The organism is Novosphingobium sp., assembly GCF_040398825.1.
GTDB lineage: Bacteria > Pseudomonadota > Alphaproteobacteria > Sphingomonadales > Sphingomonadaceae > Novosphingobium.
This window is the reverse complement of sequence record NZ_JBBATI010000036.1, coordinates 1-40,521: the sequence shown is the minus strand read 5'-3', so window position 1 is coordinate 40,521 and position 40,521 is coordinate 1. Positions and strand designations below refer to the sequence as shown.

The 40,521-nt window shown below is 65.1% G+C and carries 36 protein-coding genes; 11 read left to right on the top strand and 25 right to left on the bottom strand.

Annotated elements, in window-relative coordinates:
• The 17 genes from ABWP89_RS15440 to ccmA form a co-directional block, all read right to left on the bottom strand.
• Positions 1–1,003, bottom strand: a 1,003-nt coding sequence (locus ABWP89_RS15440; protein WP_353230391.1) for a D-alanine--D-alanine ligase, incomplete at its 3' end; no start/stop codon positions are given.
• On the bottom strand, positions 1,000–1,896 hold the full coding sequence (murB, locus tag ABWP89_RS15435) for a UDP-N-acetylmuramate dehydrogenase (protein WP_353230389.1): 897 nt from the start codon (positions 1,894–1,896) through the stop codon (positions 1,000–1,002). The genes murB and ABWP89_RS15440, both read right to left, overlap by 4 nt.
• A complete protein-coding gene (gene murC / locus ABWP89_RS15430) occupies positions 1,893–3,317 on the bottom strand; it encodes a UDP-N-acetylmuramate--L-alanine ligase (protein WP_353230388.1) in 1,425 nt (474 codons plus the stop codon). Before murC ends, murB begins: the two co-directional genes overlap by 4 nt.
• Positions 3,314–4,519 carry an undecaprenyldiphospho-muramoylpentapeptide beta-N-acetylglucosaminyltransferase gene (gene murG, locus ABWP89_RS15425; RefSeq protein ID WP_353230387.1) on the bottom strand — a complete coding sequence of 402 codons (1,206 nt, stop codon included), beginning with the start codon at positions 4,517–4,519 and terminating at the stop codon, positions 3,314–3,316. The genes murC and murG overlap by 4 nt, the downstream gene beginning before the upstream one ends.
• The gene (locus ABWP89_RS15420) at positions 4,516–5,775 is read right to left on the bottom strand and encodes an FtsW/RodA/SpoVE family cell cycle protein (protein WP_353230386.1); all 1,260 of its coding nucleotides are present in this window, start codon (positions 5,773–5,775) and stop codon (positions 4,516–4,518) included. The genes murG and ABWP89_RS15420 overlap by 4 nt, the downstream gene beginning before the upstream one ends.
• The gene (gene murD, locus ABWP89_RS15415) at positions 5,775–7,112 is read right to left on the bottom strand and encodes a UDP-N-acetylmuramoyl-L-alanine--D-glutamate ligase (protein ID WP_353230384.1); all 1,338 of its coding nucleotides are present in this window, start codon (positions 7,110–7,112) and stop codon (positions 5,775–5,777) included. The genes ABWP89_RS15420 and murD overlap by 1 nt, the downstream gene beginning before the upstream one ends.
• Positions 7,113–7,119: 7 nt before the next feature.
• Positions 7,120–8,184: a phospho-N-acetylmuramoyl-pentapeptide-transferase gene (gene mraY / locus ABWP89_RS15410; RefSeq protein ID WP_353230382.1), complete on the bottom strand. Its 1,065-nt coding sequence runs from the start codon at positions 8,182–8,184 to the stop codon at positions 7,120–7,122.
• Positions 8,185–9,717, bottom strand: coding sequence for a UDP-N-acetylmuramoyl-tripeptide--D-alanyl-D-alanine ligase (locus ABWP89_RS15405; protein ID WP_353230381.1), 1,533 nt, complete (start codon positions 9,715–9,717; stop codon positions 8,185–8,187).
• A complete protein-coding gene (locus ABWP89_RS15400; RefSeq protein ID WP_353230380.1) occupies positions 9,714–11,171 on the bottom strand; it encodes a UDP-N-acetylmuramoyl-L-alanyl-D-glutamate--2,6-diaminopimelate ligase in 1,458 nt (485 codons plus the stop codon). The genes ABWP89_RS15405 and ABWP89_RS15400 overlap by 4 nt, the downstream gene beginning before the upstream one ends.
• Complete coding sequence (locus ABWP89_RS15395) at positions 11,168–12,904, bottom strand: peptidoglycan D,D-transpeptidase FtsI family protein (protein WP_353230395.1); 1,737 nt, start codon at positions 12,902–12,904, stop codon at positions 11,168–11,170. The genes ABWP89_RS15400 and ABWP89_RS15395 overlap by 4 nt, the downstream gene beginning before the upstream one ends.
• An 89-nt stretch (positions 12,905–12,993) precedes the next feature.
• Positions 12,994–13,863 carry a hypothetical protein gene (locus ABWP89_RS15390; RefSeq protein ID WP_353230379.1) on the bottom strand — a complete coding sequence of 290 codons (870 nt, stop codon included), beginning with the start codon at positions 13,861–13,863 and terminating at the stop codon, positions 12,994–12,996.
• The gene (rsmH, locus tag ABWP89_RS15385; protein ID WP_353230378.1) at positions 13,860–14,828 is read right to left on the bottom strand and encodes a 16S rRNA (cytosine(1402)-N(4))-methyltransferase RsmH; all 969 of its coding nucleotides are present in this window, start codon (positions 14,826–14,828) and stop codon (positions 13,860–13,862) included. Before rsmH ends, ABWP89_RS15390 begins: the two co-directional genes overlap by 4 nt.
• On the bottom strand, positions 14,825–15,349 hold the full coding sequence (locus tag ABWP89_RS15380; RefSeq protein ID WP_353230376.1) for a division/cell wall cluster transcriptional repressor MraZ: 525 nt from the start codon (positions 15,347–15,349) through the stop codon (positions 14,825–14,827). The genes rsmH and ABWP89_RS15380 overlap by 4 nt, the downstream gene beginning before the upstream one ends.
• A gap of 517 nt (positions 15,350–15,866) precedes the next feature.
• Positions 15,867–16,298 carry a hypothetical protein gene (locus ABWP89_RS15375; RefSeq protein ID WP_353230375.1) on the bottom strand — a complete coding sequence of 144 codons (432 nt, stop codon included), beginning with the start codon at positions 16,296–16,298 and terminating at the stop codon, positions 15,867–15,869.
• Between the two features lie 16 nt (positions 16,299–16,314).
• Positions 16,315–17,313, bottom strand: coding sequence for a cysteine synthase A (locus tag ABWP89_RS15370; protein WP_353230374.1), 999 nt, complete (start codon positions 17,311–17,313; stop codon positions 16,315–16,317).
• Positions 17,314–17,379: 66 nt separating this feature from the next.
• Positions 17,380–18,060 carry a heme exporter protein CcmB gene (gene ccmB / locus ABWP89_RS15365; protein ID WP_353230372.1) on the bottom strand — a complete coding sequence of 227 codons (681 nt, stop codon included), beginning with the start codon at positions 18,058–18,060 and terminating at the stop codon, positions 17,380–17,382.
• Positions 18,057–18,650: a heme ABC exporter ATP-binding protein CcmA gene (gene ccmA, locus ABWP89_RS15360; RefSeq protein ID WP_353230393.1), complete on the bottom strand. Its 594-nt coding sequence runs from the start codon at positions 18,648–18,650 to the stop codon at positions 18,057–18,059. Before ccmA ends, ccmB begins: the two co-directional genes overlap by 4 nt.
• Before the next feature lie 79 nt (positions 18,651–18,729).
• On the opposite strand from ccmA, the gene ABWP89_RS15355 reads away from it, so the two are divergent.
• Both ABWP89_RS15355 and ABWP89_RS15350 read left to right on the top strand, forming a co-directional pair.
• Positions 18,730–19,023: a 4a-hydroxytetrahydrobiopterin dehydratase gene (locus ABWP89_RS15355; RefSeq protein ID WP_353230371.1), complete on the top strand. Its 294-nt coding sequence runs from the start codon at positions 18,730–18,732 to the stop codon at positions 19,021–19,023.
• A 64-nt stretch (positions 19,024–19,087) separates the two neighbouring features.
• On the top strand, positions 19,088–20,095 hold the full coding sequence (locus ABWP89_RS15350) for a LacI family DNA-binding transcriptional regulator (protein WP_353230370.1): 1,008 nt from the start codon (positions 19,088–19,090) through the stop codon (positions 20,093–20,095).
• 106 nt (positions 20,096–20,201) lie between these two features.
• Here ABWP89_RS15350 and ABWP89_RS15345 read toward each other — a convergent pair whose 3' ends face one another.
• Positions 20,202–21,524 (bottom strand): MFS transporter, encoded by a 1,323-nt coding sequence (locus ABWP89_RS15345; protein ID WP_502915305.1) that lies wholly within the window; start codon positions 21,522–21,524, stop codon positions 20,202–20,204.
• Positions 21,525–21,671: 147 nt separating this feature from the next.
• On the opposite strand from ABWP89_RS15345, the gene ABWP89_RS15340 reads away from it, so the two are divergent.
• Positions 21,672–24,119: a TonB-dependent receptor domain-containing protein gene (locus ABWP89_RS15340; protein WP_353230369.1), complete on the top strand. Its 2,448-nt coding sequence runs from the start codon at positions 21,672–21,674 to the stop codon at positions 24,117–24,119.
• 72 nt (positions 24,120–24,191) lie between these two features.
• The gene (locus ABWP89_RS15335) at positions 24,192–25,304 is read left to right on the top strand and encodes a glycoside hydrolase family 68 protein (protein WP_353230368.1); all 1,113 of its coding nucleotides are present in this window, start codon (positions 24,192–24,194) and stop codon (positions 25,302–25,304) included.
• Between the two features lie 191 nt (positions 25,305–25,495).
• Here ABWP89_RS15335 and ABWP89_RS15330 read toward each other — a convergent pair whose 3' ends face one another.
• Positions 25,496–26,296, bottom strand: coding sequence for an SDR family oxidoreductase (locus ABWP89_RS15330; RefSeq protein ID WP_353230366.1), 801 nt, complete (start codon positions 26,294–26,296; stop codon positions 25,496–25,498).
• Positions 26,297–26,356: 60 nt separating this feature from the next.
• Positions 26,357–26,974, bottom strand: coding sequence for a DNA-3-methyladenine glycosylase family protein (locus ABWP89_RS15325; protein WP_353230365.1), 618 nt, complete (start codon positions 26,972–26,974; stop codon positions 26,357–26,359).
• Positions 26,975–27,173: 199 nt separating this feature from the next.
• On the opposite strand from ABWP89_RS15325, the gene ABWP89_RS15320 reads away from it, so the two are divergent.
• Positions 27,174–27,491, top strand: coding sequence for a 2Fe-2S iron-sulfur cluster-binding protein (locus ABWP89_RS15320; protein ID WP_353230364.1), 318 nt, complete (start codon positions 27,174–27,176; stop codon positions 27,489–27,491).
• 124 nt (positions 27,492–27,615) lie between these two features.
• Positions 27,616–28,992, top strand: a complete 1,377-nt coding sequence (locus ABWP89_RS15315; protein ID WP_353230363.1) for an alkaline phosphatase family protein — start codon at positions 27,616–27,618, stop codon at positions 28,990–28,992.
• Positions 28,993–29,051: 59 nt separating this feature from the next.
• Here the strand turns inward: ABWP89_RS15315 and ABWP89_RS15310 are convergent, their stop codons facing one another.
• Genes ABWP89_RS15310 through ABWP89_RS15295 form a run of 4 tightly spaced genes read right to left on the bottom strand, consistent with a single transcriptional unit; the run spans position 29,052 to position 32,509 of the window.
• Positions 29,052–29,714 carry a hypothetical protein gene (locus ABWP89_RS15310; RefSeq protein ID WP_353230361.1) on the bottom strand — a complete coding sequence of 221 codons (663 nt, stop codon included), beginning with the start codon at positions 29,712–29,714 and terminating at the stop codon, positions 29,052–29,054.
• Between the two features lie 46 nt (positions 29,715–29,760).
• A complete protein-coding gene (gene argC / locus ABWP89_RS15305) occupies positions 29,761–30,690 on the bottom strand; it encodes an N-acetyl-gamma-glutamyl-phosphate reductase (protein WP_353230359.1) in 930 nt (309 codons plus the stop codon).
• Positions 30,687–31,040, bottom strand: coding sequence for an SH3 domain-containing protein (locus ABWP89_RS15300; protein ID WP_353230358.1), 354 nt, complete (start codon positions 31,038–31,040; stop codon positions 30,687–30,689). Before ABWP89_RS15300 ends, argC begins: the two co-directional genes overlap by 4 nt.
• 56 nt (positions 31,041–31,096) lie before the next feature.
• Positions 31,097–32,509: a leucyl aminopeptidase family protein gene (locus ABWP89_RS15295; RefSeq protein ID WP_353230357.1), complete on the bottom strand. Its 1,413-nt coding sequence runs from the start codon at positions 32,507–32,509 to the stop codon at positions 31,097–31,099.
• Positions 32,510–32,592: 83 nt separating this feature from the next.
• Between ABWP89_RS15295 and map the strand changes: the two genes are divergently transcribed.
• From map to ABWP89_RS15275, 4 genes are all read left to right on the top strand, one after another.
• Positions 32,593–33,429: a type I methionyl aminopeptidase gene (gene map, locus ABWP89_RS15290; protein ID WP_502915304.1), complete on the top strand. Its 837-nt coding sequence runs from the start codon at positions 32,593–32,595 to the stop codon at positions 33,427–33,429.
• A gap of 311 nt (positions 33,430–33,740) precedes the next feature.
• Positions 33,741–34,079 (top strand): P-II family nitrogen regulator, encoded by a 339-nt coding sequence (locus ABWP89_RS15285; protein ID WP_353230355.1) that lies wholly within the window; start codon positions 33,741–33,743, stop codon positions 34,077–34,079.
• Positions 34,080–34,245: 166 nt separating this feature from the next.
• Positions 34,246–35,655, top strand: coding sequence for a type I glutamate--ammonia ligase (gene glnA / locus ABWP89_RS15280; RefSeq protein ID WP_353230353.1), 1,410 nt, complete (start codon positions 34,246–34,248; stop codon positions 35,653–35,655).
• Between the two features lie 185 nt (positions 35,656–35,840).
• The gene (locus tag ABWP89_RS15275; RefSeq protein WP_353230352.1) at positions 35,841–36,341 is read left to right on the top strand and encodes a CHAP domain-containing protein; all 501 of its coding nucleotides are present in this window, start codon (positions 35,841–35,843) and stop codon (positions 36,339–36,341) included.
• A 33-nt stretch (positions 36,342–36,374) separates the two neighbouring features.
• Here the strand turns inward: ABWP89_RS15275 and ABWP89_RS15270 are convergent, their stop codons facing one another.
• Positions 36,375–38,669: a putative bifunctional diguanylate cyclase/phosphodiesterase gene (locus tag ABWP89_RS15270; RefSeq protein ID WP_353230350.1), complete on the bottom strand. Its 2,295-nt coding sequence runs from the start codon at positions 38,667–38,669 to the stop codon at positions 36,375–36,377.
• 215 nt (positions 38,670–38,884) lie between these two features.
• On the opposite strand from ABWP89_RS15270, the gene ABWP89_RS15265 reads away from it, so the two are divergent.
• Complete coding sequence (locus ABWP89_RS15265) at positions 38,885–40,309, top strand: aldehyde dehydrogenase family protein (protein ID WP_353230349.1); 1,425 nt, start codon at positions 38,885–38,887, stop codon at positions 40,307–40,309.
• Positions 40,310–40,521 lie beyond the last annotated feature (212 nt).

Genomic DNA, 40,521 nt, shown 5'->3' with positions numbered 1-40,521 from the left:
CAGTTAAGGTACCCTGTGGGCGGTTGGGCCGGGGGTGCGGGGCGGTGGGTGGCACTAAGTCGCCTGCAGGCGACTTACGAAACAGACTCTCTTCGATGATCGCCTCCACCAGATCGCCATAATCCATGCCCAGCGCGCGCGCTTGTTCGGGCACCAGGCTAAGCGGCGTCATCCCCGGCTGGGTGTTGACCTCCAGCAGGAACAACCCGTCGACGCCCTGTTCGTCATCCCAGCGAAAATCGCTGCGGCTGGTGCCCTGGCAGCCCAGCAGGCGATGCGCGCGCAGCGCGATGTCCAGGCAGGCCTCTGCCACATCGGCAGGGATATCGGCCGGGCAGATGTGGTCGGTCATGCCATCGGTATATTTGGCGTCAAAATCGTAAAAGCCCGATTTGGGCCGCAGTTCGGTCACCAGCAGCGCACGGTCACCCAACACGGCGGTGGTCAGTTCGCGCCCGCGAATGAACGGTTCGGCCAGCAACTGGTCAAACTGCTGCCACGGGCCGACCGCGTCACGCGCCACCGGATTGCCGTAATTGCCGCCCTCGGTAACGATCGCCACCCCCACCGATGATCCCTCGTTGACGGGTTTCAGCACATAGGGGCGCGGCAGCGGGTCATGCGCGTGGATCTCGTCCGCCGTCACCATCCGCCCGCCAGGCATGGGGATACCATGCGGCACCAGCGCCGCCTTGGTCAGCTGTTTATCGATGGCGATGACCGATGCGGCCAGGCCGGAATGGGTATAGGTCAACCCCAGCAGGTCCATCATGCCTTGCACCGTGCCGTCTTCGCCCGGGGTACCGTGCAGCGCGTTGAACACCACATCGGGCGCGCATTCGGCCAGCACTTGCGCCACATCGCGGCCCATATCGATGCGCGTCACGCGGTGTCCGCGCGCCTCCAGCGCGTCGGCCACGCCATTGCCGCTCATCAGCGACACGCTGCGTTCGCTGGACCAGCCGCCCATCAGCACGGCGACATGCAGTTTCGGAATGCTCACGCCAAACCTTCCTGCGCGGGTGCGCCTACTCGCTTGATTTCCCATTGCAGATCGACGCCGTTCATGGCGCGCACGCGGTCACGCACCAGTTCGCCCAACGCCTCGATCTCGGCGCTGGTGGCAGTTCCGGTGTTGATCAGAAAGTTGGTATGTTTGTCGCTGACTTGCGCCCCGCCCAGCGTCAGCCCGCGGCACCCGGCCTGATCGACCAGTTCCCACGCCCGATGTCCAGGCGGGTTTTTAAAGGTCGAACCGCCGGTCTTGCTGCGCAGCGGCTGCGACGCCTCACGCGCGGCGGCGATGCGGTCCATTTCCGCCTGAATTGCCTGGGGGGTTTCACGATGCCCGCGAAAGGTTGCCGCGATCACCACCGCCTGTTCCGGCAGTTCAGAGTGGCGATAGCTGTAGTGCAGGTCTGCCAGTGACAGCGACTGGCGCTCGCCCGACCGCAACACGATCTCGCACCCGATCAGCACGTCCTTTACCTCGCGGCCATAGGCCCCGCCGTTCATGCGCACAAACCCGCCGACCGTGCCGGGAATGCTGCGCAGAAATTCCAGCCCGCCGATCCCGGCATCGCGCGCGGTGGAGGACACCAGAATGCCGCTGGCCCCGCCGCCGCACCGCAGCGTCGTACCATCCAGCACGTCAGCCCGGGCCAGCGGCTTGCCCAATCGCACCACCACGCCCGGCACGCCACCATCGCGTACGATCAGGTTGGACCCCAGCCCCAGCGCCATCACCGGCACATCGGGTTCCAGCCCGGCCAGAAACGCCACCAGATCATCGGCATCGGCCGGTTCGAACAGCCATTGCGCCGCGCCGCCGGTCTTGAACCACACCAGTGGCGCCAACGGTGCCTGCGCCGTCAGACGCCCGCGCGGGGTGATCACGGCGCCCCCATTTCGCGGCGCACCGCATCGGCCAGGCCAGCGGCCCAGCGCGTGATGTCGCCCGCACCCAGGCACACCACCATGTCATCGGCGCGCAGCATGGCCGCCAGTTCGCCCGCCAGCGCATCGGCCCCGGCGATGCCAAGCGCAGCACGGTGCCCGCGCGCCTTGATCCCTTCGACCATCACCGTGGAATCGACACCATCGATCGGTGCTTCGCCGGCGGCATAGACCGGCGCGGCATAGACCACGTCGGCATCGTTGAACGCGCCCTGAAAATCCTCCATGTGGTCGCGCAGCCGGGTAAAGCGGTGCGGCTGCACCACCGCAATCACGCGCCCGCGCGCGCCTTCACGCGCGGCGGCGAGCACAGCGCGGATTTCGACCGGGTGGTGGCCATAATCGTCGATCACCGTCACCACGCCGCCATCAAGCGCAATTTCACCGACTTTGGTAAAGCGCCGCTTGACCCCGCCGAACCGGGCAAAGCCTTCGCAAATGACCTGATCAGCCACGCCCATTTCGCGCGCGACGGCAATCGCGGCCAGGGCGTTCTGCACATTGTGCCGCCCCGGCATTGGCAGCATGACGTCTTCGATGCGGTGGAACGTGCCATCGCGCTGGCGCAGCGCCACGGTAAAGCGGTTGCCGCCCGGCACCGGAGTCACCGCTTCGCCGCGCACGTCGGCCTGCGCCGAAAAGCCATAGGTGATCACGCGCCGGTCGCGCACCATCGGGATGATCGCCTGCACCACCGGATGGTCGATGCACAGCATCGCCGCGCCATAAAATGGCACGTTTTCAATGAATTCAACAAACGCCGCCTTGACCCTGTCAAAGCTGCCGTAATGGTCCAGGTGTTCGGGATCGATATTGGTGACCACCGCGATCGTGCCATCCAGCCGCAGGAATGATCCGTCGCTTTCGTCGGCCTCCACCACCATCCAGTCGCTCGCGCCCAGCCGCGCGTTCGACCCATAGGAATTGATGATCCCGCCGTTGATGACGGTGGGATCGACCCCCCCGGCATCGAGCAGACAGGCGATCATCGATGTGGTGGTGGTCTTGCCGTGCGTGCCGGCCACCGCCACGGTGTTTTTCAGCCGCATCAGTTCGGCCAGCATTTCCGCGCGGCGCACCACCGGTACGCGCGCCTCCAGCGCGGCGATCACTTCGGGATTGTCGCGGCGCACCGCGGTTGATGTCACCACCACCGCCGCGCCGGCGACATTGGCAGCGTTGTGCCCGATCATCACCGCGATGCCGCGCGCGCGCAACCCTTCGACGACATAGCCTTCGGCAATGTCCGAACCCTGCACCACATAGCCCATGTTGTGCATGACTTCGGCAATGCCCGACATGCCGATGCCGCCAATGCCGACAAAATGGATGGTCCCGATGTCAATGCCGACGCCCCTCATTGCCGGCCATCCTCAATCATGCGACCGGCGGCAACCGGGACAGTGGCGTGCGCGCCGGCAAAGGCATGGGCGCCGGCCGTCATCCGGATCACATCCATGATCGGCGCGGCGCCAAAACTTTCGACCAGATCGGCCAGATCGGTCACCGCATCGGGCAAACCACAGTTCCACGCCGAATGCGCGGCATTGGCCAGCGCGCCAGGATCGAGCGCGATCGCCTGCACCTGCTTGGCCAGTTCCTTGGGCGTAAAGCCGCTCTGGCGGATCGCGCGCGCACCGCCTGCGCGCACCAGTTCGCGCGCATTGGCGGCCTGGTGATCATCGGTGGCGATCGGCAGCGGCACCAGGATGCCAGGCCGGCCGACCGCGGTCAGTTCGGCAATGGTCGACGCGCCGGCGCGGCCAATGAACAGATGCGTCTGCGCCAGGCGCGTCGCCATATCCTCAAAATAGGTGCCAAGCTCGGCCGGGATCTGATGCGCGGCGTAACGCGCGCGCACGGCATCAATATCCTCTGGCCGGCATTGTTGCGTCACTTGCAACCGGTGGCGCAGCGCGGGTGGCAGCATCGCCAGCCCGTCGGGCACGACCTCTGCCAGTATCGACGCACCCTGGCTGCCGCCGGTGACCAGCACGCGCAACAGGCCATCGTCGTCCAGCGCAGGAAACGGCTCCTTGCGCAGCGCGAGCACCTCTGCCCGCACCGGATTGCCCACCAGATGGACCTTGTCCGCCCATTTGGGATCAAGCCGATCGACCTGCGGATAGGATGTGGCGATGGCATCGACCCGGCGCGCGAGCAGGCGGTTGACCCGGCCCAGCACCGCATTCTGTTCGTGGATCACGGTCGGAATGCGCGCCGATTGCGCCGCCAGCAGCGCCGGCAGCGCAGGATAGCCGCCAAACCCGACCACGCACGACGGGGCAAAACTGTCGAACAGGCGGCCGGACATTGCCCGTCCCTGCCAGATCGCGCGAAGCCCGCGCACCAGCGACAGCGGATTGCGCCCCAGCCGTCCGGCGGGAATGATATGCGCCGGGCAGCAATCGGGCTTGCCCGGAATGCGCATGCCACGGTCGTCTGTCACCAGCGCGACATGGTGCCCGCGCCGGTCAAGCTCCACCGCCAGCGCAAAGGCCGGAATCAAATGCCCGCCGGTGCCCCCGGCGGCCAGCACATAGTGGCGTGACACGGCTGTCATGACGCAACAGGTTCCTTTGCGCGATCCCTGGTCCGATCCTTTGAACCGAACGTTTCTCGCGACAGATAGGGGTTGCGCCGCGTTATGGCGAGCAGGAAGCCAACCCCCAGCAGCAAGGCGATGGTGGATGACCCGCCATAGCTGATCAGCGGCAACGTCATGCCCTTTGACGGGAACAGCTGCAGGTTGACCAGAATGTTGATGAACGCTTGCCCTGCCAGTTGCGCGGTCAGCCCGGCGGCGGCCAGCACGGTGAACAGATCATCCTCGTCCAGCAGACGCAGCAGCACGCGCATCACGATCGCGCAATACAACACCACGATCACCCCGCAGGCGATCAGCCCGAATTCTTCACCGATCACCGAAAAGATATAATCGGTATGCGCCTCTGGCAGCGCCATCTTGCGCGTGCCCAGCCACAGCCCGGTGCCGCCCCATCCGCCATTCAGCAGCGTGCGCATGGCCAGATCGACCTGGTCGAATTCGCTGCCGCCAAACAGGAATGAATCGATGCGATGCGTGGCGTTGGGATAAAACACATAGGCCAGCGCCAGCACCGCCAGCCCGCCGCCCACCGTCATCCCGATCCGTTTGAGCGACAGCCCCGACAGCAGCACCAGCACGAACCACACCGCCAGAAACAGCACGGTCGATCCAAAATCGGGCTGCGCCATCAACAGCGCGCCGACCAGCCCCATCAGCACCATCGACAGCGCCATGACCGGGATTTTCGGGTCGCGCACCCGCCACGACAGGATCCACGCCAGCGCAATCGCAAACCCGGGTTTCAGGAATTCCGATGGTTGCAGGCTGATCCCCACGTTCAACCAGCGCCGCGCGCCTTTGACCTCGGTCCCTACCAGCGGCACCAGCACCAGCCCGACAATCATCGCCGCCGCCAGCAGGATCGCCAGCCGCCGCGCGGTTTCGCGCGGCAGGATCGACGCGAGAAACATCGTCAGCAGCCCGAACGCCAACCAGCGCAGATGCAGCCAGAAGAAATGGAGATCGGACAGCGTCTTCAACGGCGTCGAAAGCCGGTGCGCGCTGGCCGGCGATGATGCCGCCACTGCCACCGCGCCGATCACCACCAGCAGCATGACCAGCGCCAGCAACACGCGATCAATTTCGCGCCACCAGATGACCAGTTCGCTGCGCCGGCTGCGGCGATAACGGTTGGCGCGGCCGATCACGCGCACCCCGCCATCGCGCGTCTGCTCCGGCACCGCGCGGGTGGTGGTGGAATGTGTGGCCATCAGCACGCCCCCGCCGGTGGTACCGTACCGGCAGTAGCGCGGTCGGCGATCAGGCTGGTGACAATATCGCGAAACGCCTCACCCCGCGCTTCAAAATCGCGGAACTGGTCAAAACTGGCGCAGGCGGGCGACAGCATGATTACATCGCCAGGCTGCGAGGCATGCATCGCCTGCCGCACCGCTTCGCACAGCATCTCGCTGCGTGTGACCGGCATGTAGGGGGCAAGAATGTCGGCAAACAGTGGCCCCGCCTCACCAATGGTATAGGCGGCGACGACATGGCCGAACGCAGGCACGCATTCGTCCAGGTTGTCGGCCTTGGGCAACCCGCCACAAATCCAGTGGATGCGCGGGAACGCCGCCAGCGCGGGCGCGGTCGAGGCCGGATTGGTGGCCTTGCTGTCGTTGACGAACAGCACGCCGTGTGATTCGGCCACGCGTTCCATGCGGTGCGCGAGCCCGACAAAACTGGCCAGACCGGCGCGCCACACGCCCTCGTCTATCCCCAGCGCCTGCGCCACGGCGACCGCGATCGCGGCATTCTGCAGATTGTGCGGCCCCTGCAGCGATGGCCAACCGGCCTGCCCCGACAATGCGGCGGGATCCGGAATGCGCACGTCGGCCGTCCCGCGCGCAGCGGCAACCTGGGTGGCAATCGCCAGCGTATCGGCATCACCGCGCCCGAAAATCGCCGTCTGCCCCGCGTGCTGCATCGCCAGCAACCGCGCCTTTGCCGCCATATATCCGGCATAGCCATCATAGCGATCCAGGTGATCGGGGCTGAGGTTGATCAGCACCGCCACATCGCACGCCAGGTTGTGGGTCAGGTCGATCTGGTAACTCGACAGTTCCAGCACATAGACGCCGCCCGCGGGCAGTGCCGCCTCACCCAAGACCGGCAACCCGATATTGCCGCCCATGCGCGTCGGCAGCCCGGCCACCTGGCACAGATGGTGGACCAGCGCGGTGGTGGTCGATTTGCCATTTGTGCCGGTAATGCCGACCACGCGGTGCGGCGGCAGATCGGCACGGATCGCGGCAAACAGTTCGATGTCGCCAATCACCGGCACGCCAAACGCGGCGGCATGGGCGGCAATCGGATGGCGGTTGAGCGGCACGCCGGGCGACACCACCACCCCGGCAAACCCGGTCAGATCAAGGTTCAGCGGATCAGCCACGGTTGCCACATCGGCCAGCGCATTGCGGGCCTCTTCGCGGTTGTCCCACACGGTCACCTCCGCGCCGCCCGCAACCAGGCTGGCGACGCTGGCCAGGCCCGATCGGGCCAGACCCAGCACCGCAAAGCGTTGGCCGGCAAAGCGTGGAGAGGTGATCATGCGGCCTTCATCGCACTTTCAACGTGGCCAGGCCCAGCAGCGCCAGCACGATCGACACAATCCAGAACCGGATCACCACGGTCGATTCCTGCCAGCCCAGCTGTTCAAAATGGTGGTGGATCGGCGCCATGCGAAACACCCGGCGGCCGGTGCGTTTGTACACGAACACCTGCACGATCACCGACACCGCCTCCATCACGAACAGCCCGCCGACAATCGCCAGCACGATTTCATGATGCACCGATACCGCGATCACCCCCAGCGTGCCGCCCAGCGCCAGGCTGCCGGTATCGCCCATGAACACCGCCGCCGGCGGCGCGTTGAACCACAGGAATGCCAGCCCCGCGCCCATCACCGCGGCACAGAAAATTGCCAGCTCACCCGCCTTTGGCACATGCGGAATGCCCAGATAATGCGCATAGTCGGCGCGACCCGCCAGATAGGCGATGATCGCAAAAGTGCCGGCAGCGATGATCACCGGCATGATCGCCAGCCCGTCCAGCCCGTCGGTCAGATTGACCGCATTGCCCGCGCCGACAATCACAAAGGCGGCAAACAGGTAATAAAACGGTCCCATGTGCACGACCAGATTGCTGAACACCGGGACATAAAGATCGGTACCGGTGGTGACCAGCGCCACCGCGATCCCCGCCACCACAAATTCGCCCAGCAGCCGCAGCCGCGCCGAAACGCCCTTGTGCGCGTACTTGGTCACTTTGTCGTAATCATCCAGAAAGCCGATCAGGCCAAACCCGATGGTAACCACCAGACAGGCCCAGACATAGCGGCTGCCCAGATCCATCCACAGCGTCAGCGCCACCGACAGCGCGACCACGATCAGCAGCCCGCCCATGGTGGGCGTGCCGCGCTTGGCCAGATGGGTTTGCGGCCCGTCGGCGCGGATCGGCTGGCCCTTGCCCTGCCGCATGCGCAACATGTCGATAAAGCGGGGCCCGATCAGCATGCCGACTGCCAGCGCGGTCAACAGCGCCGCGCCCGACCGGAACGACTGATAGCGGATGAGGTTGGTCAGCCCTTCAAAATGAAGCCACTGCGCAAAAATATACAGCATTCATATGTCCCCGGTCGCCTGCCGGCCGTGCCAGTCGTCACCGCCGGGGCGCCGTTCGGTCAGTGCCCTGACCAATGCGCCCAGGCCGACCGAATTCGATCCCTTGATCAAAATCACGTCGCCGCCCTGGGGTGCCCACTCGCCCGACCCGATCAGTTCGGCTGCCTGTGCGGCGCCGGGCACGTGGACGAAGTCGATCGCCGCTGCAAGCGCAGGTTCGCGCATTTTCCCCAACGCCGCGTTCAACGCTGCCATTTCCGCGCCGACCAGCACCGCGCGGGCCACGCCCGCAGCATGGATCGGCCCGGCCAGATCGGCGTGATAGCCATCACTGCCCTCGCCCAGTTCCAGCATCGCGCCCAACACGGCCACGCGCCGCCGTGCCGGCGTTGCGCCCAGTTGCGCCAGCGTCACCCGCATCGAAGCCGGATTGGCGTTATAGCTTTCATCGATCACCAGCGCCGTGCCCGATCCATCACCGCCGTCGGCGGCAATGGTATGGCGCGCGCCGCGCCCGGCCAGATCGGGCAATTCGGCCAGCGCCAGCCCAGCCGCACCCAGATCGCCACCGACCACGGCGACCGCCGCCATCACCGCCAGTGAATTGACCGCCCAGTGCGCGCCTGGCTGCGAAATGGTGTAGCACAGCTTGCGCTGGATGCCGGTGGAGGCGGCAAATTCGGCGGTCACCAGCGTGCCGCCGCTGGCGGTCGGGATGGCATCGATCAGCCGCACATCGGCATCGGCGGCGGTGCCAAACCGGATCACGCGAGCGGCATGGCGCGCCGCCACCGCCGCCAGCCGTTCGACATGCGGATTGTCGGCCGGGATGATTGCCACACCGCCCGGTTCCAGCCCTTCAAAAATTTCCGCCTTGGCATCGGCGATGGCTTCTTCGCCCGAAAAATGGCCGATATGCGCGGGCGCGATAGTGGTGATCACCGCCACGTGCGGCCGCACCAGCTGCGTTAGCGCCGACAGTTCGCCCGCATGGTTCATGCCCATTTCAAACACGCCGAACCGCGCGCGCGCGGGCATCCGCACCAGGCTCAACGGCACGCCAACGTGGTTGTTATAGCTTTTGACCGAGCGGTGCGCCTGCCCACGGCTGGACCGGTCGAGCGCGGCATACAGTGCCTCTTTCACCCCGGTTTTCCCTGCGGAACCGGTGACGCCGATCACTCGCGCCTCTGGCATCAGCCGTGCGCGCGCTGCACGTCCCAGCCCATCCAGCGCGGCGGCGCTATCGGCGACCAGAACGTGTGGATGCGCCACCGGCGTTTCAACCAGTGCCCCGGCGGCGCCATTGGCAAACGCGCCTTCGATGAAGCGGTGACCATCGGCGGTGCCCCCGCGCAGCGCGATGAACAGATCGCCGGCCATCACCTCGCGGCTGTCGGTGGTGGCGCCGGCCACAGCAAACGGTTCACCGCCCGTCGTGCCGCCGGTGGCCTGCGCGATGCCATCGGCGGTCCACAGCGCGGTGCCCAGGTCATCATCCGGTGCGACCGGCCAATCCAGAACGGCACTCATCCCGTGCACTCCCGCGCTATGGCAACATCGTCGAACGGCAGCACGCGCATGGCATCGCCCCGCCCGATGATCTGCCCCTGTTCGTGGCCCTTGCCCGCGATCAGCACGATATCGCCCGCACCGGCATCGGCGATCGCGGCGGCAATCGCCGCCCGCCGGTCGCCCACTTCGCGCGCGCGGCCCTCGCATGCGGCCAGGATGGCGGCGCGGATCTTCGCCGGATCTTCGCCGCGCGGATTGTCATCGGTCACGATCACCACGTCGGCCGCCGCGATCGCCGCCGCGCCCATGGCGGCGCGTTTGCCGGCGTCACGGTCGCCACCGGCGCCAAACACCAGGATCAGCCTGCCACCGACATGCGGGCGCAGTGCGGCGCAGGCCGCCACCAGCGCATCGGGGGTATGCGCATAATCGACATAGACCGGCGCACCCGCAGCCGTGATCGCCGCGCGTTCCAGCCGCCCGCGCACCGGTTGCAACCGCGCCATGGCATCAAAGGTCGCCCCCGCATCGCCGCCGGTCGCCAGCACCAGGCCGACGGCGACCAGCGCGTTGGCCGCCTGATAGGCACCGATCAGCGGCAGGTTGACCGTCCGCGTAAGGCCCGCGTGTTCCAGTTCCAGCGTCTGGCCCAGCAATGTGGGCGTGCGGCGCACCAGCCGGATCGTGTTGCCCGCCGTGCCCACGGTCATCAGCGCCAGGCCGCGTGCGGTCGCATGGTCGATTGCGCGCGCGCTCCACGCGTCATCGGCCCACACCACCGCCGTGCCAGCGGCGTCAACAACGTCATCAAACAGGCGCATCTTGGCCGCGAAATAGGCGTCCATCGATGGGTGATAATCCAGATGGTCGCGCGACAGATTGGTAAAGGCGCCCGCCGCGACCGGCAGCCCTTCGTTGCGATACTGGTCCAGCCCGTGGCTGGATGCCTCATACGCCAGGTGGCTGACGCCTTCACGCGCCAGGCCCGAAACATTGGCCAGAAAGGTCGCGATGTCAGGCGTGGTCAGCCCGGTCGACACGCTTTCATCCGCCGTGGTCACACCCAGCGTGCCAATCGATGCCGCGCGGTGCCCGGCCATCCGCCAGATCTGCCGCACCATTTCAACCGTCGAAGTCTTGCCATTGGTGCCGGTGACCGCGACCACCGTGGCCGGGACGGGCGTGAAAAACTGCGCGGCGATCTGCGCAAACAACTGGCGCGGTTCGTCCGCCACCAGATGCACCGCGCCCGTCACCACCGCATCGCGCCGCGCCACCACCGCCACCGCGCCGGCGGCGATCGCAGCGCCAATAAAGTCTTCGCCATTGACGCGTGACCCGCGAAACGCCCCAAATACCGTGCCCGGCGCAACCTTGCGGTGATCGATGGCAAAGCCGGTGACGTTGATCGCGCCGGCCGCGACGGTTGCGGGATCGATCCCGGCTGCGGTGACCAGCGCGGACAGCTTCATTCGCCATCTCCATTGGCGACCAGCGGGGTCAGATCGGACACATCGACATCGCGATGGCCATCGGGCACCACGCCCAGCATCGGCCCCACGCGCGGCACCACCCGACCGACGATCGGCGCGGTGTTCCATGCCGCCGTGCGCTGCCCCGATGTGGATTGCGTGGCCTGCGGTTCGTCCAGCATGGCGATCACCACATAGCGCGGATGGTCCATCGGAAACGCCGCGGCAAAGGTGGAAATGATCGCCTTTTTGTTGCGATAGCCGCTGCCATTGCTGCCCGCTTTTTCCGCAGAACCGGTCTTTCCGCCCACGCGAAAGCCCGATGAATCCGCCTTTTTGCCGGTGCCATCGACCACGATCAGGCGCAACAATTGCCGGATGCGCGCGCTGGTGGCCGGCTGATACACGCGCCGGCCGGCCGGTGCATGCGCGGGATCGACCTTGTACAGCGTGGCCGGGCGCCAGATGCCGCCATTCACCAGCGCCGCATAGCCAACCGCCAGATGCAGCGGGGTCACCGCCAGCCCGTGGCCATAGCTGACCGTCATGGTGCGCAGGCGCGGCCATTCACCCTTTGGCCAGATCGGAAAGCCGCGCGCGGGCAATTCAATCGTCGGGCGCGCGTTCATGCCCAGCGCGATCATCGAATCGCGCATTTTCTGGCCGCCCAGCTTGTCGCCAATCTGCGCGGTAACGATGTTCGACGAATGGATCAGCGCCTCTGGCACATTGAGCGAGGCGCCAAAATCATGGCTGTCATGGATGGTGAAACCGTCGATCTTCAGCGGTTTGGCAGAGTACCGCACCGCCAGATCGGTGACCACGCCGGCATCGATGGCGGCGGCGATGGTGAACGGCTTGAACGTCGAACCCAGTTCATAGACCTGGTTCGACGCGCGGTTGAACACCAGCGCATTCCTGGCCAGATCACCGCGGTTGGGATCAAAGCTGGGCAGCGACGCCAGCGCGATGATTTCGCCGGTTTCAACGTCCAGAATGATCCCGGCCGCGCCTTTGGCATGCGTTTCCAGCATGCCGCGTGACAGTTCATCCTCCATCGCGCCCTGCGCGCGCGCATCGATCGACAGCGCCACCGGTTCGGCGCGATGCGCCACATTGGTCAGACGCGCATCCAGCACTTGTTCCATGCCCAGCTTGCCGTGCCCGTCTTCCTCGACATAGCCCAGCACGTGCGCGGCCAGCGACCCTTGCGGATAGAACCGCTGGCTTTCGCGCGGAAATTCCAGCGCCGGTTCACCCAGCGCGTGCACCTTGTTGGCCTCTTCGGGCAGGACCCGACGGCGCAGATAGGTCGGATTGCCGTCCTTCAGCCTGGCCAGTGTCGTATCGTGATCCAGATCGGGAAAAATCTGGACCAGCGCGTTGGCGACCTCTTCGGGGGTTTTGACCAGCGGCTGCCCCTTGGCCCCCAGCGCGCGCGGATTGAACCACAGCGAATAGGCGGGGAATGCGCGCGCCAGCGGCATGCCGTTGCGATCGGTGATTTCGGCGCGCGGCGGGACCAGCGCATCGGCGGCCGCGCCATGGTCGGCGCCCGCTGCGCCCAGACCCAGCTGACCGATGCGCGCAAACGCGGTCAGCGTGAAAAACGCAAAGCCCAGGACCACCCACAACACCCGGATCTTCGCCGTCAGCAATGACCGTTCGCGCACGTTGGCAAGATGCAGCCGGCCGCCGCCGCTGGCGCCGGAAATGCCCGGCGCCGCCACCATCGCGGCGGAATGCCAAACACCGGAATCAGGCGGTGTCGGGGTCGCGCTGGACGGGGCGGGGCGCAGCGCGCTTTGGGGGATGATCGCGGTCACTTTTCGGGCTTCGCGTCCCGCAGCGCCAGGGTGATCACCGGCGCCCCTGCCGGTTTGTGCGCCATGGCACCATGACCTGCCTGCGCCAGTGCCGGATGCAGTTTGGCGGTGTGGCGGTTGCTGGCCTGCGCGCCGGCATCAGCCTTGGCATGGGCGCGGGTCTTGGCGTCCGCGGTGGTCGTGCCGCCGTGCTTTTTCGCCAATGCCAGCGCCGCCCTGGTGTGCGACGCTGCGCTGTCCGATTTTTTGGTCACCGGTTTTTTGATGGTGGCGGTGGTACCATCGGCGTGACGGACGGTCGACAGGCGGTCGCCCAGCCCGGCCAGACCTGCTGCCGCAACCACAGCCGCGCCGGCATGGCCACGCGCAGCCGGCGCATCGCCCGCGTCGGCAACCGACGCCCGCTTTGCCGATGCACCTGTCGCTGCCGCCGGGGTCCCCGCAGGCGCGCTGTCCGCGTCCACCGGTTTTCCGGTCAAGGGCGATACCATCGCCGGAAAGGCCGCGGCGGCGGCAACCGCGTCATCGGCGCTGGCCACCCGCACCGGCGATGGCGCGCCCGGTTCGGCCGGTTTGGCATAGGCCGCCAATTGCCGTTCAGTATCGAGGTATTGCGCCGCAGTCGGGGCGACATAGCCAAATTCGACATCGTTCCACGCCTTCAGCTGCTGCTGGTTGGCGCGGGTTTCAAATTCGGTTTCCAGATAGATCGTTTCCTGTTTCAGCGCGACGATCTTCATGTCCGACTGGTGCACCTGGCTGCGCAAGGCATTGACGCGAAAGGCCAGCACCATGACCAGCCCGGCACAGACCAGCAGCGACGCAATCCAGCCGATCGAACGCATGCGCCAGGTGGAAACGTTCATGCCGCAAGATCCTTTGGTTGGCGCGTCAGCGGTGGGCGGGCCGGGGCATCGCTGCGGATGGCCCAGCGCAAGGTGGCCGACCGCGCGCGCGGGTTGCGCAACAGTTCCGCATCACCGGGGCGGATCGCCGCCGATGGTTTGCCAAACACCGGCGCAATGGCCTGCGCCGCCATCGGCAGATGGCGCGATCCGCCGGGCCCGGTGCCCGATGCGTCGCGAAAGAACTGTTTGACCATGCGGTCTTCCAGACTGTGAAAGGTGACCACCGCCAGCCGCCCGCCAGGGGCCAGCAGCGCCTCGGCCGCGGCCAGCCCGGCGGCGAGTTCATCCAGTTCACCGTTGATATGGATGCGCACCGCCTGAAAACTGCGGGTGGCCGGGTCCTTTGGCATGCCCGGATGCCACCCCAGCGCGCGGCGCACGACATCGGCAAACTGGCGCGTGGTGGTCAGCGGCCGGGCGGCGACCACCGCGCGGGCGATGCGCCGCGATTGGCGATCTTCGCCATAGCGGTAGATCACGTCGGCAATGTCTGCTTCATCGGCGGTGTTGAGGAAATCGGCGGCGCTCGGCCCATCGCGGTCCATGCGCATGTCGAGCGGGCCATCGCTGGAAAAGGCAAAGCCGCGTTCGGGCTGATCCAGTTGCATAGAACTGACGCCGATGTCGAACACCACGCCATCGAGCGCGGCCACGCCGGCGTCGCGCAAGGCTGTCGCGATTTCGGAAAAACGGCAATGGTGCAGGACCAGCGCCGGATCGGCACCCAGCGCGGCGGGCAAACGCAGGCCGGCGGCAATCGCATCGGGATCGCGGTCGAACCCATGCACCCGCGCGCCCGCCGCGATCAGCGCCAGGCTGTATCCGCCCGCGCCAAAGGTGCCATCGGCGAAGATCGTGCCAGACACCGGCGCCAGTGCGGCGACCACTTCATCCAGCAGCACGGGGATATGGCCGGCGGTCATGACGTGGCCCCGCCAGCATTGGCGCGCGCTTTGCCGCGTGCGGGGCCCTCGGCCATCAGCGCGCGGCAGGTGGCCTTGGCGGTGTCCCAGCCCGGGCCCATGGTGAACAGCACATCGGGCGCCCAGATCGTGAAATGCGTACCGCCACCGTGAAAATACAGCGATTGATCAACCTGCGCCTGTTCCGCGAGGTGTTCCGGCAGCACAAACCGGCCGGAATCGTCGAATTTGGTGCGCATGAAACCATACAGCTGCGCCGCCCGTTCATCGACATCAAACGCCTGACCCAGCCCCAGCGCGACGCGTTCTTCGTGGGCAATCTGTTCGGCAAAGGCATCGGCGCGCGACAGGCCAAACCCGACCAGGCACGGCAGTTTGAAATGTTTGTCCAGGCACAGCGTGGGGGTTTTGTCCGATGCGGCCAGCACTGCGGCGCGAAAATCACCGGGCAGGACAAAGCGGCTCTTGTCGCCCCGCGGCGAAAAGCCCTGCCCCCAGTAATTTGACGGAGATCCCGCCACCCGCTGCCCCCCAAATCGGCAAGACCGAACGCCTGTAGTCGTGACAAAACTTCGCCACCCCGCCGCACGCGTGGGTGCGCGGCGGATCATCCCGTCGGGTCACGACGGAAATGGATTGTGGCTAGGATTTCGTCCCGATTTTGAAGTCTTATAGCGGGTTCACGCGGGCCACAACGGGAATTTGCGGGATTATGCGGAATTTTGTGGAATATACACGCAACAACTGTCCAGCGCAGGCGCTGCGGCGGCCCGCGTCAAGGTCTTGTCAACCACGCAAAACCAAGGATTTGCGGTACATACGCAGGTTTCGGGTGCGATCGGGTGGGCGATGACCGGGTCGCGCACGCCTGAGCGATCGTTGCAACGATCGCGCCCGGGCATGCCCGCATGGGACCCGCGAATCACCGCAGAAATCCGTGGCTGTGCCCCGCACGGAACCGGTCAGTCACGCCGGTTCCCGTCGTTTCCCGCCAGCCGCCGGCAATCACCGGCGCGCATGATCAGGATGGGCGCGGGATCAGTGCGCGGGTTCGGTCCGGGCGGGTTTGCGGGTGGGGGCGGTGCCCGCCACTGGCACTTCGGGGGCGACGCCCAGATCGACCAGCGGGTCGTTCGCCGGAGTCGCGCTCGCGCCGCCGGTCGGTTCGCCGACCACCGCGCTGCGGTCGGCGGTCTGCACGCGTTGCATGATCACGCTGGCCAGACTGACCAGCAGCAGCATGGCGGCCAGCCCGAACAGGCCAACCTGCAGCCGATGCACGGCATGGGCGCGCATGTCGCGCGATCCGGGCTGCGCCGGGCCTGATGGGGCGGGATAAGGCGGGGCGGCAGGAAACGGGTTTTGTGCAGTGCCGACGCCGGCAATTGCGTCCTGCCCACCGTTGGTAAAACCGGAAGCACCGCCGCGCAGGCGTTTCAGCCGTTCCGATGTCCTGCCCAGTATCGCCATGCCTGCGATCAATACCCTATTGCTGCAACCAGGGAAAGACCGGCAGTCCTTTTGCCGTCAGCCATTCGGGGTTGTACAGCGAAGACAAATAGCGAAATCCGGTGTCGCACAGGATGGTTGCGACCCGGCTGCCCGGCCCCAGCTGGCGCGCCAGCGCGACCGCACCGGCGACATTGATCCCGCTCGACAGCCCCAGGCACAGGCCTTCTTCGGCCAGCAGGCGCGTGACCCAGTACAGGCCTTCTTCATCGGAAATGCGGAACTGGGTATCGATCGCCGCGCCTTCCAGATTGGCGGTGATGCGCCCCTGGCCGATTCCTTCGGCAACCGAACTGCCCTCTGATTTCAATTCGCCATGCGCGTAATAGTTATACAGCGCGGCGCCGTGCGGATCGGTCAGCGCGATCGTCACACGCTCATCAAACGCCTTCAGCCCCAGCCCGACCCCGGCCAGCGTGCCGCCGGTGCCGGCAGCGCAGGTAAAGCCGTCGATGCGGCCCTCCAGTTGCGCCCACAGTTCGGGGGCGGTGCTTTCGATATGGGCGCGGCGGTTGGCGATATTGTCGAACTGGTTGGCCCAGATCGCGCCTGGCGTTTCTTCGGCAATGCGGCGGCTGGTGTGGACGAAATGCCCGGGGTTGGAAAACGGCGCGGCGGGCACCAGCACCAGTTCCGCCCGCAACGCGCGCAGGGTGTCCATTTTTTCGCGCGACTGGGTTTCGGGCATGACGATGATCGTGCGGTACCCCAGCGCATTGGCCACCAGCGCCAGCCCGATCCCGGTGTTGCCGGCGGTGCCTTCGACTATGGTGCCACCGGGCAGCAGCGTGCCGCGCTGTTCGGCATCGCGCACGATCCACAGCGCGGCGCGGTCCTTGACCGAGGCGCCGGGGTTGGCAAATTCGCATTTGCCATAAATTTCGGCACCGGCCGCCTCGCTCGGTCCCTTCAGGCGGACAAGCGGGGTGTTGCCGATCAGCGAAAGCGTGTCGTTAAGCGCGGGGGTCAGGGTCATGTACGCTGAGTTAGGAAAGACCGGCGCCATCTACAATGCAAAAAGCGCTGCCTGCGCGATCTTGGGCTATTCGCGGGCAGCACGAATGGCGGCGCCCGCGGCAAACGGCGCAATCGCCACCGCCACCAGGCTGGCCGCGGCCAGCAAGGCCAGCCCGCCTTCGCCGCCCGGCTGCAACGATCCTGCGCCAAAGATCAGCATCGGCACCGCCAGCGGGATCAGCAGCAACCCGCCCAGCGCCGCCCCGCCGCGCAACCCGGCGGTCAGCGCGGCGATCATCACGCCGATCGCCGCCAGCCCGGGCGTGCCCACCAGCAGGCCAAGCTCCAGCCGCCCCAATTGTGTGAGGTCCAGCGACAGCAGCGCCGCCGCAACCGGTGTCGCCAGCATCAGCGGCACGCCAAAGCACAGCCAGTGCGCGACGATCCGCACCAGCATCACCGCCTCTTCCGACAGGCCGCGCAGTGCCCACTGGTCGAAAAAGCCAGCCTCGACATCGGGTTCGACCAGGCGGTCCAATGGCAGGATCGCCGCCAGCAGCGCCGCCACCCAGATCACCCCGGCGCCGGTGCGTGCCAGCAGGCGCGCATCGGGGCCAACCCCGAACGGATAGAGCATCGCCACCGAAATGAAGAACAACAGCGGCAGCGTCGCCCCGCCCCGCCCGCGCGCACCACCCAGCAGTGCCGCGCAATCACGCCGGAAAATCAGCCACAACCGGCCAAGCGCGCTGCCCCCCCGCGTCATGGCAGGATGTCCGGCGCGGGCACATGGTCCAGCAGTGACACCACCGCCAGTTGCGCCAGCGCGAGCGGCTGATGCGATGCAATCACCGCGATCCCGCCGCCTGCGCGGTGCGCCTCGATCACGCTTTGCGCTATGCCCGCCCAATGCGGGTCCAGCCCGTTGAGCGGTTCATCCAGCAGCCAGATGCCCGCGCCACTGGCGGCCAGCGCCGCCAGCCCGGCGCGCTTGCGCTGCCCGGTGGACAGATAGCGCACCGGCACATCGGCCAGATCGTCCAGCCCGAACCGATCGCCGGTGTCCACCGCGCCATCAATCCGCCGCCAGAACGCCAGCGCCTGGCCCAGTGGCCGGTGCCCATCCAGCGGCAGGCGTTCATCCGACAGCGCAATCGTGCCGATGGCCTCCACCCGCCCGGCATAGGCGCGCATCAGCCCGGCCAGCACGCGCAGCACGCTGGATTTGCCAATCCCGTTCGGCCCGGCCAGATGCAGCGCATCCCCCGGCCCGGCCACAAAACGCAAGCCCCGCACCAGCACCCGGTCACCCCGGCGGCAGGCAAGATCATCAACGGTCAATCGGCATGGTTGCATCGCCGCCCGCGATAGGGGAAACGCCATGCTGTCACAAGAACCGCCGTCACAAGCACCCCGCAGCGAAGGAGCACGCCCCATGGCCTTGGCCCAACTGACCCCCGCCGAACGCGATACCGCACTGGCCGCCCTGCCCCACTGGGCATTGTCCGAAGACAGCCTGGCCATCACCCGCACCCTGAAATTCGCCGATTTCGCCGAAGCATTCGGTTTCATGGCGCGCGTGGCGATCATGGCGGAAAAGGCCGACCACCACCCCGAATGGTTCAATGTCTACAACCGCGTCGAAATTCGCCTGACCACGCATGACGCCGGAGGATTGTCGCAGCGCGATGTGGCGCTGGCGACGGTGATCGACGGGTTCGCAACCTGAAACGCTTGGCCGGCCTTGCGATTGCACCTTGGCGCGGGCCGCAGCAAATGGCACACAGCGCACGATGACAGAGACCCACCCTGCCTCCACGCTGGCCGAGCTGGCGCACCTGGCGGGCGTTTCGGTCGCCACGGTGTCGCGTGCGCTGGCGGGCAACCCGGTGATTGCCAAGGCCACGCGGTCGCGCATCGAACAACTGGCGCGCGAACATGGCTTTCAGGTCAACCAGGCCGCGCGCAACCTGCGGTTGAAACGCACCGGTGCGATCGCGGTGGTGCTGCCGCTGGGCCACGAAGCGGCGCAGCATTTGTCCGACCCGTTTTTCATGAGCCTGCTGGGCCCGCTGGCCGATGCCATTGCCGACCGCGGGCATGATCTGTTGCTGTCGCGGGTCATCCCCCGGGATGATCGGTGGCTGGATGCGATTGTCGATGCCGGGCGCGCCGATGGCGTGATCGTGATCGGGCAATCGAATCAAAGCGCGGCGATTGAACGCGTGGCGGCGCGCTATCGCCCGATGATCGTGTGGGGTGCCGATGCGCAAAGCCCTGCGCAGATCACCGTCGGCACCGACAACGTCGCGGGCGGGCGGATGGCGGCCCAGCATCTGCTGGCGCAGGGGCGCAAGCGGCTGGCGTTTGTGGGCAATATCGAAGTGCCCGAATTTGCCGCGCGCTATGCCGGGTTTACCCAGGCCCTGCGCGAAGCGGGCAGCGGCGCAGCCACCCTGCTGCCGGTGCACCTGACGGGCGAAGCATCGTACAGCGCGATCGAACAGTATCTGAGCGCGCATCCGTCGCCCGACGGGATTGTCGCCGCGTCCGACGTGATCGCGATGAGCGCGCTGCGGGCGTTGGCCGCGCATGGCAAACGCGTGCCGCAGGATGTGGGCGTGGTCGGTTATGACGACGTGCTGATCGCGATGTACACCACGCCGTCACTCACCACGATCCGCCAGGATGTGGCGCGCGGCGCGCGGGCGATGGTCGACCTGCTGTTCCAGCGCATGGAGGGCCATGCAGTAGCGTCGGTGGTGATGGAACCCGAACTGATCCTGCGCGATTCGGCCTGATCCCTAGAGCAGGACGCGATAAGAAAGAATCGCATCCTGCTCTAGGAGTCTTTGTTTACGCGTGATTATTTGCGAAAAACCGGTACCCACTTTTTCGCATCACGCTCTAATTCGCCACCGCGCGCGGCACCCGGACCAGCATCGTCGCAACCGCCGCCGCCAGCATCATCCCGCCGCCCAGCATCAGCACATGGCGCGGATCGCCGCCCAGCACCGGGCGATAGCACAGCCACACGAACACGATTTCGATCATCATCGGCACGACGATGAACATGTTGAATATGCCCATGTAAACCCCGGTGCGCGCCGGCGGGATGGCATTGGCCAGCATCAGATAGGGATTGCCCATCAGGCTGCCCCAGCCCACCCCGATGCCGACCATCGCCACCACCAGCAGCGGGATCGATCCGGTCGACGCGATGGTCAGCATGGCCAGCCCCGACGCCACCATGGCCACCGCATGCACCGCCTGTGGCCCATGCCGCCGCGCGATCGGGATCATCGCCAGTGCCGACAGGAATGCCACCAGATTGTAAAACGCGCCCAACTGGCCATTCAGCAGCCCGGCATCGCGAAAACCCGCGCTGGCCGGGTCGCTGGTGCCGAACACCCCGCGCGCCAGCGCCAGCACGACATATTGCCAGTAACAGAACATGCCGAACCACTGGAACAGCATGGCCAGCGCCAGTTGGCGCATCGCCGGCGGCATATCGCGCACGGCATCGCGCAGGCCCGCCAGCGTCGATCGCAGCGACAGCGGATCGGCGGCCATGGCGGCGTCTTCTTCGGGCGTCAGCGGCAATTCGGGCACGCGCCAGATCGACCATACGATCGTGCTGATCGACAGCACTGCGCCGATCATGAAACTGATCCGGGTGATCGCCGGGATGCCGTTGGTATCCAGCAGATCCTTGTTCACCCCCCACCACACCAGCAACGACGGCGAAAGATAGGACAGCGTCTGCGCCAGCCCGGTAAACGCGCTCTGCGTCAGAAAGCCCAGCGGGCGCTGGCGTTCATCCAGCCGGTCGCTGACATAGGCGCGATAGGGTTCCATCGTCACGTTGTTGGCGGCATCCAGCACCCACAACAGACTGGCCGCCATCCACAGCGCGCGGCTGAACGGCATGGCCAGCAGGCACAGGCTGCACAGCACCGCACCGATCAGGAAATAGGGCGTGCGGCGCCCCAGCCGCGACCGCGTGCGATCGCTCATCGATCCGATCAGCGGCTGCACAATCAGCCCGGTCATCGGCCCGGCCAACCACAGCAGCGGCATCGCGCCTTCGTCCGCGCCAAGGTAGCTGTAGATCGGCCCCATGTTGCTTTGCTGCAGCCCGAAACTGAACTGCAGGCCCAAAAACCCAAGGTTCATCTGCAGGATGCGCGCCAGCGACAGATGCGGCTTGATCGATGGCTGGACCATCATGTGATACTCTCCCCGGCAAGCTCACGCTGCCCTGAAAGGAGCCATAGGTGATTTTGCAAACGATTGCAAATTTTCGTTGCAATCGTTTGCAGGACTCCGCTATGGACGAGTCGTGCCGCTAAACGGCAATATCCAAGGGAGAGACACATGCAGAGGGTTCGCACCATTTTGTTGGTCAGCAGCGCGCTGATGTTCGCCGTGCCTGCGTTCGCGCAGAGCGCCGCGCCAGCCGCCGCCGCACCGGCAACCGCCGACACCACCGGCAAAGACGACATCGTCGTGACCGCCGTCGCGCGCGGCCAGAACCGGCTGGACAGCTCGGTCTCGGTCAGCTCGCTCAATTCCGCCGCGATCGCCAATGCCGCGCCGCGGTCGGCCGCAGAACTGTTCCGCAGCCTGCCCGGCATCCGTTCCGAATCGTCGGGCGGTGAAGGCAATGCCAACATCCAGGTGCGTGGCATTCCCATCTCCACCGGCGGCGCAAAGTTTCTGCAGTTGCAGGAAGACGGTCTGCCCGTGCTGGAATTCGGCGACATTTCGTTCGGCAATGCCGATATCTTTCTGCGCAGCGATTTCAACATCGCCCGGGTTGAAGCCGTGCGCGGCGGTTCCGCATCGACCTTTGCATCGAATTCGCCAGGCGGCGTGATCAACCTGATTTCCAAGACCGGCGATCAGGAAGGCGGCTCGATCCAGGGCACGGTCGGCCTCGATTACGGCGAATACCGCATCGACACCGATTACGCCGGCAAGATTTCCGAAGGCCTGAATTTCCACGTCGGCGGCTTTTACCGCGTCGGCGAAGGCCCGCGCCGCGCCGGTTATGACGGCAACAAGGGCGGCCAGATCCGCGGCAACATTACCAAGACCTTTGACAAGGGCTTTTTCCGCCTGAACTTCAAATACCTGAACGATCGCGCGATCGGCTATCTGCCCAGCCCGGTGCGCGTCAACGGATCGGACAGCAACCCGCATTATGAAGGCCTGCCTGGCCTCAGCCCCAACAACGACGCCATCCACAGCATCTATTTCACCCGCGCGGTCACGCTTGACGGGCAGAACAATCGCGAAGTCGACGATATCCGCGACGGCATGCACCCGATCGTCAAATCGATCGGTTTTGAAACCCAGTTCGACGTGGCCGATGGCTGGATCGTCAACGACAAGTTCCGTTATGCCGACATCTCCGGCCGGTTCATTTCGCCGTTCCCGGCCAGCGTCGACACGGTCAGCACCCTGGCCGCAGGGATCGGCGGCGCGGGCGCGACGGCGACATATGCCAACGGGCCGATGGCCGGCCAGGCGGTTCCCGCCGGCACCTATGCCATGGACGTGGTGCTGTTCAACACCAAGCTGAACAGCCTCAACAACGTCACCAACGATTTCAAGGTCAGCCGCAAGTTCGCCACCGGCAACGGCGGTGCGGTCAATTTCACCGCGGGCTTCTACAAATCGCGCCAGACCATCGACATCGACTGGACCTGGTCGTCGTATCTGCTTGAGGCGAAGGGCAACAATGCCGCGCTGATCGACGTCAAGAATGCCGCCGGCGCGCTGCAGACCGACAACGGGCTGGTGGGTTACAGCGCATCGTTCTTTGGCGGTTGCTGCCGCCGCAGCTACAAGCTCGATTACGATACCAACGCGCCCTATGTGCAACTGGGCTATAGCCAGGACAAGCTGACCGTCGACGCCAGCGCGCGTTATGATGCCGGCAATGCACGCGGCTATGTCGCAGGCGATGGCCCCACCGCGCCGTTTGACGTCGACGGCAACGGGGTGATCTCTGCCCCGGAAAAGCTGACCTCCACGCTGCCGCTGGGGGCACAGCGCCCGGTCAACTACAACTACAACTATTGGTCCTATTCGGTCGGGGCCAATTACCGCGCATCGCAGGAATTGTCGCTGTTTGCCCGTTACAGCAAGGGTGGCCGCGCCAATGCCGACCGGTTTGTGTTTGGCGGCAACACCAGCGCAACCACCGGCGCATTGCTGCCGGGCGCGCGCCCGGTCGATTTCGTCCGCCAGGCCGAAGTGGGCACAAAATACCAGACCGGCGCGCTCAGCCTGTATGGCACCGCGTTCTATGCCCGCACCGAAGAACAGAACTACGAAGCGACCACGCAGCGGGCGACCGCCAACACCTATCGCGCTTATGGTCTGGAATTCGAAGGCAACTACCGCGTCGGCGCCTTTGCGCTGGCGGCCAGCGGCACCCTGACCAATGCAAAGATCGTAAAGTCGCTGGATGCCACCGTGATCGGCCACAAACCGCGCCGGCAGGCGGACTTTATCTACCGCATCACGCCCACCTACACCACCGGGCTGTTTACGCTGGGTGCCAGCGCGATCGGCACCACCGCCAGCTATACGCAGGACAGCAACCAGTTGAAGCTGCCCGCCTATACGCAGATCAACGCGTTCGTTTCGGTGCGACCGATGGAGCGCGTGCAGGTGTCGGTGAACGCCAACAACCTGTTCAACACCACCGGCTTTACCGAAGCGGAAGAAGGTTCGATCCCCGCCAACGGCATTGTCCGCGCCCGTTCGATCAACGGTCGCACGGTATCGGCATCGGTCAAGTTCGACTTCTGACGAGCCCCCCCCTGCCCCGGGCGCGCGAATACCGCGCCCGGGGCATTTTTGTATGCGTTTGGATTTAGCCCCATGACGAGTGTCTGGTCGGCGCTGGCGGTTGCCGCCATTGCCGACAATCCCGTCCCGACCGCGCCGGTCATCGATCTGGCGGCCTGCCCCCCGGTCCTGCCCGGATTTGATGTGTGGGATTATTGGCCGGTGCAGGAATGCGACAGTCGCACCGCGGTGATCGCGGGCGGCACGCTGTTCATGCTGCTGTCGGCCCCCGTTTTGCCCGATCCCGACCAGCGCCACGCCATCGCGCGCATCCGCCTGATGCACCACACCCCTGGCGGTTGGCACGACCTGGGCCCGGCCCTGCCCGATGGCCTCGCCCCCGGCAGCCGCGAATGGTCCGGCTCGGCCATCATTTCGCCCGATCACGACCGGGTCACGCTGTATTTCACGGCGGCGGGCCACCGGGATGAGGCGGTCGTCAGTTTCGACCAGCGATTGTTCGAAACCAGTGCAGATCTGCACATCCATCACGGCGTGCCCGCCTTGCTCGACTGGACCGCGCCGGTCGAATCGGTACGCGCGGATGGCGCGATCTATGCGCGCGACATGGCCGGCGGCGGCGCAATCGGCACGATCAAGGCGTTTCGCGATCCGACCTGGTTTTGCGATCCGGCCGACAATGCCGCCTATCTGATTTTTGCCGCGTCGCTCGCACAATCCGCCTCGCACTGGAACGGCGCAGTGGGTGTGGCGCGCCGCGACAGCGGCCAGTGGGTGCTGCGCGCCCCAATCATCACTGCCGACGGGCTTAACAACGAACTGGAACGTCCGCATATTGTCCACCACAACGGCCGTTACGTCTGTTTCTGGTCCACCCAGCGCAAGGTGTTTGCCGATGGCGGCCCGGCCGGCCCCAACGGCCTGTACGGCATGGTCGCAGACCGCATCGACGGGCCGTGGGCCCCGCTCAACGGCACCGGGCTGGTGTTCGCCAACCCGCTGACATCACCGGTGCAGGCCTATAGCTGGCAAGTGCTGGCCGATCTGAGCGTAATCAGCTTTGTCGACCGCCCCGGGCTGGCCGACGATAGCGCCGACCCGACGATTGCGCGCCGCCATTTCGGAGGCACCCCCGCCCCCGTGCTGCAACTGGCGCTGGACGGGAATCGCGCCTGGCTGGTGTGATCGCAACATGAGCCCCTCCCCTCAGGGGAGGGGTTGGGGAGGGGTGTCCGACGCTGCGAATTGTCACATGCCATCGCGGTCTCGGACACCCCCTTGCGGGCACTCTCCCTGAAGCGGAGGGCTTTTACTTCTGTGCCTTATGCAGTCGATCACGACCGTCGCGAGGCGCGTGTTCCCGGCGACACCAGGCCCTAACCCAATGGCCGCCCGGACGCGCGGTTGCGGCGGCGGATCAGGCCGGGCATGAACCGCGCCGCAAACTGCGCAGACCGCGCGGTTTTGCCCACCAGCGTGTGCAGGCGGTCGCCGTGGACGGCGTTCCATGCCGCTTCGGCCACTTCGACCACCGGCGTGATTTCCAGCCCGGCCTGCATCACACGATCGCGGATCGGGGCATTGGTCTTGCGGTTGGGGGCGATGTCGATCAGCGGGGTTTCGATAAAGCCAGGCATCAGGTCGCGCACGGCAATGCCATCGGCGGCCCATTCGCCATCCAGCGATTCGGTCATCGACCGCACGCCAAACTTGGTGGCCGAATAGACCGATCCGCCAGGCACGCCGTAAATCCCTGCGGCGCTGGCGGTGTTGAGCAGGCATGACCCCGGCGCACGCGCCTTTAACCAGGGATAGGCGGCCTGCGCGCCAAAAATCACGCCCTTCAGATTGATGTCCAGCGTGCGTTCGATCTCTTCGGTCGCCAGATCGGTCAGCGCGCCGCCGATCGGGATGCCGGCATTGTTGAACACCACGTCGATCCCGCCGGCCACCGCCGCAAACGCCGCCAGCGCCTCATCCCAGGCTGCCCGGTCGCGCACATCCAGCCGCACGGTAAAGCAACGCCCTGCTGGCAACAGCGCGGCGGTTTCGGCCATGCCCGCCTCGTTGATGTCGGCAACCCCGACATGCCAGCCCTGGCTGGCAAACTTGATCGCCACCGCGCGACCGATGCCCGATCCGCCGCCGGTGATGAAGATTGCTTTTGTGGTGGCCATGCCGTCCTGTCCCGTCGTTGTTTGGTGTTGCCGGCCGATGTGGCACAGCCAGTGGCGCAATCAAAGCGCCGGGTTGTTGTAGCAATGCCAGGTGAAAATCGCGACCGCGCCGCGATGCGGGCGCCATTCCTCGGCCAGCGCGCGCGTCGCCTTTTCATCCGGGCGTGCCTCCATCGTCAGCAACCGCCCCAGCCCGGCCTGGACCGCCAGATCGCCCGCCGGCCAGATATCGCCACGCCCCTCGGCAAACAGCAGATAGATTTCCGCCGACCACCGCCCGATGCCCTTGATCTGCGTCAGCACGGCGATCGCCTCTTCATCATCGGCGGGCAAGCCATCGAAATCGATCGCGCCGGCCATGACCAGTTCGCACAGCGACCGCGCATAGCCCTGTTTCTGCCGCGACAGCCCGCATCCGCGCAGATCATCAAACGATGCGGCGATCACGTCGGCGGGCATCATGCCGGTGCCCAGCAAGCCCTCCAGCTTGGCCCAGACCGACGCCGCCGCCGCCACGCTCACCTGCTGGCCGACAATCGTGCGCAACAGCGTTTCCCAGCCGCGTGCGCGGATGCGCGGATCGGGATAGCCGACGCGTTCGATCGCGGCGGCCAGCGCGGGCGTGATCCGGCCAACATGGTCCAGCCCATCGCGAATCTGTTCAACGGTCAATCCCACCGGCGTTATCCCCCCTTATGGCTGTGCCGGTCCGGCCATCCTTTTGGGGTGGGACATCGGGCGGGCTTGCCAAACTGGCCGATGAGCGATAGCAGCCCCGCCCAAAGAGGGACAGGCGTCAGACCCATTGGCTGAGAGAATTGCGCCACTGACCTTTGCGAACACACAACCTTGCCAATCATGACGGAGACCTGGGACCATGCCAAAGCTGACAGTCGTAAACCGTGCGGGCGACGAAAAGACCATTGATGCCACCACCGGAACCACGGTGATGGAAGCGATCCGTGACAACGGTTTTGACGAACTGCTGGCGCTGTGCGGCGGGTGCTGTTCGTGCGCGACCTGCCACGTGTTTGTCGATCCGGCCTTTGCCGACAAACTGGCACCGATGAGCGAGGATGAAAACGACCTGCTCGACAGTTCGGAACACCGCAGCGACGCGTCGCGCCTGTCGTGCCAGCTGCCAATCACCGACGCCATGGACGGCCTGATCGTGACGATCGCGCCCGAGGATTGATCAAGACCGGGCCGCGCACCTTTGTGCGGGCCCGGACGAATGCCAAAAAGGCCCGCCTGCCCCTTGGCAGGCGGGCCTTTTTGCTGAATGCAGCGCACGGGATTTGTGCGAGCGGGAGAGAATCATGGGCGTGCGGCAGTGGATCACAACAGCGGCGCAGGCGATCACGACGGGCACGGTTGCGCTGGCCGCACTGCTGCCGATCGCCGCCATGGCAAAGCCGGTGCTGCTGATTTCCATCGACGGGTTGCGCCCGGCCGACGTGATCGAGGCAAAGGAGCGCGGCATCAACCTGCCCAACCTGACCGCGTTTCTGGCCAATGGCAGCTATGCGCAGGGCGTGGTTGGCGTGCTGCCGACGCTGACCTATCCCAGCCACACCACGCTGATCACCGGGGTATCGCCGGCCAAACACCACATCGTTGCCAACACCACGTTCGATCCGATGCATATCAACGATGATGGCTGGTACTGGTATGCGCAGGACAACACCGCCGAAACGCTGTGGGATGCGGCCTTTCGCGCGCGGCTGACCACCGGCAATGTGCACTGGCCGGTGTCGGTTGGCGCAAATCACGTGACCTGGAACCTGCCGCAGATCTGGCGCACCGGCCATGCCGATGACCGTAAGCTGGTGCGTGCGCTGTCCACCCCCGGCCTGGTCGCCGAACTGGAAAGCCAGCGCCGCGAAGGCTATGCCGATGGCAAGGATGAAACCCTGCCCAGTGACAAGCTGCGCGCCGGGTTTGCCCAATCGCTGATCCGCCACCACCAGCCCGGTTTCATCACCGTCTATCTGACCGCGCTCGATCATCAGCAGCACCTGACCGGCCCCGGATCGCCCGAAGCGCACCAGACGCTGGAGGCAATCGACGGCCTGGTCGGCGATATCATGGCGATCGAACACCAGTTCCACCCCGATGCAGTGGTGGCGGTGGTCAGCGACCACGGCTTTGCCACTGTCGACACCGCGATCAACCTGTACCGCCCGTTCATCGACGCCGGGCTGGTGACCGTCGATGCCACGGGCAAGATCAGCGGGTGGGAGGCCAGCCCCTGGGCCACCGGCGGATCGTTTGCGATCGTGCTCGCCCGCCCGGATGATGCCGCCCTGGGCGCCAAAGTTGGCGCGTTGCTGGAAAAACTGGCCGCCACACCCGCCGCGCATATTGCCCAGGTCATCACCGAACCAGCCATCGCAGCGGCGGGCGGCAACCCGCGCGCAGCGTTCTATGTGAATCTGAAAATCGGCGCAGTGGCCGCGCCGTTCATCAGCAGCCAATTGCCGATGCTGCTGCCATCGGCAGCGTACAAGGGCATGCACGGCTATTTCCCCGCCGCGCCCGAAATGCGATCAACCTTTCTGATCGCCGGCCCCGGCATTGCCAAGGCCCGCAACCTGGGCGAAATCGACATGCGCAGCATCGCCCCGACGCTGGCCCGCGCGATGGGCGCAACGCTGCCGGGCGCGGAAAAGCCACCGCTGGCTGTGGCGCCCTGATGCCTCCGGCGGCAAAGGGCTATCGCCCTTTGATCGCGGGCGTTCAGAGCGTGATGACTTTAGGCGGGCTGCTGGGTCGGGTTGGGACACCGCACCACTGCACCCGGCCTGAATGCCCAGCCTGACGAATGCATGATACGGATTGCGGCGCCATTGCGTTCGGTGTCCACCCGCAGGCAATTCCCATCCGACGCCGTATTTTCGCTGTCTGCAAAAACCGTCTTGTATTCACCAGGGTCGATACAAAAATCGCCAAAATAATCCCGCAGCTGGATATGGCTGCAGGCGCTTTTGCCGTGCGTGCGGTAGGCACGCGCGATCGCGAAATCTTCAACCTTACGGACAACCTGCGGGCCGGAGAAGTCGATCAGCTGAAACGCCTGTTCAACCAAAGTCATGCCCGCGAGTATGCCGGCGATCAGCCCGCAAAAGAAAAAGGCGATCGCGGTAACTCGGTTTGATGATCGGGACACCGGTTTGACAATGGCGATAAGCAAGGAAAACGCCAAACCCGTCACAATTCCAAAGCCAATGGCGCCCTTGACCACCGCGTCGCTGTGATCAGGGTACAATTGCGTCGTGGTTCCAGACACCCAGTGCAACGGAACACCGGTGAACATCACGACAATAAGCACAACCACCAGGTTGCGCTGCAGGAAACTGCCTGATTCAGACTTTGCGCCGCTCACCATCCAAAGGCTCCTTTGCGCCGCGATGGCCATTCACGGGATCAAAGGACAATAGCCATTTGCCGCCGAAGGCAAAAACTTAAAGCGCCAGCCCCGCCGTTTCCGGCAGCCCGCTGATCAGGTTCAGGCTTTGCACCGCCGCCCCGCTGGCGCCTTTGCCCAGGTTGTCGAGTTCGGCCACCAACCGCGCCTGTGCCCCATCAGCGCCGGCGATCACGCGCAGGCGCAGGCCGTCCCATGCCGGGGCGTGTTCGCGCAGTACGATTTCGCCGGGGTCGGCCGCGTCGTCCTCCACCGTGACCACGGCCGATCCGGCGTAGAACGCCTTCAACGCTTCGCGCAGCAACGCAGGATCGGGCGCGCCGGGAATGATCGACAGCGGCAGCGGCACTTCGACCACCATGCCGCGATAGGCCGCGACGACCGCAGGCGCGAACAGCGGTGGAATGGCCAGGTGGGTATAGGCCTGCATTTCGGGCACGTGTTTGTGCCCGAACGCCAGCGCATAACCGCGCCAGGCAATATCGGGTTCGGCCGCAAAACGTTCGATCAGCGCCTTGCCCCCGCCCGAATAGCCCGAAACCGCGTGGCAGGTATAGGGCCACGCCACCGGCAGCAGCCCGGCGCGCACCAGCGGCGCCAGCAGCGCGATAAACCCGGTGGGATAACACCCCGGATTGCTGATCCGCCGCGCCGCCGCCACGGTATCGCGCCCGACCAGTTCGGGAAAACCATAAGTCCAGCCATCGGCAACACGGTGCGCGGTAGAGGCATCGATCACCCGCGTGCGGTCATTGGTGATCAGGCCGACCGCTTCGCGTGCGGCATCGTCGGGCAGGCACAGGATAACCACATCGGCATCGTTCAACGCTTGGCTGCGCGCCCCGGCATCCTTGCGCCGGTCATCATCGAGCATGATCAGCGAAAATTCCGGCCGACCCGCCAGCCGCGCGGCGATTTCCAGCCCGGTCGTGCCCGCCGCGCCATCGATGAACACCGCGGTGGTCATGCCACCGCCAGCGCGGTCATCGCCACATAACCGACCAGCCCGTGATCATCATGCTGGCCCCAGGCCCACCCGCCGGCGATATCCAGCACGTTGAACACCGCGCCGGGTGCCAGCGTGGTCAGCACATCACCATCGACCCGGCCCAGCCGCCGCAGCGGCGCGCCGTCGGCGCCCACGTGGTGGGGCATCGGCACGGCATAGTGCGGCACAAAGATCTGCCCGGCGCAGCGGATATGCGCCAGATCGCCGCGCACCGGCCGGTGCAGCGGGTCGATCGGCTGCGACGGATGCGCCAGCGGAAAGTCGCGCTCGGTCAGCGGCAAGGGTTCGGGCAGAAGGTCAGCGCGCAAAGGTTGATTGTCCCGCAAAGGCAAAGCCGGGCGCCTAGGGGAATTGATCCCGCCGATCAAGTCGCGCGCTCAAAGCGTGCCAGCAACAGTCCCCATGCGGCACGCAGGCCCAGCGCTTCGCCGCCTTTGGGTCGCCCCGGTTTGGCGGTCGGGCGCCAGGCAAAGGTATCGTAATGCACCCAGTCGATGCCTTCGCCAACAAACCGGTCCAGGAACAGCGCGGCCACGGTCGCCCCGGCAAACCCGGTGGCATGGCTGTTGACCATGTCGGCCACATCCGATTTCAGATATTCGCGATAACCATCGTGCAATGGCAGGCGCCACACCGGATCATCGCGGTCCAGCCCGGCCGTGGCCAGCGCGGCGGCGGTATCGTCGCGGCGGGTGAACACCGCGGGCAGATCAGGCCCCAGCGCGACCCGCGCGGCCCCGGTCAGCGTCGCAAAATCGATCAGCAGTTCGGGTGCCGCCGCACTGGCGCGGGTCAGCGCATCGCCCAGCACCAGCCGCCCTTCGGCATCGGTATTGGTAATTTCGATCGACAGCCCCTGGCGCGACCGCAGCACATCGCCCGGACGCATGGCATTGCCCGAAATCGCGTTTTCCACCGCCGGGATCAGCAGATGCAGGCGCACCGGCAGCGCGTGTTCCATCACCAGCCGCGCCAGCGCCAGCGCATGCGCGGCGCCGCCCATATCCTTTTTCATCAGCGCCATGCCGCTGCTGGGCTTGATATCCAGCCCGCCGCTGTCGAAACACACGCCCTTGCCCACCACCGCCACACGCGGATGGCGCACGTCGCCCCATTCCAGTTCGATCAGGCGCGGCGCATGGTGGCGCGATGCGGCGCGGCCCACCGCGTGGACCATCGGATAATCGCGTTCCAGCGCATCGCCCGCCACGACATGGATTTCGGCGCCAAAACTTTTCGCCAGGCTGCGCGCCTCGGTTTCCAGTTGCGCCGGGCCCATGTCTTCGGCCGGGGTGTTGACCAGATCGCGCACCAGCGCGATGGCGCCGGCCTCGGCCACCGCAGGCGCCAGCGCCTTCACCTCTGTGGTCAGCAACACACGCGGATCGGTATTGGCACCATCGGTCTTGTAGCGGTCAAACCGGTATTGCGCTGCGATCCAGCCGACCAGCGCGGCGGCGATCCGTGGCACGCCCGGTTGAGAAGCGTGCGCCACCACGCGATAAGTGCCGCCGGGCAAACCTTCTGCCAGCCGCGCCAGGCACCAGCACCCCAGCGCATCGCGCGCATCGATCCCGCCAAGCGCAAACCAGCCCAGGCCATCGGGCACGATCGCCAGTTCGCCGGCTGCGCCTTCGAATTTCTGCGCGGCGATCGCGGCACGCTGGCCTTCGTTCAGGCTGCGCAGCACGGCATCCAGCCCGGGCTTGGCGACCAGGTGGATGGCAATGGCTTTTTGCCCGCGATCGGGCTGTATCAGGGCGTTGAGATCGGTCATGGAAAAGCGTCTAACGCCAGCAGCCTGCGCACGCATAGCGGAAAGTTGCGCACCATCTCGCCAGACCGCGCAACAATCGCTACATGGCGGGCATGACCGACTATGTAATCGCCGACGACACCGATATTCAGCCGCGCGACGGCACGATCAAGCTGCACGGCCCGGCCGCGTTTGCCGGCATGCGCGCCGCCGGGCGTCTGGCTGCCGAAATCCTGGATGCCCTGGCGCCGCTGGCAGTACCGGGCGCATCGACCGAAGACCTGGACGCAGTGGTGCGCGACATGACGCTGGCGGGCGGTGCGATCCCGGCCACGCTGGGCTATCGCGGCTATACCCATTCGTGCTGCATTTCGATCAACCATGTGGTGTGCCACGGCATCCCGTCGGACCGCACACTGCGCGACGGCGATATCGTCAACATCGATGTCACCCCGCTGCTGGATGGCTGGCACGGCGATTCCAGCCGCATGTTTCTGGTCGGCGATGTGCCGTTGAAGGCGCGCCGGCTGGTCGAAGTGACCTATGAATGCCTGATGATCGGCATCGAGGCGGCGCGCCCCGGCGGCCGGCTGGGTGACATCGGCGCGGCGATCCAGGCCCATGCGGAGGCGCATCGTTATGGCGTGGTGCGCGATTTTTGCGGCCATGGGCTGGGCCGGCTGTTTCACGATTCGCCCGAAGTGGTGCATGCCGCGCGCGCCGGCACCGGCCCCGAACTGCGCCCCGGGATGATGTTCACGATCGAACCGATGATCAACCTGGGCAAACCGGCAGTCAAAATCCTGGAAGATGGCTGGACGGCGGTCACCCGCGACCGGTCATTGTCGGCGCAGTTCGAACATTCGATCGGCATTACCGAGGACGGCGTGGAGATTTTTACGCTCAGCCCGCTGGGCCGGCATTGCCCGCCTTATATCTGAATTCGGCGTACGATTGCGATGCTGCCCAAAAAATGGGCAAGTCTTGCGCAAATTTTGCGCATGTTTTGGATAGCTGAACGAAATTTGTGCAATGTTTGATGTGCAAAATTTAACAGATTATTATCCGGCCCACGCATTTTGCGGCTTCCGCCTTTGTTGACATTGGCCTACGGAACAAAATTGGCACGGGCGGCGATTCTTGTTACGAGTGGCCCACGTTCAACCACCGCCGGGTTCGTTTCGGTATTGCCCGGGTGCATGCACGCCCGGGTTGGCGCCGAAACGAAACGGTCTGCACAGGGTCAGATCGAGTGAAGAAGATCGAAGCGATCATCAAACCCTTCAAGCTGGATGAAGTCAAAGAGGCGCTTCACGAAGTGGGCGCATCGGGGATCACCGTTACCGAGGCCAAGGGCTTTGGCCGCCAGAAAGGCCATACCGAGCTGTATCGCGGCGCCGAATATGTGGTCGATTTCCTGCCCAAGGTAAAACTTGAAGTGGTGGTATCCGACGCGATGGTCGACCGCGTGGTAGAGGCGATTGCCGCCGCCGCCCAGACCGGCCGCATCGGCGATGGCAAGATTTTCGTCATCCCGGTTGAAAGCGCGTTGCGCATCCGCACCGGTGAACGCGACGACGACGCGATCTGATCGGTCCGGACATTCTGGACCGGGGCGGCGATCGCGCCAAACCAGGTTCGACCCGGGCAGTGACCCTTTGAAAAACACGCCTGAACAGCAGCTTTGAATACCGTAATTTCCAACCCCAGCCACCGTGATAATCCCGCCACAGGCGGGTCAACGCAAAGGATCAACAATGGCATCTGCGAAGGACATCATCGCCCGGATCAAGGACGAGGAAATCGAATGGATCGATCTGCGGTTCACCGACCCGAAGGGCAAATGGCAGCACCTGACGATGGTCGCATCGGTGCTGGGCGAAGATGAGCTGGAATCAGGCCTGATGTTCGACGGTTCGTCGATCGAAGGCTGGAAGGCGATCAACGAATCCGACATGATCCTGAAACCCGACCTTGATTCGGTGTGGGTCGATCCGTTTTCGGCATCGCCGATGCTGATCATCAATTGCGACATTGTCGAACCGTCGACCGGCGAACTGTACAGCCGCGACCCGCGTTCCACCGCCAAGCGCGCCGAAGCATTCCTGAAAACGACCGGCATCGGCGACACCATCTATGTCGGGCCGGAAGCCGAATTTTTCGTGTTCGATGACGTGAAATTCTATGACGGGTATGACGGCAACGGTTTCCGCATCGATGATATCGAACTGCCGACCAACACCAACCGCACCTATGAAGCCGGCAACATGGGGCATCGCCCGCGCGCCAAGGGCGGCTATTTCCCGGTTGCGCCGGTTGACAGCCTGGTCGACATCCGTGGCGAAATGGTCAAGACCATGCTCGACATCGGTCTGCCGTGCGACAAGCACCACCACGAAGTGGCCGCGGCGCAGCACGAACTGGGCCTGACGTTCGGTACGCTGGTGCAGACCGCCGACCGCATGCAGATCTACAAGTATGTCGTGCACCAGGTCGCCGCCGCCTATGGCAAGACCGCCACGTTCATGCCCAAGCCGATCAAGCAGGACAACGGATCGGGCATGCACACCCACATGTCGATCTGGGCCGAAGGCAAGCCGCTGTTTGCCGGCAACGGTTATGCCGGCCTGTCGGACATGTGCCTGTATTTCATCGGTGGCGTGATCAAGCATGCCAAGGCGCTGAACGCATTCACCAACCCGACCACCAACAGCTACAAGCGGCTGGTGCCCGGTTTTGAAGCGCCGGTGTTGCTGGCCTATTCGGCCCGCAACCGTTCGGCATCGTGCCGCATTCCCTATGGCGCCGGTGCCAAGGCCAAGCGCGTGGAATTCCGTTTCCCTGATGCGATGGCCAACCCTTACCTGTGCTATGCAGCGATGCTGATGGCCGGGCTCGACGGGATCAAGAACAAGATCCACCCGGGCGAAGCCATGGACAAGAACCTGTACGACCTGCCGCCGGAAGAACTGTCGCTGGTGCCGACGGTGTGCGGTTCGCTGCGTGAAGCGCTGGATTCGCTGGTGGCCGACCATGCCTTCCTGCTGGAAGGCGGCGTGTTCACCGAAGACCAGATCGAAGCCTATATCGAACTGAAATGGCCCGAAGTGTCGCGTTGGGAAACCACGCCATCGGCGGTCGAGTTCGACATGTACTACAGCGCGTAAATCTGCGCAGACCTCTACGCGAAAGGCGCCCGGACCCCGGTCCGGGCGCCTTTTTCGTTGCAGCGCATGGTTTTTACGCTGCGACGCACAACCAAACATAAATGCAGGATGAACGGTTTGCCGGGTACGGCGAACCGAGCCACGGCGGGGTTCGCGAATCGGGAGAATTCCCTAGGTATATTCCGATGAGCAAAACCACCCTCCTGCGCACGCTGACCGGTTTTCTGGCCTTGACCGCGGCGATTGGCGCACCTGTCGTGGCGCATGCCCGACTGCAATGCGTGGCCTATGCCCGGCAGATTTCCGCAGTGCAGCTTTCGGGCAATGCGCGCGATTGGTGGGGCAATGCCGGCGGCGTCTATGCCCGTGGCAACGCTCCGAAGGCGGGCGCCGTGCTGGCGTTCCGGTCCACCCATGCCATGCCGATGGGCCATGTCGCGGTGGTCAGCAAAGTGATCGATGAGCGCCATGTGCTGATCAACCATGCCAATTGGTCGCGGCCGGGAATGGTCGAACGCGGCGTTGTTGCGGTCGATGTTTCGGACGCGGGCGACTGGTCGCAAGTGCGCGTTTGGTACGCGCGCAGCGGATCGCTGGGCCTGCGCCCCTCACCCGCCTTTGGTTTCATCTACCCTGCCACGCAAACCGCCAGCAGCGCGCGCGACAACGACACCGATCACGGTTAAGCGTACACCGTCCGCCCCCGGGCGGATGCGCAATCAGGCTGATTTCAGCGCTGGTACCGGGTCCCGCACCGTCAGCAGTTGCCGCATATCCGCTGCCGGCATGGGTTTCCAGTACAGATAACCTTGCGCCAGTTCGCACCCTGCGGACTGCACCAGCCGCGCCTGGGTTTCGGTTTCAACGCCTTCGGCCACCACTTTCATCCGCAGGCTGTGGCCGAGCGAAGCGATCGCGCACAGGATCGCGTTGGCATCGGCATCGCCTTCGATATTCGAAACGAACGCGCGATCGATCTTGATCCGTTCGAATTCGAACAGGCGCAGATACCCCAGGCTGGAATAGCCCTGGCCAAAATCATCGAGCGCCACGCGAAAACCCATGTGTTTCAGATCGCGCAAGGTGGTCAGCACCTGTTCCGACCGGTCCAGCATCACGCCTTCGGTCACCTCCAGCACCACGCGTGACGGGTCCATCCCGGTTTCGGCGATAATCGCGGCCATGGTCGCGACAAAATCGCTGGCCATGATCTGGATCGGCGACAGGTTGACCGAAATGTCGCATTCGGGCCAGTCGCGACATTCGTTGAACGCCGCGCGCAGGATCCAGTTGCCAAGCGGAATCATCAACCCGCCCTGTTCGGCAATCGGCACAAACAGGTCAGGGCGGATCGCACCGCGTTCGGGATGCTGCCAGCGCAGCAGCGCTTCCACCCCGACGATTGCGCCGCTGCCGATGCTGACGATGGGCTGATAGGCCACGCTCAAGTCATCGCGCGCGATCGCCCGGCGCAATTCGGTTTCCAGTTCCAGCCGCAATTTGACGCTGGCATCCATGTCGCGGGTAAAACAGCGATAGCGCGCGCGCCCGCGCTGTTTGGCACGATACAGCGCAATGTCGGCCCGGCGCAGCAATTCGCCCGGGTCTTCGCTTTGCGCCGGGCCCCAGCTGATCCCGCACGAACAGGTCATGTCGATCGAATGGCCCGAAATCACGAAAGTTTCGCGCAGCACCGCCAGAATCTGCCGCCCCAGCATATCGGCAGTGGCGCGACCGCCCTCGGCGCGGCGCAACACGACGAATTCGTCCCCCCCGAACCGCGCGATAAAATCCCCCGCCGGCAACAACCGCCGCAGCCGCAGCGCCACCTGCCGCACCACTTCGTCGCCAACATGGTGCCCCAGCGTATCGTTGATCACCTTGAATGCATCGAGATCGATATAGCCGACAAACACATCGCCGCGCACGCTGCCGTCGATGCACCCGGCCAGGTCCTGGCGCAGCCGTTGCATGTAATGCACGCGATTGGGCAGGCCGGACATGGCATCGTGCAGCGCATTGTGCCGCGCCTGCGCCTCGCTCGCCAGCAATTCGCGGGTGATTCGCCAACTGCGCCGTAACACCACGCTGCCCCCGATCAGCACGCAGGCAAACAGCAGCGCCCACCCCCACAGCATCGGCGTGGTCCGCTGCATGATGATCGGCCCCGGGCTTTTCGCGGTCCAGCGCAGCCAGCCCAGATGGCCGCCATCGATGCTGTGAAGCGCGATGGTGTTGTCGCGCGCCGATGTGCCGGGCGCCAGCGTTACGCCCAGGTCGGGCAGCAACAGATCACGCCGCATGCGCGCCATCGCCTGCGCATCCAGCGGGCGCAGCGTAACATAATAGACCGGCGCGTGGGTAAACAGCCCGGCCACGCGGTCGGGCACGACCGATCCGACCGTCATGATTTCGGGCCGCCCGTCGATCGTCGCCAGCCCGCCGGCCCAGCGCGGCAGCGGCATGCCGGTGCGATCGATCGGCCATGCGGTGCCATCGGGCAGCCGGACCTGCCCGGCCGTGGTGCCCAATGTCATACCCGGCGTGCGACTTTGGGCAATCAAGATGGCGGCCAGCGCCCGCAAGCGCGGCAATTGTGCGTCTTCACCAGTGCGCCCCATCTGCCAGGCGCGCACCAGCGAGCCATCCGAACGCAGCAGAAACGCGCGGTCGATGGTGTAGGTCGCCGCAGCATAAGTACCGAATTCGCGATCGATCCAATCCATATCGCGCGGGGACAGTGCCGCACCATCGACATGGGCAATCGTTTCGTCCCAGTTGATCAGGCCCATTTGCGCGGAAACGGCATTTTCCATGGTGCGCGCCAGAAACCGTTCGACCAGTTGCCGTTCATCATCACGCGACAGATCATCGGCCACCGTGGCCGCGTGTTCAAACGCCAGCAACAGCGCCGCCGACAGCGCAATCAGCCCCAGGAACGTGGCCAGCGCGACCCATCCGGTGCGAAGCCCGGACGCGATCTGCCGCTCCGCATCGGAGGGTCTGACTGGCATGACACCCATGGCATCGGCTTAGGACAACGATTGCCAAGAAACGGTTAGCGGCAAAAGATATCACCCATAGTGTAATTACCTGCAGCGATGGGAAAATCTGGCCCTGCCCATATGGCCAATGCGCGTTGCACGCCGCCACCCGTCTTGCATTTTTGGCCGCGTGCGCCGATGTTAAACACCGCAGCGGGACCAACGCCCGCGCCCCCGGAGGATTCATGCGCGAACTGTTGACACACTATATCGATGGACAATGGGTGGCCAGCGAAGGCGGCCGCCGCTACGAAGTGATCAATCCCGCCACGGAAGAACCCTGTGCGGCGATCATGCTGGGCAGCGAAGCCGATGTGAACAAGGCCGTGGCCGCCGCCAAGCGCGCCTTTGCCAGTTACAGCCAGACCCCGCTGGCAGAGCGCAAGGCGCTGCTGGAACGGATCATCGTCGAATACAAAAAGCGCTTCCCCGATTTTGCCGCCGTGATCAGCGAAGAAATGGGCGCCCCGCTCAGCTTTGCCGGCACCGCGCAGACCGGGGCCGGCCTGGGCTATCTACTGGGCTCGCTCGAAGCGCTGGATTCGATGACCTGGGACACCCCGGTCCCCGGCGCCAATGCGCGCATGGTCTATGAACCGATCGGCGTGGTCGCCGCGATCACCCCGTGGAACTGGCCGCTCAACCAGATCTGCGCCAAGATCGCGCCGTGCATTCTGGCCGGCAACACCGTGATCCTGAAACCGTCGGAAGAATGCCCATCGAACGCGGCGATCTTTGCCGAAGTGCTGGATGCCGCCGGTGTTCCGCCGGGCGTGTTCAACCTGGTGCAGGGCGATGGCCTGGGCGTGGGCGTCGCGCTGACCAAGCATGCCGATGTCGACATGGTCAGCTTTACCGGGTCAACCCGCGCCGGCATCCAGATCGCCAAGAACGCCGCCGACACAGTGAAGCGCGTACACCAGGAACTGGGTGGCAAATCGCCCAACCTGGTGCTGGAACAGGCTGATTTTGCCGCCAATCTGCCTGCCACGCTGTCGGGCGTGATCGCCAACACCGGGCAAAGCTGCATCGCGCCGACGCGCATCCTGGTGCCGGCCGCGCGCAAGGCCGAAGCTGAAACGTTCGTCCGCGACTATTTCGCCGCGGTCAAGGTTGGCCCGCCGACCGAGGAAGGCGCGCATATCGGCCCGGTGGTCAACAAGGCGCAATGGACGAAAATCCAGGGCCTGATCGAAAAGACCATCGAAGAAGGTGCCACCCTGCTGCAGGGCGGCCCCGGCCTGCCCGACAGCGTCAACCGCGGATATTATATCCGCCCGACGGTGTTTGGCGACGTGACCCCCGACATGACCATTTTCCACGAGGAAACCTTTGGCCCGGTCGCGACCATCACCACCTATACCGACATGGATGACGCGATCGAACTGGCCAACCGCACCAGCTATGGCCTGTCGGCCACAATCACCGGCGATCCCGAAGCGGCCAAGGACGTGGTCGGCAAGCTGCGCGCCGGCCTGGTCGCGGTCAACCAGTGGGGCGGCGTCAAGGGCGGTTCGTTCGGCGGCTACAAGCAGTCGGGCAACGGCCGCGAAGGCGGCATCCATGGCCTGAAGGACTTCATGGAAGTGAAGACCATCGTCAACGCGTAAGCGTTGACGCAGCAACGAGCGTCAACGCGTAAGCGTTGGCGCGACAAGGTAAAATGAGGGGGCATGCGCTGCGCGCGTGCCCCCTTTGTTATGGCGACAAATGGTGGCGAAGGAATCCTTGCCCCACCTGTCCAATTTTTTCCCACCCCCCCACGGTCGCTCATCCTTGCATGTTGCGCTTGGCTTGATCTGTAAAGATGATTGAGCCCGAG

What these genes read in the sequence shown, in the direction of transcription:
- murC (WP_353230388.1), bottom strand. Translation starts at nt 3,317, where the DNA reads ATGAGGGGCGTCGGCATTGACATCGGGACCATCCATTTTGTCGGCATT.
- murG (WP_353230387.1), bottom strand. Translation starts at nt 4,519, where the DNA reads ATGACAGCCGTGTCACGCCACTATGTGCTGGCCGCCGGGGGCACCGGC.
- ABWP89_RS15420 (WP_353230386.1), bottom strand. Translation starts at nt 5,775, where the DNA reads ATGGCCACACATTCCACCACCACCCGCGCGGTGCCGGAGCAGACGCGC.
- murD (WP_353230384.1), bottom strand. Translation starts at nt 7,112, where the DNA reads ATGATCACCTCTCCACGCTTTGCCGGCCAACGCTTTGCGGTGCTGGGT.
- mraY (WP_353230382.1), bottom strand. Translation starts at nt 8,184, where the DNA reads ATGCTGTATATTTTTGCGCAGTGGCTTCATTTTGAAGGGCTGACCAAC.
- ABWP89_RS15405 (WP_353230381.1), bottom strand. Translation starts at nt 9,717, where the DNA reads ATGAGTGCCGTTCTGGATTGGCCGGTCGCACCGGATGATGACCTGGGC.
- ABWP89_RS15400 (WP_353230380.1), bottom strand. Translation starts at nt 11,171, where the DNA reads ATGAAGCTGTCCGCGCTGGTCACCGCAGCCGGGATCGATCCCGCAACC.
- ABWP89_RS15395 (WP_353230395.1), bottom strand. Translation starts at nt 12,904, where the DNA reads ATGGTGGCGGCGCCGGGCATTTCCGGCGCCAGCGGCGGCGGCCGGCTG.
- ABWP89_RS15390 (WP_353230379.1), bottom strand. Translation starts at nt 13,863, where the DNA reads ATGAACGTTTCCACCTGGCGCATGCGTTCGATCGGCTGGATTGCGTCG.
- rsmH (WP_353230378.1), bottom strand. Translation starts at nt 14,828, where the DNA reads ATGACCGCCGGCCATATCCCCGTGCTGCTGGATGAAGTGGTCGCCGCA.
- ABWP89_RS15375 (WP_353230375.1), bottom strand. Translation starts at nt 16,298, where the DNA reads ATGGCGATACTGGGCAGGACATCGGAACGGCTGAAACGCCTGCGCGGC.
- ABWP89_RS15370 (WP_353230374.1), bottom strand. Translation starts at nt 17,313, where the DNA reads ATGACCCTGACCCCCGCGCTTAACGACACGCTTTCGCTGATCGGCAAC.
- ccmB (WP_353230372.1), bottom strand. Translation starts at nt 18,060, where the DNA reads ATGACGCGGGGGGGCAGCGCGCTTGGCCGGTTGTGGCTGATTTTCCGG.
- ccmA (WP_353230393.1), bottom strand. Translation starts at nt 18,650, where the DNA reads ATGCAACCATGCCGATTGACCGTTGATGATCTTGCCTGCCGCCGGGGT.
- ABWP89_RS15355 (WP_353230371.1), top strand. Translation starts at nt 18,730, where the DNA reads ATGGCCTTGGCCCAACTGACCCCCGCCGAACGCGATACCGCACTGGCC.
- ABWP89_RS15350 (WP_353230370.1), top strand. Translation starts at nt 19,088, where the DNA reads ATGACAGAGACCCACCCTGCCTCCACGCTGGCCGAGCTGGCGCACCTG.
- ABWP89_RS15345 (WP_502915305.1), bottom strand. Translation starts at nt 21,524, where the DNA reads ATGATGGTCCAGCCATCGATCAAGCCGCATCTGTCGCTGGCGCGCATC.
- ABWP89_RS15340 (WP_353230369.1), top strand. Translation starts at nt 21,672, where the DNA reads ATGCAGAGGGTTCGCACCATTTTGTTGGTCAGCAGCGCGCTGATGTTC.
- ABWP89_RS15335 (WP_353230368.1), top strand. Translation starts at nt 24,192, where the DNA reads ATGACGAGTGTCTGGTCGGCGCTGGCGGTTGCCGCCATTGCCGACAAT.
- ABWP89_RS15330 (WP_353230366.1), bottom strand. Translation starts at nt 26,296, where the DNA reads ATGGCCACCACAAAAGCAATCTTCATCACCGGCGGCGGATCGGGCATC.
- ABWP89_RS15320 (WP_353230364.1), top strand. Translation starts at nt 27,174, where the DNA reads ATGCCAAAGCTGACAGTCGTAAACCGTGCGGGCGACGAAAAGACCATT.
- ABWP89_RS15315 (WP_353230363.1), top strand. Translation starts at nt 27,616, where the DNA reads ATGGGCGTGCGGCAGTGGATCACAACAGCGGCGCAGGCGATCACGACG.
- ABWP89_RS15310 (WP_353230361.1), bottom strand. Translation starts at nt 29,714, where the DNA reads ATGGCCATCGCGGCGCAAAGGAGCCTTTGGATGGTGAGCGGCGCAAAG.
- argC (WP_353230359.1), bottom strand. Translation starts at nt 30,690, where the DNA reads ATGACCACCGCGGTGTTCATCGATGGCGCGGCGGGCACGACCGGGCTG.
- ABWP89_RS15295 (WP_353230357.1), bottom strand. Translation starts at nt 32,509, where the DNA reads ATGACCGATCTCAACGCCCTGATACAGCCCGATCGCGGGCAAAAAGCC.
- map (WP_502915304.1), top strand. Translation starts at nt 32,593, where the DNA reads ATGGCGGGCATGACCGACTATGTAATCGCCGACGACACCGATATTCAG.
- glnA (WP_353230353.1), top strand. Translation starts at nt 34,246, where the DNA reads ATGGCATCTGCGAAGGACATCATCGCCCGGATCAAGGACGAGGAAATC.
- ABWP89_RS15275 (WP_353230352.1), top strand. Translation starts at nt 35,841, where the DNA reads ATGAGCAAAACCACCCTCCTGCGCACGCTGACCGGTTTTCTGGCCTTG.
- ABWP89_RS15270 (WP_353230350.1), bottom strand. Translation starts at nt 38,669, where the DNA reads ATGCCAGTCAGACCCTCCGATGCGGAGCGGCAGATCGCGTCCGGGCTT.
- ABWP89_RS15265 (WP_353230349.1), top strand. Translation starts at nt 38,885, where the DNA reads ATGCGCGAACTGTTGACACACTATATCGATGGACAATGGGTGGCCAGC.